Source organism: Sphingomonas sp. DG1-23 (genome assembly GCF_030730875.1).
Taxonomy (GTDB): Bacteria; Pseudomonadota; Alphaproteobacteria; order Sphingomonadales; family Sphingomonadaceae; genus Sphingomonas.
In genome coordinates, this window is sequence record NZ_JAVAMA010000006.1 from 115,343 (window position 1) to 170,115 (window position 54,773).

The 54,773-nt window shown below is 67.1% G+C and carries 58 protein-coding genes and 2 pseudogenes (2 of these 60 running past the window's edge); 46 read left to right on the top strand and 14 right to left on the bottom strand.

The features are described from left to right. Both Q9Q95_RS11475 and Q9Q95_RS11480 read right to left on the bottom strand, forming a co-directional pair. On the bottom strand, positions 1-762 hold the beginning of the coding sequence (locus Q9Q95_RS11475; RefSeq protein WP_306097108.1) for a bifunctional diguanylate cyclase/phosphodiesterase. It extends 1,596 nt beyond the left edge of the window; only the first 762 of its 2,358 coding nucleotides appear in the window; the start codon lies at positions 760-762; the stop codon falls past the left edge of the window. A gap of 106 nt (positions 763-868) precedes the next feature. Further along, positions 869-2,602 (bottom strand): fatty acyl-AMP ligase, encoded by a 1,734-nt coding sequence (locus Q9Q95_RS11480; RefSeq protein WP_306097110.1) that lies wholly within the window; start codon positions 2,600-2,602, stop codon positions 869-871. A 340-nt stretch (positions 2,603-2,942) separates the two neighbouring features. Between Q9Q95_RS11480 and Q9Q95_RS11485 the strand changes: the two genes are divergently transcribed. The 5 genes and pseudogenes from Q9Q95_RS11485 to Q9Q95_RS11505 form a co-directional block, all read left to right on the top strand. Then, a complete protein-coding gene (locus tag Q9Q95_RS11485; protein ID WP_371876741.1) occupies positions 2,943-3,308 on the top strand; it encodes a RecX family transcriptional regulator in 366 nt (121 codons plus the stop codon). An 85-nt stretch (positions 3,309-3,393) separates the two neighbouring features. Then, the gene (locus Q9Q95_RS11490; RefSeq protein WP_306097112.1) at positions 3,394-3,978 is read left to right on the top strand and encodes a cold-shock protein; all 585 of its coding nucleotides are present in this window, start codon (positions 3,394-3,396) and stop codon (positions 3,976-3,978) included. 4 nt (positions 3,979-3,982) lie between these two features. Further along, positions 3,983-4,480, top strand: a complete 498-nt coding sequence (locus Q9Q95_RS11495) for a DUF192 domain-containing protein (RefSeq protein WP_306097114.1) — start codon at positions 3,983-3,985, stop codon at positions 4,478-4,480. Between the two features lie 64 nt (positions 4,481-4,544). After that, the gene (locus tag Q9Q95_RS11500; protein ID WP_306097116.1) at positions 4,545-4,937 is read left to right on the top strand and encodes an NADH:ubiquinone oxidoreductase subunit NDUFA12; all 393 of its coding nucleotides are present in this window, start codon (positions 4,545-4,547) and stop codon (positions 4,935-4,937) included. 188 nt (positions 4,938-5,125) lie between these two features. After that, a pseudogene (locus Q9Q95_RS11505) lies at positions 5,126-5,359 on the top strand (DUF2155 domain-containing protein); the annotation flags it as partial. A 35-nt stretch (positions 5,360-5,394) separates the two neighbouring features. Here the strand turns inward: Q9Q95_RS11505 and aat are convergent. From aat to Q9Q95_RS11525, 4 genes are all read right to left on the bottom strand, one after another. Next, positions 5,395-6,144, bottom strand: coding sequence for a leucyl/phenylalanyl-tRNA--protein transferase (aat, locus tag Q9Q95_RS11510; RefSeq protein WP_306097117.1), 750 nt, complete (start codon positions 6,142-6,144; stop codon positions 5,395-5,397). A gap of 7 nt (positions 6,145-6,151) precedes the next feature. After that, a complete protein-coding gene (locus Q9Q95_RS11515) occupies positions 6,152-6,880 on the bottom strand; it encodes a ParA family protein (RefSeq protein ID WP_306097118.1) in 729 nt (242 codons plus the stop codon). Between the two features lie 92 nt (positions 6,881-6,972). Beyond that, complete coding sequence (locus Q9Q95_RS11520) at positions 6,973-7,359, bottom strand: hypothetical protein (protein WP_306097119.1); 387 nt, start codon at positions 7,357-7,359, stop codon at positions 6,973-6,975. 114 nt (positions 7,360-7,473) lie between these two features. Beyond that, positions 7,474-8,832, bottom strand: coding sequence for a type VI secretion protein ImpB (locus tag Q9Q95_RS11525; RefSeq protein WP_306097121.1), 1,359 nt, complete (start codon positions 8,830-8,832; stop codon positions 7,474-7,476). Between the two features lie 146 nt (positions 8,833-8,978). Between Q9Q95_RS11525 and Q9Q95_RS11530 the strand changes: the two genes are divergently transcribed. After that, positions 8,979-9,482 (top strand): hypothetical protein, encoded by a 504-nt coding sequence (locus Q9Q95_RS11530; protein WP_306097122.1) that lies wholly within the window; start codon positions 8,979-8,981, stop codon positions 9,480-9,482. A gap of 1 nt (position 9,483) precedes the next feature. Here the strand turns inward: Q9Q95_RS11530 and Q9Q95_RS11535 are convergent, their stop codons facing one another. The 3 genes from Q9Q95_RS11535 to Q9Q95_RS11545 are packed head-to-tail and all read right to left on the bottom strand — an operon-like array spanning position 9,484 to position 10,645. Then, positions 9,484-9,981, bottom strand: a complete 498-nt coding sequence (locus Q9Q95_RS11535; protein ID WP_306097124.1) for a DNA-deoxyinosine glycosylase — start codon at positions 9,979-9,981, stop codon at positions 9,484-9,486. After that, complete coding sequence (locus Q9Q95_RS11540) at positions 9,978-10,370, bottom strand: type II toxin-antitoxin system VapC family toxin (protein WP_306097125.1); 393 nt, start codon at positions 10,368-10,370, stop codon at positions 9,978-9,980. The genes Q9Q95_RS11535 and Q9Q95_RS11540 overlap by 4 nt, the downstream gene beginning before the upstream one ends. After that, positions 10,367-10,645 (bottom strand): type II toxin-antitoxin system VapB family antitoxin, encoded by a 279-nt coding sequence (locus tag Q9Q95_RS11545; protein ID WP_306097126.1) that lies wholly within the window; start codon positions 10,643-10,645, stop codon positions 10,367-10,369. The genes Q9Q95_RS11540 and Q9Q95_RS11545 overlap by 4 nt, the downstream gene beginning before the upstream one ends. A 67-nt stretch (positions 10,646-10,712) precedes the next feature. Here Q9Q95_RS11545 and Q9Q95_RS11550 point away from each other — a divergent pair, with 67 nt between their 5' ends. The 22 genes and pseudogenes from Q9Q95_RS11550 to Q9Q95_RS11655 all read left to right on the top strand — a co-directional run bounded on the left by Q9Q95_RS11550 (position 10,713) and on the right by Q9Q95_RS11655 (position 34,736). Beyond that, the gene (locus tag Q9Q95_RS11550; protein ID WP_306097128.1) at positions 10,713-11,042 is read left to right on the top strand and encodes a DUF962 domain-containing protein; all 330 of its coding nucleotides are present in this window, start codon (positions 10,713-10,715) and stop codon (positions 11,040-11,042) included. A 46-nt stretch (positions 11,043-11,088) separates the two neighbouring features. Next, on the top strand, positions 11,089-12,081 hold the full coding sequence (locus Q9Q95_RS11555) for a cysteine synthase A (protein ID WP_306097130.1): 993 nt from the start codon (positions 11,089-11,091) through the stop codon (positions 12,079-12,081). 83 nt (positions 12,082-12,164) lie between these two features. Beyond that, a complete protein-coding gene (locus Q9Q95_RS11560; RefSeq protein WP_306097131.1) occupies positions 12,165-12,434 on the top strand; it encodes a hypothetical protein in 270 nt (89 codons plus the stop codon). Between the two features lie 418 nt (positions 12,435-12,852). Further along, the gene (locus tag Q9Q95_RS11565; RefSeq protein ID WP_306097133.1) at positions 12,853-13,338 is read left to right on the top strand and encodes a division/cell wall cluster transcriptional repressor MraZ; all 486 of its coding nucleotides are present in this window, start codon (positions 12,853-12,855) and stop codon (positions 13,336-13,338) included. Beyond that, a pseudogene (gene rsmH, locus Q9Q95_RS11570) lies at positions 13,335-14,278 on the top strand (16S rRNA (cytosine(1402)-N(4))-methyltransferase RsmH). Before Q9Q95_RS11565 ends, rsmH begins: the two are co-directional and overlap by 4 nt. Continuing rightward, positions 14,278-14,847: a hypothetical protein gene (locus Q9Q95_RS11575; RefSeq protein ID WP_306097134.1), complete on the top strand. Its 570-nt coding sequence runs from the start codon at positions 14,278-14,280 to the stop codon at positions 14,845-14,847. The pseudogene rsmH and the gene Q9Q95_RS11575 overlap by 1 nt, the downstream one beginning before the upstream one ends. Next, positions 14,844-16,547: a penicillin-binding protein 2 gene (locus tag Q9Q95_RS11580; protein WP_306097136.1), complete on the top strand. Its 1,704-nt coding sequence runs from the start codon at positions 14,844-14,846 to the stop codon at positions 16,545-16,547. The genes Q9Q95_RS11575 and Q9Q95_RS11580 overlap by 4 nt, the downstream gene beginning before the upstream one ends. After that, positions 16,544-17,962, top strand: coding sequence for a UDP-N-acetylmuramoyl-L-alanyl-D-glutamate--2,6-diaminopimelate ligase (locus Q9Q95_RS11585; RefSeq protein WP_306097138.1), 1,419 nt, complete (start codon positions 16,544-16,546; stop codon positions 17,960-17,962). The genes Q9Q95_RS11580 and Q9Q95_RS11585 overlap by 4 nt, the downstream gene beginning before the upstream one ends. Positions 17,963-18,071: 109 nt before the next feature. Continuing rightward, a complete protein-coding gene (gene murF, locus Q9Q95_RS11590) occupies positions 18,072-19,451 on the top strand; it encodes a UDP-N-acetylmuramoyl-tripeptide--D-alanyl-D-alanine ligase (protein WP_306097140.1) in 1,380 nt (459 codons plus the stop codon). Continuing rightward, positions 19,451-20,521: a phospho-N-acetylmuramoyl-pentapeptide-transferase gene (mraY, locus tag Q9Q95_RS11595; RefSeq protein WP_306097142.1), complete on the top strand. Its 1,071-nt coding sequence runs from the start codon at positions 19,451-19,453 to the stop codon at positions 20,519-20,521. Before murF ends, mraY begins: the two co-directional genes overlap by 1 nt. After that, positions 20,518-21,855, top strand: coding sequence for a UDP-N-acetylmuramoyl-L-alanine--D-glutamate ligase (gene murD, locus Q9Q95_RS11600; RefSeq protein ID WP_306097144.1), 1,338 nt, complete (start codon positions 20,518-20,520; stop codon positions 21,853-21,855). The genes mraY and murD overlap by 4 nt, the downstream gene beginning before the upstream one ends. Before the next feature lie 89 nt (positions 21,856-21,944). Further along, positions 21,945-23,081, top strand: coding sequence for an FtsW/RodA/SpoVE family cell cycle protein (locus Q9Q95_RS11605; protein ID WP_306097421.1), 1,137 nt, complete (start codon positions 21,945-21,947; stop codon positions 23,079-23,081). Next, complete coding sequence (gene murG, locus Q9Q95_RS11610; RefSeq protein ID WP_306097146.1) at positions 23,078-24,229, top strand: undecaprenyldiphospho-muramoylpentapeptide beta-N-acetylglucosaminyltransferase; 1,152 nt, start codon at positions 23,078-23,080, stop codon at positions 24,227-24,229. The genes Q9Q95_RS11605 and murG overlap by 4 nt, the downstream gene beginning before the upstream one ends. A gap of 13 nt (positions 24,230-24,242) precedes the next feature. Then, complete coding sequence (murC, locus tag Q9Q95_RS11615) at positions 24,243-25,661, top strand: UDP-N-acetylmuramate--L-alanine ligase (protein WP_306097148.1); 1,419 nt, start codon at positions 24,243-24,245, stop codon at positions 25,659-25,661. Beyond that, entirely contained in the window at positions 25,658-25,852 is a 195-nt protein-coding gene (locus Q9Q95_RS11620; RefSeq protein ID WP_306097150.1) for a hypothetical protein, read from the top strand. Before murC ends, Q9Q95_RS11620 begins: the two co-directional genes overlap by 4 nt. Next, positions 25,825-26,787 (top strand): UDP-N-acetylmuramate dehydrogenase, encoded by a 963-nt coding sequence (gene murB / locus Q9Q95_RS11625; RefSeq protein WP_306097153.1) that lies wholly within the window; start codon positions 25,825-25,827, stop codon positions 26,785-26,787. The genes Q9Q95_RS11620 and murB overlap by 28 nt, the downstream gene beginning before the upstream one ends. A gap of 5 nt (positions 26,788-26,792) precedes the next feature. Continuing rightward, positions 26,793-27,704 (top strand): D-alanine--D-alanine ligase, encoded by a 912-nt coding sequence (locus Q9Q95_RS11630; RefSeq protein ID WP_306097422.1) that lies wholly within the window; start codon positions 26,793-26,795, stop codon positions 27,702-27,704. Continuing rightward, on the top strand, positions 27,701-28,597 hold the full coding sequence (locus Q9Q95_RS11635) for a cell division protein FtsQ/DivIB (protein ID WP_306097155.1): 897 nt from the start codon (positions 27,701-27,703) through the stop codon (positions 28,595-28,597). Before Q9Q95_RS11630 ends, Q9Q95_RS11635 begins: the two co-directional genes overlap by 4 nt. Before the next feature lie 3 nt (positions 28,598-28,600). Next, on the top strand, positions 28,601-29,863 hold the full coding sequence (gene ftsA, locus Q9Q95_RS11640; RefSeq protein ID WP_306097156.1) for a cell division protein FtsA: 1,263 nt from the start codon (positions 28,601-28,603) through the stop codon (positions 29,861-29,863). Between the two features lie 110 nt (positions 29,864-29,973). Further along, entirely contained in the window at positions 29,974-31,458 is a 1,485-nt protein-coding gene (gene ftsZ / locus Q9Q95_RS11645) for a cell division protein FtsZ (protein ID WP_306097157.1), read from the top strand. A 90-nt stretch (positions 31,459-31,548) separates the two neighbouring features. After that, entirely contained in the window at positions 31,549-33,480 is a 1,932-nt protein-coding gene (locus tag Q9Q95_RS11650; protein ID WP_306097159.1) for an SPOR domain-containing protein, read from the top strand. A gap of 89 nt (positions 33,481-33,569) precedes the next feature. Next, entirely contained in the window at positions 33,570-34,736 is a 1,167-nt protein-coding gene (locus tag Q9Q95_RS11655) for a deoxyguanosinetriphosphate triphosphohydrolase (protein ID WP_306097161.1), read from the top strand. Between the two features lie 42 nt (positions 34,737-34,778). Here Q9Q95_RS11655 and Q9Q95_RS11660 read toward each other — a convergent pair whose 3' ends face one another. After that, the gene (locus tag Q9Q95_RS11660; protein WP_306097162.1) at positions 34,779-35,057 is read right to left on the bottom strand and encodes a hypothetical protein; all 279 of its coding nucleotides are present in this window, start codon (positions 35,055-35,057) and stop codon (positions 34,779-34,781) included. A 218-nt stretch (positions 35,058-35,275) separates the two neighbouring features. Here Q9Q95_RS11660 and Q9Q95_RS11665 point away from each other — a divergent pair, with 218 nt between their 5' ends. The 10 genes from Q9Q95_RS11665 to tatC all read left to right on the top strand — a co-directional run bounded on the left by Q9Q95_RS11665 (position 35,276) and on the right by tatC (position 44,625). Continuing rightward, positions 35,276-36,754, top strand: coding sequence for a DUF1800 family protein (locus Q9Q95_RS11665; RefSeq protein ID WP_306097164.1), 1,479 nt, complete (start codon positions 35,276-35,278; stop codon positions 36,752-36,754). Positions 36,755-36,757: 3 nt separating this feature from the next. Further along, complete coding sequence (locus tag Q9Q95_RS11670; RefSeq protein WP_306097165.1) at positions 36,758-37,909, top strand: DUF1501 domain-containing protein; 1,152 nt, start codon at positions 36,758-36,760, stop codon at positions 37,907-37,909. 54 nt (positions 37,910-37,963) lie between these two features. Then, positions 37,964-39,688, top strand: a complete 1,725-nt coding sequence (argS, locus tag Q9Q95_RS11675) for an arginine--tRNA ligase (protein WP_306097167.1) — start codon at positions 37,964-37,966, stop codon at positions 39,686-39,688. A 1-nt stretch (position 39,689) separates the two neighbouring features. After that, positions 39,690-40,412, top strand: coding sequence for an SPOR domain-containing protein (locus Q9Q95_RS11680; RefSeq protein ID WP_306097169.1), 723 nt, complete (start codon positions 39,690-39,692; stop codon positions 40,410-40,412). 134 nt (positions 40,413-40,546) lie between these two features. Continuing rightward, positions 40,547-41,554: a beta-N-acetylhexosaminidase gene (gene nagZ, locus Q9Q95_RS11685; RefSeq protein WP_306097170.1), complete on the top strand. Its 1,008-nt coding sequence runs from the start codon at positions 40,547-40,549 to the stop codon at positions 41,552-41,554. Positions 41,555-41,726: 172 nt separating this feature from the next. Beyond that, complete coding sequence (locus tag Q9Q95_RS11690) at positions 41,727-42,461, top strand: ScpA family protein (RefSeq protein ID WP_306097172.1); 735 nt, start codon at positions 41,727-41,729, stop codon at positions 42,459-42,461. Continuing rightward, positions 42,458-43,048 carry an SMC-Scp complex subunit ScpB gene (gene scpB, locus Q9Q95_RS11695; protein ID WP_306097174.1) on the top strand — a complete coding sequence of 197 codons (591 nt, stop codon included), beginning with the start codon at positions 42,458-42,460 and terminating at the stop codon, positions 43,046-43,048. Before Q9Q95_RS11690 ends, scpB begins: the two co-directional genes overlap by 4 nt. Positions 43,049-43,140: 92 nt before the next feature. Then, positions 43,141-43,383 carry a twin-arginine translocase TatA/TatE family subunit gene (locus Q9Q95_RS11700; RefSeq protein WP_306097176.1) on the top strand — a complete coding sequence of 81 codons (243 nt, stop codon included), beginning with the start codon at positions 43,141-43,143 and terminating at the stop codon, positions 43,381-43,383. Between the two features lie 61 nt (positions 43,384-43,444). Beyond that, positions 43,445-43,864, top strand: a complete 420-nt coding sequence (tatB, locus tag Q9Q95_RS11705) for a Sec-independent protein translocase protein TatB (RefSeq protein ID WP_306097178.1) — start codon at positions 43,445-43,447, stop codon at positions 43,862-43,864. Further along, positions 43,861-44,625 (top strand): twin-arginine translocase subunit TatC, encoded by a 765-nt coding sequence (gene tatC / locus Q9Q95_RS11710; protein WP_306097180.1) that lies wholly within the window; start codon positions 43,861-43,863, stop codon positions 44,623-44,625. The genes tatB and tatC overlap by 4 nt, the downstream gene beginning before the upstream one ends. 54 nt (positions 44,626-44,679) lie before the next feature. On the opposite strand, the gene Q9Q95_RS11715 is transcribed toward tatC, so the two are convergent. The 3 genes from Q9Q95_RS11715 to Q9Q95_RS11725 form a co-directional block, all read right to left on the bottom strand. Further along, positions 44,680-44,814, bottom strand: coding sequence for an entericidin A/B family lipoprotein (locus Q9Q95_RS11715; RefSeq protein WP_306097181.1), 135 nt, complete (start codon positions 44,812-44,814; stop codon positions 44,680-44,682). 320 nt (positions 44,815-45,134) lie between these two features. Further along, positions 45,135-46,703 (bottom strand): sensor histidine kinase, encoded by a 1,569-nt coding sequence (locus tag Q9Q95_RS11720; RefSeq protein WP_306097184.1) that lies wholly within the window; start codon positions 46,701-46,703, stop codon positions 45,135-45,137. 9 nt (positions 46,704-46,712) lie between these two features. Then, positions 46,713-46,880 (bottom strand): NepR family anti-sigma factor, encoded by a 168-nt coding sequence (locus tag Q9Q95_RS11725; protein ID WP_306097186.1) that lies wholly within the window; start codon positions 46,878-46,880, stop codon positions 46,713-46,715. A 302-nt stretch (positions 46,881-47,182) separates the two neighbouring features. Here Q9Q95_RS11725 and Q9Q95_RS11730 point away from each other — a divergent pair, with 302 nt between their 5' ends. The 3 genes from Q9Q95_RS11730 (at position 47,183) to Q9Q95_RS11740 (ending at position 48,935) form a co-directional block, all read left to right on the top strand. Further along, complete coding sequence (locus Q9Q95_RS11730) at positions 47,183-47,986, top strand: response regulator (RefSeq protein WP_306097188.1); 804 nt, start codon at positions 47,183-47,185, stop codon at positions 47,984-47,986. A 62-nt stretch (positions 47,987-48,048) separates the two neighbouring features. After that, positions 48,049-48,186, top strand: coding sequence for a hypothetical protein (locus Q9Q95_RS11735; protein WP_306097191.1), 138 nt, complete (start codon positions 48,049-48,051; stop codon positions 48,184-48,186). A 98-nt stretch (positions 48,187-48,284) separates the two neighbouring features. Next, positions 48,285-48,935: a sigma-70 family RNA polymerase sigma factor gene (locus Q9Q95_RS11740; protein WP_306097194.1), complete on the top strand. Its 651-nt coding sequence runs from the start codon at positions 48,285-48,287 to the stop codon at positions 48,933-48,935. Positions 48,936-48,959: 24 nt separating this feature from the next. Here the strand turns inward: Q9Q95_RS11740 and Q9Q95_RS11745 are convergent, their stop codons facing one another. Beyond that, positions 48,960-49,235 carry a hypothetical protein gene (locus Q9Q95_RS11745; protein ID WP_306097196.1) on the bottom strand — a complete coding sequence of 92 codons (276 nt, stop codon included), beginning with the start codon at positions 49,233-49,235 and terminating at the stop codon, positions 48,960-48,962. Here Q9Q95_RS11745 and Q9Q95_RS11750 point away from each other — a divergent pair. The 5 genes from Q9Q95_RS11750 to erpA form a co-directional block, all read left to right on the top strand. Further along, on the top strand, positions 49,234-51,909 hold the full coding sequence (locus tag Q9Q95_RS11750; protein WP_306097197.1) for a bifunctional [glutamine synthetase] adenylyltransferase/[glutamine synthetase]-adenylyl-L-tyrosine phosphorylase: 2,676 nt from the start codon (positions 49,234-49,236) through the stop codon (positions 51,907-51,909). The genes Q9Q95_RS11745 and Q9Q95_RS11750 overlap by 2 nt on opposite strands. Before the next feature lie 12 nt (positions 51,910-51,921). Continuing rightward, the gene (locus Q9Q95_RS11755) at positions 51,922-52,383 is read left to right on the top strand and encodes a peroxiredoxin (protein ID WP_306097199.1); all 462 of its coding nucleotides are present in this window, start codon (positions 51,922-51,924) and stop codon (positions 52,381-52,383) included. Next, on the top strand, positions 52,380-53,177 hold the full coding sequence (locus Q9Q95_RS11760; RefSeq protein ID WP_306097201.1) for a ferritin-like domain-containing protein: 798 nt from the start codon (positions 52,380-52,382) through the stop codon (positions 53,175-53,177). The genes Q9Q95_RS11755 and Q9Q95_RS11760 overlap by 4 nt, the downstream gene beginning before the upstream one ends. A gap of 122 nt (positions 53,178-53,299) precedes the next feature. Then, positions 53,300-54,493: a M23 family metallopeptidase gene (locus Q9Q95_RS11765; RefSeq protein WP_306097203.1), complete on the top strand. Its 1,194-nt coding sequence runs from the start codon at positions 53,300-53,302 to the stop codon at positions 54,491-54,493. Positions 54,494-54,620: 127 nt separating this feature from the next. Next, on the top strand, positions 54,621-54,773 hold the beginning of the coding sequence (gene erpA, locus Q9Q95_RS11770; protein WP_306097205.1) for an iron-sulfur cluster insertion protein ErpA. Its footprint extends 189 nt past the window's final position; 153 of the gene's 342 nt are visible here — the first part of the coding sequence; the start codon lies at positions 54,621-54,623; its stop codon lies off the right edge, out of view.

Consider the following 54,773-nt stretch of genomic DNA (forward strand, 5'->3'; position numbering starts at 1 on the left):
ACGTGGATTGGCGCGCGCGACGCGACGCTGGGCGTCGATTTCCCACAGCCAGTCGGATCCCGATTCCTCGAATTCGCGCAGCAACAGGCTCACCGTCTCGTCGCGTTCGGCGAGCGCCATCTCATTGGCGCGGATGACGACGAGGGCACGGCCGCGCCCGAAGGTGGCGATCGCCAGCAGCGTGGTGAACAAGGCGGCCGCGGCGGCGAGCACCGGCGGCCCGGAAAGCGCCAGCATCGTGCAGACCGCTGTGCCGACGATCGCCACGAACGCGATCGTCGCCAGCGGCAGCGCCGCCATGGCGACTGCGGAAGCGGTCATCAGCAGCGAGAGCACGATCCACAGGCCGAGCACCGCGTCGGCATCGACGGCATGGCCGAAGGCCAGCGGGGGAATCGACCAGACCGCACCGAGCGATATTCCGTCGAGAACGGTCTCGCGGACATCCTTGAGCGACCCGGTGACTGCATTGCGATGCTGCTTCGCCAGGCGCCGAAAGGCGACGGCGCACGCCACTGCGGCAACCAGCGCGCTCCAGCTGGCCAGCTGCCATAGCGGCACGCGCGGCGCGAGGAGCATGGTGACGAGCGAGGCGCCGACGACATTCGCCGCCAGCATGAACAATGCGAGCTGGCTGCCGGCATGGAGCTGCGCAGCGCGAATCGGGCCCCAGTCGATGCTATCGGCCGGATCGTAGAGGCCAAGCAGCGCCCGCGCATCGATGCGCGGCCTGACAAATTGGGAAGTCGTCTGGCTGGTCACCCGAAGGAGATAGCCGAACGGAGGTTAGCGAGAGGTTAGGCTCGTAACGAAAACGGAGGAAATTTCCCTGGGCGGACCGGTTTCGGCCGATCCGCCGCCGGCCGTCTCAGGCGGCAAGGTCGTAGGGCTTGATCTCGCCGTTGAGATAGAGGTTGCGCGCCTTGGCACGGCTGAGCTTGCCCGAACTGGTGCGCGGCAGCGTGCGGGGCGGCACGAGCTCGATCACGCAGTTCATGCCGGTCACCGAACGGACCCGTTCGCGGATCTCGTCGCGCAGACGAATGCGCTCCTTTTCGTCCGAAGTCCGGCACTGGACGAGCACCGCGGGGGTTTCCTCGCCGCCGGGGGTGGTGATCGCGAACGCCGCGATATCGCCCTGCTTGAAGCCGGGCAGCTGCTCCACCGCCCATTCGATGTCTTGCGGCCAATGATTGCGGCCGTTGACGATGATCATGTCCTTCGCCCGGCCGACGATGTAGACGTAACCCTCGGAGATATATCCCATATCGCCGGTATCGAGCCAGCCATCGGTCATGCAGGCGGCCGTCGATTCGGGGTCGCGGAAATAGCCGACCATCACCGACGGGCCGCGGCACCAGACCTTGCCGATCGCCTTTTCGGGGAGCGGCGTGCCGTCCTCCTCGCGGATCTGGACTTCCATGTCCTTGACCGGCTTGCCGCAATTGACGATCGCCCGGAAGCGCTGCGGGCGATCCGCACGCGCGACGTCGCCGCCCGAGAGCTGGGTCTCTTCGACCAACTCGACGACGATCCCTTCGCCCGGAGGCATGATCGAAACCGCGAGCGTCGCCTCGGCGAGGCCATAGCTCGGCAGGAAGGCCGAGGCCTTGAATCCGGCATCGGCGAAGGCGTCGACGAACGATTGCATCACGTCGGGGCGGATCATGTCGGCACCGTTGCCCGCAACCCGCCAGCGCGACAGATCGAACCGCTCGCTAGCCTTGGTCTGGCTCGACATGCGGCGCGCGCAGATGTCGTAGCCGAAGGTCGGCGAGTAAGAGAGCGTGCTGCCCTGGTTGCGGCTGATCAGATCGAGCCAGGCGAGCGGCCGCCGCGCGAAATCCTCGGTCTTCAGATAGTCGGTCGAAACCTGATTGGCGACCACCGACAGGAAGCAGCCGACCAGACCCATGTCGTGATACCAGGGCAGCCACGAGATGCAGCGGTCGCTTTCCTGGAGCTGCATGCCATGGCTATGCGCCGACAGATTGTTGAGCAGGGCATGGTGCGTGATCGCAACGCCGTGCGGGAAGCGCGTCGAACCGCTCGAATATTGGAGATAGGCGATGTCGTCGGTCTTCGCCTCGGGCAGCGCCATTTCGGGCGCGGGGCGGGCGGCGAACTCGGACCAGTCCACGCCCTGCACCTCGGTGATGCGTGCGGCTTCGGCGCACATCGCGCCGATCTCGGGCGGATAGATCAACATCGACGGATCGCAGCTTTCGAGCTGGACGCGGAGCTGGTCGATATAGGATTGCGCGCCGCCGAAGCTGGTCGGCAGCGGCAGCGGCACCGGCCACGCGCCGGCATAGACCACCCCGAAGAACAAAGAGGCGAATTCAACGCCGGTCTCCGCGATCAGCGCGATCCGGTCCTCGGGCTTCACGCCGGCCGCGATCAGGCGCCGGGCCTGCGCCAGCGCGTCCCGACGCAGTTCCGAGAAGGGGTAGGGCCGCGTCAGATTGCCGCGGGCATCGTGGAAATTCAGTCCGCGAACGCCTTCGGCCGCATAATCCAGCGCCTCGCCGAGCGTGGCGAAGTCCGCAAGACGGCGGGGGAGACTGTCGTCGGTCGGGGTAGGGACGATTTCCGTCTCCATGATACCCTGGTGCGATCCCGTTTCGTCCAATACCATTCTTATCTCGTGCCCCTGTGAGCTGACAGGCCGTTTTGCCCCGCACCGCATACCAAATGCGAACGGCTCTGCTACGCACTGGCGTTCAAAATCGGTTGCCACTGTGGCACAATCATGGCGCATGACCCGACCGAAGCGTCCGCTCACTCCCTTGAACCCTGCCGATCTGGAGCGGTTCGCGCTTCGCTATGTCGAGCGATACGCGACTACGCGGGGGCGGTTGGCGGACTATCTGAAGCGGAAGATACGCGAGCGGGGGTGGAGCGGGGAGGCGGCGCCGGACCCCGCGGCGTTGGCTCAACGGATGGCCGATCTGGGCTACATCAACGACCTTCTGTTCGCCGAGTCCAAAGCCGGAGCGATGGGTCGCAGGGGATTGGGGGCACGGCGCATCGGTCAGGCGTTGCGGCACGCGGGGATCGAAGATTCGGATCTGGACGCCGTCGCACCTGCGATGGAGGCGGATACGATATCGAGCGCGCTCGCATTCGCGCGACGCAGGCGTATCGGTCCGTTCGCCCGTGAAGTCGCCGAACGGCCGGTTCAGGAGAAACAGCTGGCGGCGATGTTGCGCGCCGGGCATGCGCTTGATCTTGCACGAAAGATCGTCCGCATGGCGCCCGGCGAGGATGTCGAGGCGTCCATCGTCCCTGAGCGGGACCGGTTTTAATTAAATCCTGAAGACCGAATCTAACAAAGCAATTCCACATTTGGAAAATGCTGTGTTAAATACAGTCGCTTGGGGGACTAGCATAATGCGTGCTGAACAACAGCTTGCGCCCAGCGATCACGGAATCGCACCGCCGGAGGACGAGGGGCTGAGGGTGGAAACGGCGTCGGAAGGTCAGGTTTATTGCGGTGTCGTCAAGTGGTTCGACGTGACCCGGGGGTTTGGGTTTCTCGTCGCCGACGATAGCGATGCCGGAGATATATTGATCCATTTCACCGTGCTGCAGGAGCATGGCAGGCGGAGCCTGCCCGAAGGCGCGCGGGTCGAATGCGTTGCGGTTCCGCGGCAGCGCGGGCTGCAGGCGAAGGAAATCCGATCGATCGATCTGAGCGAGGCCGTCGAGCCGCCGAAGCGACAGGGCGACCGCGTCGACAGGGTGCGGCTGATCGACGATGCCGGCCCATTCGAGCCGGTCACGGTCAAATGGTTCAATCGCCTCAAGGGCTATGGATTCCTCGTGCGCGAGGCGGATTCGGCGGATATATTCGTCCATATGGAGACGTTGCGCCGCGCCGAGATCGAGGAAGTCGAACCCGGCCAGCCGCTCAAGGCACGCATCGTCGAAGGCGACAAGGGACCGCTGGCTGTGGCGGTCGAAAGGACCGACTAAAGCGATGGTTTTCCGGCGAGAGAGTCGCGCGGCATTCGCCGCGGCAATGTTGCTCGTCTCTGCGGTTTGGCAGGGCAATGCAGTTGCGGGCATTGCCGCCGAACAAAGTGCGGCAACCACGATCACGGTGACGATCCAGACGAAAGCCGGCCCGCGGCAGTTCAACGTCGAGGTCGCCCGGACGTCGGCCGAGCAGGAACGGGGCCTGATGTTCCGCACCAATTTGCCCGCGGATGGCGGCATGATCTTCACGCCTTATCCGGCCGATGGCAGCGGCCCGCGCGAAGCGAGCTTCTGGATGAAGAACACGCCCAGTTCGCTCGACATCATCTTCATCCGGGCCAACGGGACGATCGCCTCGATCGCCGCGAACGCGGTCCCCTATTCGGAGACGCCGGCGAAATCGGGCGAGCCGGTGCGCGCGGTGCTCGAGATCAACGGCGGAAAGGCAGCGGAGCTTGGCATCGCCCCGGGCGACAAGGTGAGTTGGGCGGGTAAGTGATCCGCGCGGCATGACGATCGCGGATTTTATTGCCTCGATCCGCACCCGGGGCTAATCGGCGCGGATGAGCCTGAATCGCAATCCCTTCACCTGGTGGAACGGCGCTACCTTCGGAACGTGGTTCGGCCTGCGCGGCAAGACCAGGGTCGGCGAGGACTCGCTCGGCAACGTCTATTGGCAGGGCGGCACCGATCCCAACGGCCTCACCCGCCGCTGGGTGATCTATAACGGCTCGAACGACGCCAGCCGCGTTCCGCCCGAATGGTTCAGCTGGCTGCACCATCAGATCGACGCCGCTCCCGATCAGGCGCTGCCGGCGCCGCGGATCTGGGAGAAGGCGGCCGAGCCCAACCAGACCGGCACCCGCGCGGCATATCGTCCGTCCGGAGCGCTCGAGGCCGGCGGGCAGCGCGCCCGCTCCACCGGCGACTACGAGGCCTGGACCCCCGACGCATGAGGCGCGGCGCCGCAACGGCGGCAGCGATGCTGCTGCTCGGACTCGGCGCATGCAATGGCGGCGAGGGAGCGGGCAACAACAGCAGCGACGATCTGGTGATCACCACCGGCCAGGGCAATGCCGCGGGCGGTGCGGAAGTCGTCGCGGTCGGCCCCGATACCAGCGTGCTCAACGCCGCGGCGACGCCGATGAACGAGCGCGAGGCGGTGCTCGGCCTGCTCAACAAGCGCAACGGCGTGGCGCGCGAATTCAAGCTCAAGCCGGGCCAGGCGGCGCGGATCGGCGATGTCATCGTCCGCCTGCGTGCCTGCGACAAGACCGCGCCATGGGAAGCGGATCAGCTCACCGGCGCGTTCGTGCAGGTCGATGTCGAGCAGCTCGACAAGAGCTGGCGGCGGGTGTTCTCGGGCTGGCTCTACAAAGAGCGGCCGGCACTCAACGTCGTCCAGCATCCGATCTACGACGTATGGCCCAAGAGCTGCGCGATGACCTTCCGCGACAGCGGTCCGGATACGGTTCCGGCCCCGACCGCGGGCGGTTCCGGAGAGCGGTCGAGCGCGAAGAAGTCGCCATCGACCGAAGGCGCGCCGAGCGAGAGCCCTGCGGCCGAATCCCCCAGCGCGGCGCCCAGCAACGCGACATAATCGTCGCGCGGCACTTCGACCACGCCGAGGGTCGCGAGGTGCTCGGTCTGGAACTGGCAATCGAGCAAGGTGAAGCCGCCGGCCTTCAGTCGCGCGACGAGATGCGCGAAGGCCACCTTCGAAGCGTCGCGGACCCGGGTGACCATCGATTCGCCGAAGAACGCGCGGCCCAGCGCCAGCCCGTAGAGCCCGCCGACGAGCTGCTCGCCGTTCCAGCATTCGATCGAATGGGCGAAGCCGCGGCGGTGGAGCTCGACGAACACGCGCTCGATCGGACCGTTGATCCACGTATCGGGCCGATCTGCCGCCGATTCGGCGCAGAGCCGGATGATCGCGTCGAACGCGGCGTCGACGGTGACCCGAAAGCGTCCGGCGAGGATTGTCTTGCGGAGCGAGCGCGAAAGATGGAAATCGTCGAGCGGCAGGATGCCGCGCAGCTTGGGCTCGACCCAATAGACGCTCGCGGCCAGCCGATGATCGGCCATCGGGAACACGCCCATCGCATAGGCGCGGAGCACGAGATCGGGATCGAGGTCCAGCTGGGGCGGAAGCGGATGGCTCATCGCTGCCTCAACGCTTGAGCGCCAGTCTGCGTTCGATCGTCTGCCACAAGGTCGCGAACGCCTGTGCGCCAGGGCTGCGCGGGGCGAACACGCCGACCGGCCGACGGCGCTCGGTCATCGCCTCGATGATGCTCGCCGCCGGGATGACCGGCCAATCGTGCGCGGCCAGCGCCTCGGCATGCAGCTTGCGCCGCCGGTCGACCATCGAGAAGACCGGAAGCAGCGGCACCTTGCCGCCGCGCCGCGCGAGATGGCTCTCGACCTCGGCGAAGGCGCGCATAGCAAGCGCCGAAGGGATGACCGGAACCACGATCAGATCGGCGGCGCGCATCACCTGCTCGCTCGTCTCGGTCAGGCCGGGCGGGCAATCGAGCAGCACCCGGTCATACGCCGCGGCCAGTTCGCCGAGCAATTTGGCAAGGCGCTTCTTCTTGTCGAGCTCGTGAAAGACGCGATCGAGCGCGCGCAGCGACGTGTCGGCGGCGATCAGGTCGAGACGATCCAGGTCGCTGTGGCGGGCGAGCTTTGTCGGGCTCACATCGCGCGTGAAGATCGCCTGCGCCTCGTTGCCGCTGCGTTCCTTCCCGCCGAGAAGGAAGGTCGCCGCCGCCTGCGGATCGAGATCCCAGAGCAAGGTGCGGCGCGACGACAGGGTGGCTGCGGCCCAGGCCAGATTCACTGCCAGCGTCGTCTTACCGACCCCGCCCTTGAGACTGTATATCGCGATCGTAGCCAAGCGAGTCTCTCCCGTCGCAGCCGCAAGCTGGCATGAAAAAGGGCCGGCGGGGAAGCCCCGCCGGCCCTTGGAAACTGGAGATGCGCAGCGCCTCAGGCGTGGCAGTTCTTGGCCGGCTTGCCGGGAAGCGTCACGTTGACGTTCTTGGAAGTGCCGGTGAGCTTGTAGCCGCCAGCGGCCTCGAACGGCTGGCCGGCTTCGGGCGCCTTGAGCATCGTGGCGGGACCGGTCTTCTCGGTCTTGAGCTGGACCTGCTTGTTGCCCTGGAAGAAATCGAGATAGATGAGGCTGTTGTCGCCGCAACGCAGCGTAACGGTTTCGGCGATCGCGGGCGGGAGCTCGACCGGCGCGGCGTTGGCCAGCTGCGACGCCATGGGATCGGGCGCGGTGCTGCTCACTTCTTCGGGAGCTTGCTTGTTGCATGCGGCGAGCGACAGGAGCGCAACGGCTGCGGCGGCGATAAGGGAGGGGTTCTTCATAGCGGGTCGTGCTTTCGGACAGGTGGCAAGAATCGTCAAGCGATTCGTGATACAAGGTCACATTATTGTGCTGCAACGCAACGTAACACGCTGATTGTTTCCCCCATGTGAACCCTATTCGTGGAACTCGTCCAGATCCGGGATTCTCCCGAAGGCGATCTTGGTGCCCACTGCGTCGATACGCCCGCCGTTCAGCGGCCCCACGCTGACCGCATGCCGCCCGAACTTCTCGTTGATCCGGTCCATCGCGCGGCTGAGCGACAAGGTCCGCGTCTCGCGCGCCAGCGGATCGTCGGGATCGAGCGCGCCGAACAGCGAGCCCTGCTCGCCCGCGATCGTTTCGATCTCGCAGAGCGTGACGCCGACCATCCGCAGCCGAAACCCGCCGGTGCGCCGCCTTCCGGCCTCGGCAAGCCGCGGGAAGAGCGCGTCGAGGGCGGACAGGATGACGAAACTGTCCTGCGTATTCGGCAGCTTGATCGACGCGCGCCAGTTCGACTTGTCGTCCTCGAACTTGCCGTGAAGGACGAGCAACCGGCTGCGATAGCCCTTGCGCCGCAGCCGGCTCGCGGCCTTGAGCGCCAAGCGGCGCGCCGTGAGGCGGGTCGGCTCGAGCCCGCGCTTGCCCGGGCTGAGGACGTGGCTGTGACCGATCGTCCGGCTCTGTGTCGGCTTTTCGGGCAATTCGACGCCGTGGAGCAGATACCAGAGCCGGTCGCCATTGGTGCCGCCCCACGCGCTGCCGGCGTCGCGCGGGCGACGCTCGCAGAGCTGGCGGATGTCGAGGATGCCGTCGCGCGCGAGCCGGCGCTCCATCTTGGCGCCGATCCCGGCGATCTCGCGCAGCTTGAGGTCGTACAGGCGGTGCGGAAGCTGATCGGCGGTGAACACCACCAGCCCGTCGGGCTTTTGCAGGTCCGAAGCGAGCTTGGCGAGCAACCGGTTGGGGGCGATGCCGACCGAACTCGTCAGGCATTCCCCGACATTCGCGCGGATGCCGACCTTGATCCGCTTCGCCAGCGCCACCGCCGCCTCCGGCGAATTCTCATTGTCGAGCAGCCTGCACGCGACTTCGTCGATCGAGCAGACATGCGTGACGGGAATGTGTTTCCAGATCTCGGCGACGATCGCTTCGTGGAATTCGACATATTTCTCGTGCCGCGCGGGCGCGATCAATATGTCGCGGCACTTGCGCTTCGCCTCCCAGACCGGTGTGCCCGTCGAGATGCCGTAGCGCTTGGCCTCGACCGAGGCGGCGATCGCGACGGTAGTGTCGGCATCGACCGGCGCGACGATCACCGGACGCCCACGCAGCGCCGGGTCGAGCTGCTGCTCGACGCTGGCGAAATAGCTGTTGAGATCGAGGAACAGCCAGCGCAGCGGACGCGGCGGAAAAGCGAGAATATTGGAAAGTGCCGGCCCAATTTCACGGTTTTCACGGGAATCCCGGCATAAAGTTTCCGCGGAGCGCACGATTGTTACGCGCTCAGAAAAGGCGTTCTCCGCGTCCCTGCGCAAGCTGCGACTCATATCGAGAACAATAGCAGAACATTGCTTTGTAGGAAATCGGCTTGACCTGCACCGCTCCGGTTCCGCAGGACGCGCCAAAGGAGGATCGCATGCGAAGCTTGCTGATGTCGGGACTGATGCTGGCGCTGGCCGGCTGCGGCGGCGCGGAGGTGGCCGACAACAAGACCGTGCCGACCCCGACGCCCACGCCGGGGCCGAAGCTGGGCGGAGTGGAATTGAACAAGCCGGTCCGCGCATCGGGCGCCGCACCGTATTGGACGCTCTACATCGCGCCTGGAACGATCGCCTTCGCCGACGCCGCCGACGCTCCTGTGACGGATTTCTATCCGGTCTCGCCGACGCTGAAGGGGGACACTGCGCGTCTCGACACCCAGACCCCCACTGGCGAGCCGGTGACGATCACGCTCGCCGCGAAGGCGTGTGCGGCGGGCAAGGCGCAACTGCCGCTCACCGCCGAGATGCGGATCGGCGCGCGTACACTGCGGGGCTGCGCCGCGAACGGGACCTATGACTGGGCGGCCCGGAAGCCGAGCCCCGCGCCGGACGCGTCCGGCGACAATGCCTCCGCCGCCGCCGGCAATGCTCGCCGCTGATTCAGGTCAGATGTCGCGCGAGGTCTTGCCAGGCCGGTAGCTTGGCGTCGAGACCAACGGTGTGGAGCGGGCTGCTCGAAGGGAGCGCGACGATCGCGTAGTCACCGGCCGCGTCGCCGAGTTGCTTGAGGCCGTGGCGCAGCGCGGTGCCGCCGTTGAAGGCGATTGCGCGGAGTTCGGGCAGGGTTCGGGCGAGTGCGGCGATGTCGTGGCCTTCCACGTCGCGCATCGCCGCGTCGGTGCTGCCCGGGCGGGTGGCGCTGGCGACGACGTCCCACAGCCCGATATGCGCGTCGCGCAGCGCTGCGAGACGCTCGTCATAGGACAGGGGAGCGAGATCGCGCCCGGCGGCGGGCGAGATCAGCCGCCAGAACTGGTTCTGCGGATGGGCATAATAGCGCCGCTCGGCGAGCGAGCGTTCACCGGGGAGCGAGCCGAGCACGAGCAGGCGGACTTGCGAGTCGACCACCGGCGGGAAACTGTGCTTGCGCTCGCTCACGCGGCGGCGGTGATGTCGGTGTGGATGAAATCGTCGCCTATGAAGAGCAGTGGTTCCCCGGTCGTATGCGCCAGCGCATACGCGAAGCAGTCTCCGAAGTTCAGCCGGGCGCGATGGTTTCCCTTGCCGTACAGGCGATAGGCATGCCGCGCGACGCGGACGTGATGGTGGCTGACCGGGACCAGTTGGATGTCGAAATGCGTGATCACTGCATCGAGTCTATCGCTCAGCACGTCGTCCTTGTTGGCATCAATGACGATTGCCGCCTCAAGATAATTCGCCGTCGACATTTTGGATGCGCCGAAATTCTTGCTCAACAGCGGCACGATCCAACTCGACGGCGGTTCCTCGCGCATCAATGCAATGAGGGCAGAGCTATCGACGATCACCGCGGAAGGCCGTCTTCGTCATACAGGAGGTCGGCATGATCGATCGAGAGCATCGCGCCTTTCCACCGAGCCCGACTTCCGCAGATCAGGGCATAAAAGGCATCTTCGCGCGCGCGAACCATATCGGGCTGCAAAGCCTGTTCCCGTTCGACATCGCGTAATCGTCGCCGCAGGGCTTCCGTCACGGCTTCCGTAATGGTCGCACCCGTCGATTCCGCCAACCGTTCGGCCAGGTCGCGAGCCTCGACGCTCTTTATGTTGAGCTGTGCGCCCATTTCTACCTCCGTCGCAAAGCATTCTACCATGGCTTGCGCACGGACGAAAGAAGCGTAGCATCCGGGCATGGCGCGCACGATCACCCGCTATGGCGATTTCTGGCCCTATTATCTGCGCGAGCATGCCAGGCCCGAGACGCGGCGGCTGCATTATATCGGCACGGCGCTGACCTTCGTGTTTCTGGCGATCGCGCTGACGCAGGGCGGCTGGTGGTGGCTGCTGGTGCCGCTGGCGGGGTACGGCTTCGCGTGGGGCGCGCATTTCGGGGTGGAGAAGAACCGGCCGGCAACGTTCACCTATCCGCTCTGGTCGCTGTTCTCGGACTATCGGATGTTCTTCCTGTGGCTGGCCGGGCGGCTGGAACCGCATCTCAAGCGCGCGGGCGTGGCCGCATAGTTTCGCTTGCTTGCGGTGCGGGGCCTCGCACCCCTATCTAGCCGGCATGCATGTGACATCCGATACGCTGGGCCTGATCGGCAATACTCCGCTGGTGCGGCTCAAGGGGCCGAGCGAGGCGACCGGCTGCGACATTTTCGGCAAGTGCGAATTCGCCAATCCCGGGGCCTCGGTGAAGGACCGGGCGGCGCTGTTCATCGTGGCGGATGCCGAGGAGCGCGGGGCGATCCAGCCCGGCGGGACGATCGTCGAGGGCACCGCGGGCAATACCGGCATCGGACTGGCGCTGGTCGCCAATGCCAAGGGCTACAAGACGATCATCGTGATGCCCGAAACGCAGAGCCGCGAGAAGATGGACACGCTGCGCGCACTCGGCGCCGAACTCGTGCTGGTGCCGGCGGCGCCCTATTCGAACCCGGGGCATTTCGTGCACACCTCGCGCCGCATCGCCGAGGAGACGCCCAACGCGATCTGGGCCAATCAGTTCGACAATATCGCCAATCGCCGCGCGCACATCGTCGGCACCGCCGAAGAGATCTGGGCACAGATGGACGGCCGGGTCGACGGCTTCACCTGCGCGGTGGGGACGGGGGGCACGCTCGCCGGTGTCGGCTTGGGGCTCAAGGCCAAGGACGAGAAGGTCTGTATCGCACTGAGCGATCCCTATGGCGCTGCGCTCTACGATTATTATGCCTGCGGCGAATTGAAGTCCGAAGGCTCGTCGGTGGCCGAGGGGATCGGGCAGGGGCGGATCACCGGCAATCTCGAAGGCGCGCCGGTCGACACGCAATTCCGCATCTCCGACGCCGAGGGGCTCGAATGGGTGCGGCGGCTGCTCGACGAGGAAGGGCTGTGCCTCGGGCTCTCCTCGGGGATCAACGTCGCCGGCGCGGTGCGGCTGGCGAAGCAGCTCGGGCCCGGCAAGCGGATCGCGACGATCCTGTGCGACACCGGCTTTCGCTACCTCTCGACGCTCTACAATCCCGAATGGCTGCGCGACAAAGGATTGCCGGTTGCCGAGGGGCGCGACGCCGCCTGACGGTTCGCCTCGACAAGCGTAGGTCGAGGCGTTACATTTATGCCACAGCTATGAAGTCCGGATCGCAAGACTCACAGCAGGCAATGCAGCGTGTCCGGGTCGGCATGACCGGGCTGGCGATGGTGCTGGTGCTGATCGGACTGGCCAGCGCGATCTTCTCCTCGGCCAATCGCGACGAGCCGGTATCGGCGGTCGGCGCCCCCAATGCGATGGTGGTCGCGAACATGACCGGCGAGCCCGGCAACAGCACGACCGAGAAGGGCAAGGACGAGCCGCTCGCCGAGCTTGGCGTGGCGCCGAGCACGTCGTCGACCGATAGCCCCGACGAGCAGGGTACCGCTCCCCAAAACTGACGGGATGACGCGGGCGGCGCGGGGAAGCCGTGCCCGCGCGCGTTCGTGCGAGTCGTCGGCACCGGAGGCCTGCCGACCGTGTAGCGAGGCGGCTTCGCCCGCAAGCTTCGGGAATTATTGGACAAGACAGGAAATCGGGCGTCGCGGCCGTCGTGCCGCGCTGCTTTCCTGTGTTCCGACGTCCTGGAGAAACAAGAGGGGAACGTTTCATGATTCAAAGTAAAACACGGGTAATTTGAGGGGCTGAGTGGGGCAAAATCCCGCTTAATCCCCATATTTTCCGTTGTATCCCGGGACGCTTTGTGATCAAAGGTGACGCTTAGGGGGCACGCACCCTGTCACCGTGAGAACAAGCGCCGGGATGCCGGGAAACCGCGATTCCGGAGGCGGGGAAGGCGTGCCCAAAAGGGGTTTGGGCGTGGCGGACAGGGAGCTCTTCGAGGGATTTGCGCTCCAGGCGGTGGACCAGAAGGGCCGCGTCGCCATTCCCGCAGACCTGCGCGCTGCCGCCGAGCGCAATTCCGACATCCGCCAGATCGTCGTTGGCCTTCATCCCGAGGATCCGTGCCTGTCCGCGCACGATCTGAGCTGGTCGAAAGAGAAATACGACCGGCTCGACCGCAAGGAGGCGCTGGCCGAGGAGCGCGGCGCCGACGTCGACACGCGCGCCAAGCGCCGCGCCTTCGGACAGGTCGAGAAGGCGCCGTTCGACGACAGCGGCCGCTTCGTGATCCCGCCTTTCTTCCGGATGAAGGCGAAAATCGGCAAATGGGCGTTCTTCAACGGCAGCGGCGAGACGTTCGACGTCTGGGCACCCGAGGTCCTGCTCGCCGACGAGAATGCCGATCCGGGTCTTCGCGAAATCTGCGAATATCTGTGCCAGTCCAAGGGCGTGAAGCTGTGAGCGACGCCCCGCACATCCCCGTGCTGCTCGGCGAAGTCGTCGACGGCCTCGCCATCGTGCCCGGCGAGCGCCATGTCGACGCGACCTTCGGCGCGGGCGGCTATTCCAACGCCATCCTCGAGCGGGGTGCCGAGGTGGCCGCTTTCGATCGCGATCCACATGCGATCGAAGGCGGCCAAACTCTGGTGGCGGAGGCGGGCGGCTGATCCTGATCGAGGCGCCGTTCAGCCAGCTGGAAGCCGAATTGACGCGCCGTGGCCTCGTGCCGGTCGACGGCGTGACCATGGATATCGGCGTGTCGTCGATGCAGCTCGACCAGGCCGAGCGCGGGTTCAGCTTTCAGAGCGACGGACCGCTCGACATGCGGATGAGCCAGGAAGGGGTGACCGCCGAAGAGTGGCTCAACACCGCCGACGAAGAAGAGATCGCTAACGTTTTATTTAAGTTTGGTGAAGAGCCGAAGTCCCGGCGAGTCGCTCGGGCGATCGTCTCCGCACGACCCCTTAAGCGGACTTCCGAACTCGCCAACGTGGTAAGGAAATCCTTAAACCATAAACATTACGACAAGAAGGACCCGGCCACCCGGACCTTTCAGGCGATCCGTATCCACCTCAACCGCGAGCTCGACGAACTCGCGGAAGGGCTGGCTGCGGCCGAGCGCGTGCTCAAGCCTGGCGGGCGGTTGGCAGTGGTCACGTTCCACTCGCTTGAGGATCGCCTGGTCAAGAGGTTCCTGCGCGAGCGGAGCGGCAGCGAGCCCGCGGGTTCGCGGCATCGTCCGATGGCCGGCCCTCGGGCCGCGCCGAGTTTCGAGACTCCCGCCAAGGCCGTCCGGCCCGGCGAGGAAGAGATAGCGCGTAACCCGCGCGCCCGGTCTGCGACGTTGCGCGTGGCGCGTCGGACGGCTGCGGCGCCCTGGGGTAGTGAGGGAGTGAACTGATGGGAGTGCAGGGCTTCAAGGGACTGGGATGGTTCCTGTGCGGCGTTGTCGTGGCGCCCGCATGCTATCTCGTCAATTCGCACGGCGCCGCCGAACAGGCGAAGCTCAACGCGACCAAGCTCGCGATTCTGCAGGCCCAGCGCGACATTCGCGGGCTCGAGACCGAGTTCAACACCCGCGCCAACCTCGCCCAGCTCGAGCGCTGGAACGGCGAGGTGCTGGCGCTCGCCGCGCCGGCGCCGCAGCAATATCTCGCGGGCGAGATGGCGCTGGCCAGCCTCGACCAGCAGCCGGCCGAGGTTCAGCTCGCCGCACTGGTGGTGCCGGCTGGCGCGCCGGCGCTGCAGACGGCATCACAGGTTGTAGTGCCCGCAGCGGTTCCCGTTCAGGGCGAGCCGCAGACCGCGACGCCCGGCAAGAGCGTGGCGCAGCAGGATCAGGAGCTTCGCAAGCTGATGAAGAAAGCAGACCGCCAGGCGATCGCCTCGGTGGATCGTGGCGTGTTGAGCGCGGGCACGATCGACGATCTGCAAAAGCTGGCGAAGCGCGAGAAATTGGCGCTGCGTTGATCGTCGTCGTCGCCCCGCCGACCCGGCAGGGTCGTACGGGCGGTGCCCGTCAGGCGCTCGTCGCCGTCGCCCAGGTGCGGCTGATGATCCTGTCGTTGCTGTTCGGCGCCGGCATGCTGGTGGTGATCGGCAAGCTGGCATTGCTGGCGCTCTGGGCCGAGCCCGCCGTCGCGCGCGATATGGCGCTGGCATTGATCCCGCCGCGCGGCGACATCGTCGACCGCAACGGCGCGCCGCTCGCGCGCAGCATCGATGCGTGGTCGATCGCGGTCCATCCCAATCAATTGATCGGCGACAAGACCGCGCTCGCGCAGAAGCTCGCCGAACTGATCCCCGACAAGAGCGCGGGCGAATATTACGCCTTGCTCAATTCGGGCGGCAATTTCGCCTATCTGAAGCGCCGTGCGCTGCCCGAACTGGTCACCGCGGTGAATGCGCTGGGCGAGCCCGGCATGGAATTCCAGCGCGAGCCCGACCGGCTCTATCCCCAGTCCGCCATGGCGGCGCACGTCCTCGGCTTTCTCGATTCGCAGGGGCGCGGCGTCTCGGGGATGGAGAAGATACTCGAGCGGCAGCTGAGCGACCCCGCTCGCCGCGGCAAGCCGGTGGCGCTGTCGATCGACGCGCGCGTCCAGGCGGCGCTGGAGAACGAGCTCGGCCGGGCGATGACCGACCTGCAGGCGCGCGGCGCCGCAGGGGTGATTCTCGACGTGCGCACCGGCGAGATCCTGGCGATGAGCTCGCTGCCGAGCTTCAATCCCAATGCGCTGCCGGGCGCGGCGCCGCCCAACAACGTCACCCAGAGCGTCTATGAGCTGGGCTCGACCTTCAAGCCGCTGGCCGTGGCCGCGGCGATCGATGCGGGCGCGATCACGTCGATGGCGCGGCGCTTCGACGCGACCAAGCCGCTGCACATCGGCCGCTTCTCGATCAACGACGATCCGGGCGACGAGCAGTTCCGCTGGCTGAACATCCCCGAGACGCTGGTCTATTCGTCGAACATCGCCACCGCGCGCATCGCCGACGAACTCGGCGCGGAGCGGATGCAGGACCTGTTCCGCCGGCTGGGCTTCGACCGGCGCCCCGCGATCGAGCTGGGCGGCGCGAAGCCGCTCTGGCCGAATTACTGGGGTCGGGTGACGGTGATGACCACCGCCTATGGACATGGCATCGCCGTGACCCCGCTCCACTTGGCCAATGCCTATTCGGTGATGGTCAATGGCGGCATCCTGCGCCCGACCACGCTGCTCAAGGTCGATCCCGACAAGGTGCCCGCCGGCGAGCGCGCGCTCAAGGAATCGACCAGCGCGCGGATGCGTCAGCTGCTGCGGCTGATCGTCACCAAAGGCACCGGCCGCAAGGCCGACGCGCCGGGCTTCCGGATCGGCGGCAAGACCGGGACGGCCGAGGCGGCATCGGCAGGCGGCTACGACAAGCATCGCAACGTCTCGACCTTCGCAGCGGCTTTCCCAATCGACGCGCCACGTTATGTGGTGGTCGCCATGCTCGACTCACCCAAGGCCAATGCCAACACCCCGCGCACCACCGCGGGCTGGACCGCCGCCCCCGTCGTCGGACGGGTAGTGACCCGCACCGGCGCGCTGCTGGGGGTAACCCCCGACAATACGCGCGACATCGACGAGAGCGAATTGCTCCCATTGATCTGGCAGGGGCCGGAAGCGCCGAAGGCAGCCCGGTGAAGCTGGGCGCGCTGACCGGCGGCGACGAGGCCGCTGCGATCACCGGCTTCGCGATCGATCACCGCAAGGTTGCGCCGGGAACGATATTCGGCGCGTTCGCGGGCGCGCGGGTCAATGGCGAGGATTTCATTCCGGCAGCGGTGAAGGCCGGCGCGATCGCGATCGTGGCGCGGCCCGAGGCGGTGGTCGAAGGCGCGGTCCATATCGCCGACATCAATCCGCGTGAGCGCTTTGCCCGGCTGGCGGCCAAGTTCTTCGCGCCGTTTCCGACGACTGCAATCGCAGTGACCGGCACCAACGGCAAGACCTCCACTGTCGAGATGACGCGCCAGCTCTGGCGCATGTCGGGGCACCATGCGGCGTCGATCGGGACGCTGGGCGTGACCACCTCAGAAGACACCGTTTCCACGGGACTGACCACGCCCGACGTCGTGACGTTCCTCGCCAATGTCGCGGGGCTGGCGCGCGAGGGCGTGACGCATGTCGCGTTCGAGGCATCGAGTCACGGGCTGTCGCAATATCGCACCGAAGGCCTGCCGGTGCGTGCGGCGGCGTTCACCAATCTCAGCCGCGACCATCTCGACTATCATGGCGACATGGCGGCCTATTTCCACGCCAAGCTCCGCCTGTTCGCCGACGTGCTCGATATGGACGACGGAACGGCAGTGGTGTGGGCGGACGATCCGCACGCGATGCGCGTGGAAGAGCTTGCCCGCATGCGCGGGAACCGGCTGATCACGGTCGGCGAGCATGGCGACACGCTCAAGCTGGTCGGCCGGGATCCGACCCTGCTGGGGCAGGGGCTGACGATCGAGGCCGAGGGCAAGGCCCATAAGGTAATGCTGCCGCTGATCGGCGCCTATCAGGCGGCGAACGCGCTCACCGCGGCGGGGCTGGTGATCGCGACGGGCGGCGATGTGAGCACGACGCTCGCCAATCTGGCGCGGTTGCAGCCGGTGCGCGGACGGCTCGAACGCGCGGTGATCACGCGCAGCGGCGCGCCGGTCTATGTCGACTACGCGCATACTCCCGACGCGCTCGAGGCGGCGATCGCCGCGCTCAAGCCGCATACCACGGGCAAGCTGATCCTCGTGTTCGGCGCCGGCGGCGACCGGGATACCGGCAAGCGCGAGCCGATGGGGCAGGCGGCTGCCGCGGGCGCGGACGTGGTGATCGTCACCGACGACAATCCGCGCGGCGAGGATCCGGCGGCGATCCGCGCCGAGGTGCTGAAGGGCGCCCCCGGGGCGAGCGAGATCGGCGGGCGGCGCGAGGCGATCGCCGCGGCGATCGCGATGGCCGAGGCAGAGGACATCGTGCTGATCGCCGGCAAGGGGCACGAACAGGGCCAGATCGTCGGCGACCGGGTGCTTCCTTTCGACGATGTGAGCGTTGCCCGGGAATGCGCGGCGTGAAGCCTGGATCGCTGGCATTTCCTATTCCGTTCGTTTCGAGCGAAGTCGAGAAACGACTGGCAGGTCTCCGTTTCTCGACTTCGCTCGAAACGAACGGCTAGGGGGTGCCATGACCAAGCTCCTCTGGACCTCCGCCGAGATCGCTGCCGCTACGGATGGAACTGCTTCCGCGCACTTCGACATTTCCGGCGTCACCTTCGACTCGCGGGAAGTCGGCCCCGGCGACCTGTTTCTCGCGCTGAAGGGCGAAACCACCGACGGGCACCGCTTCCTCGACCAGGCTTTTACGCAGGGTGCGGCGGGTGCCGTGGTGTCAGAAGCGACCGAACATCCCAACGTTTTGGTCGGCGACACCACCGCCGCCCTCGACGCGCTCGGCATGGCATCGCGGGCGCGCATGAACGGCAAGGTGATCGGCGTCACCGGTTCGGTGGGCAAGACCGGGACCAAGGAGGCGCTGTTCGCCGCGCTCGACCGGGTCGATCCGGGCTGCGCGCACCGTTCGGTCAAGAGCTACAACAACCATACCGGCGTGCCGCTGAGCCTTGCCCGGATGCCGCGCGAGGCCCGTTTCGGGGTGTTCGAAATGGGGATGAACCATGCCGGCGAGCTCGCCCAATTGACCCGGCTGGTGCGCCCGCATGTCGCGATGGTGACCACGATCGCGCCGGCGCATATGGGCTTCTTCGCCAGCGAAGCAGCGATCGCCGACGCCAAGGGCGAGATATTTCAGGGCCTCGAGCCCGGGGGCACCGCGATCGTGCCGTTCGACAGTCCGCATCGCGACCGGCTGATCGCCGCCGCCACGCCACATGCCGGGCGGATCGTGACGTTCGGGCTGAACGACGGCGCCGATTTCCGCGCGGTCGAGCGGATGCGGACGCGGACCGGCGGGACCTTCGTCACGGCGCGCTTCGACACGCGCGAACTGAGTTTCACCATCTCGCAGCCCGGCGAGCATTGGGTTTCGAACGCGATGGCGATCCTCGCCGCGGTCGATGCGGCGGGGGGCGATCTCGAAATGGCGGGCCTCGCGCTTGCCGAGATGGGCGGGCTGCCGGGGCGCGGGGCGCGATTCATGGCGCAATTGCCGGGCGGCGAAGCGCTGGTGATCGACGAGAGCTACAATGCCAATCCCAGCTCGATGCGCGCGACGCTCGCGGTTCTCGCGCATGAACCGGGCCGCAAGATCGCCTTGCTCGGCGAGATGCGCGAACTGGGCGAACATTCGGACGCGTTTCATGCCGCACTCGCCGAACCTCTCGCGGCGGCAGGCGTCAATTACGCCATTCTTGTCGGCGAAGCGATGGGCGCGCTGGCGAATGCGCTTGAGGGCAAGCTTGATTTCGTCCATGTGCCCGACGCCGCAACCGCGCGCGAACGGCTCACTGCCGTGCTGGCGCCGGGCGATGCGGTCCTCGTGAAAGGCTCCAACGGCGTGCGTCTCTCCGGCGTCGTGGCGGCATTGGCGGAAAGGGCTATGGCCTGATGCTCTATTGGATCGCGGAACAGCTGGGCTTCCCGGGTGTCCTCAATCTCATCCGCTATCTCTCGTTCCGGACCGGTGCGGCGGTCGCCACTGCGTTGCTGCTCGGGCTGATCATCGGACCGAAATTCATCGGCTGGCTGCGCGTCCGCCAGGGCAAGGGCCAGCCGATCCGCAGCGACGGGCCGCAGAGCCACCTCGCCAAGCGCGGCACGCCGACAATGGGCGGGCTGATGATCCTGACCAGCCTGATGATCGCGCTGTTTCTGTGGATGGACCTCGCCAATCCCTTGGTCTGGGCGTGCATGTTCGTCACCTTCGGGTTCGGCGCGATCGGCTTTCTCGACGATTACGACAAAGTGCGGAAGGCGAGCACCGCCGGGGTCTCGGGCAAGGTGCGGCTGCTCGGCGAGTTCGTCATCGCGGGGGTCGCCAGCTGGGTGATCATCTCGCAGACGGGCACGCAACTCTACGTGCCCTTCTTCAGCTGGATCCACCCCGATCTCGGCTGGTTCTACATTCCCTTCGCCGCGTTCACGATCGTCGCGTTCGGCAATGCGGTCAACCTCACCGACGGGCTCGACGGGCTGGCGACGATGCCGGTGGTGATCGCCAGCATGGCGTTCATGCTGATCGCCTATGTCGCAGGCAACAAGGTGTTCGCGACCTATCTGGGCATCCCGCACGTGCCGGGCGCGGGCGATCTCGCGATCTTCTGCGGCGCGATCGTCGGGGCCGGGCTGGCCTTTCTGTGGTTCAATGCGCCTCCGGCGGCGGTGTTCATGGGCGATACCGGCAGCCTCGCGCTCGGCGGCGCGCTGGGCGCGATCGCGGTCTCGGCGCAGCACGAGCTGGTGCTCGGGATCATCGGCGGGCTGTTCGTGGTCGAGGCGCTGAGCGTCATCATCCAGGTGTTCTTCTTCAAACGCACCGGCAAGCGCGTCTTCAAGATGGCGCCGATCCACCACCATTTCGAACAGCTCGGCTGGTCCGAGCCGACGGTGGTGATCCGCTTCTGGATCATCGCGTTCGTGCTGGCGCTGGCGGGGCTGTCGACGCTGAAGCTCCGGTGATCACGAGCACGGCCTGGCGCGGTAAACGCTATGCGGTGCTCGGGCTTGCGCGGTCGGGCGCGGCGACGGTGCGCGCGCTGGTGGCGAGCGGGGCCAGCGTGCTCGGCTGGGACGACAACGAAGCGACGCAGCGCTCGGTGTGGGAGCAGCTTAAAGCGGATCGTCAGGAACTCGGTACGGAGCCGGGCTTCACGACCAAGGACTGGGTGTCGTTCCCTATCGACTTGAGTGGTTTCGACGCAGTCGTCGTTTCCCCGGGAGTGCCGCTCAATCGGCATCCTGTGGCCGAGAAGGCCGCGAAATATGGCGTTCCCGTCATCGGCGACATTGAACTTTTCGCCCAGGCGCGTGCCGATCTTCCTCCGCACAAGGTCGTCGGCATCACCGGGACCAACGGCAAGTCGACCACTACTGCGCTGATCGACCATATCGCCCGGACCGCGGGGCTGCCGAGCCTTGCCGGCGGCAATATCGGGCTGCCGATCCTCGGCCGCGATCCTTTGCCCGAAGGCGGAGTCTATGTGCTCGAGCTTTCGAGCTATCAGATCGATCTGACCTTCAGCCTCGATTGCGATGTCGCGGTGTTGCTCAACATCACGCCGGATCATCTCGACCGTTACGACGGGTTCGAGGGCTATGCCGCCTCCAAGGCGCGGCTGTTCGCGATGCAGTCGAAGGGGCATGCCGCGGTGATCGGAATCGGCGACGCGCCCTCGGCCGAGATCGCGCGGCAAGTGGCGGTGTCGGGGCGTTCCGAAGATATCACCAGGATCGCGCCGGGCGTGTGCATGGACCAGTCGCGTTGGCCGGCGCTGCAGGGGCCGCACAACGCCCAGAACGCGCTCGCCGCGATCGCGACGTGCGAGGCGCTGGGGATCGACAAGGCCGCGATCGACAAGGGGCTGGAGACCTTCCCCGGCCTGCCGCACCGGATGGAGCGGGTCGCGATGAAGAACGAAGTGCTGTTCGTCAACGACAGCAAGGCGACCAACGCCGATTCGACCACGCCGGCGCTGTCGGCGTACCCGCGGGTGCACTGGATCCTCGGCGGGCGCGCCAAGACCGACAGCCTCGAGGCGTGCCGGCCCGGCTTCGGGCATGTCGTGAAGGCCTATACGATCGGCGAGGCGGGGGAGCTGTTCGCGAGCCTTCTCGAAGGCGAGATGCCGGTCGAGCGTTCGGGCAGCCTCGCCGCCGCAGTGAAGAGCGCCGCCGCGAACGCGAAGGCGGGCGAGACGGTGTTGCTCTCGCCGGCCTGCGCCTCGTTCGACCAGTTCAAGGATTATGAGGCGCGCGGCCAGGCGTTCCGCGATGCCGTGGAGGCGCTCGGGTGAGCGAGACCTCCGACGTCGAGAAACCGCGTGGGGACGTCAAGCGGCGGGTGAGCAAGCAGCTCGGCCGCGCCAACACGACGCGCGCGGGGATGTGGTTCTGGGAAGTCGACCGGATGCTGCTGCTGCTCGCCATGCTGCTGATCGCGATCGGGCTGGTCGCGGTCGCCGCGGCGTCGCCCGCGACCGCGCGGCGCTATTCGGACGCGACGCACGTCATGCCGGCGATGCACTATTTCTGGCGGCAGGTGATCTGGGCCTGCCTGTCGGTGCCGGTGCTGATCGGCGTGTCGATGCTGCCGGTCACGCTGGCGCGGCGCTTCGCTCTGGTCGGCGCGGCGTTCTTTCTGCTGCTGCTCGCATTGGTGCCGATCATCGGATCGGAGACCAATGGCGCGCGGCGCTGGCTCGATCTCGGCATCTCCGATCTCCAGCCCTCCGAATTCCTGAAGCCTTTCTTCATCGTCGCGACCGCGTGGATGCTGTCGTTCCGCGCCAAGGATCCCGAGCTGCCGGTTTTGTTCATCACCGGCGGGATGACCGCGATGATCGCCGTGCTGCTGATGCTGCAGCCCGATTTCGGCCAGACCATGGTGTTCGCGATCGTCTGGCTGATCCTGCTGACCATCTCGGGGATTTCGACGCTGGCGATCGGCGGGCTGCTCGGCACGGCCGTCGCCGGCGTGGTCGCGGCCTATCTGTTCTATTCCACCGCGCGCACCCGCATCGACAATTTCCTGTTCCCGACCAAGGAAGCGGCGCTCGCCGATCGCTATCAGGTCGACATGGCCCACCAGACGCTGAGCGCGGGCGGGCTCACCGGGGCGGGTCCGGGCAGCGGGCAAGTCAAGTTCAAGCTGCCCGAGGCGCATACCGATTACATCTTCTCGGTGATCGGCGAGGAATTCGGCCTGATTTCGTGTGCGGTGATCGTCTTGCTCTATGCCGCGATCGTGATCCGGGTGTTCATGAAGATGCTCGACGAGGAGGATGCGTTCCGGCTGCTCGCCGCTTCGGGGCTCGCCGCGCAATTCGGGGTGCAGGCGCTGATCAACATGGCGGTGAACACCGGCATCGCCCCGTCCAAGGGCATGACCCTGCCGTTCATCAGCTATGGCGGATCGTCGATGATCGCACTGTCGATCGGTTACGGGTTGCTGCTCGCCTTCACGCGCCGAAACCCGTATCTGAAGCGCTCGCCATATACGGGTCGGTGGAGCAAGGGATGACGAAGACGCGCAGCTATGTTCTGGCAGCAGGCGGCACCGGGGGGCACATGGTGCCCGCCGCCGCGCTCGCGGCAGAGCTGGCGAACCGGGGGCACAAGGTCGCTTTGGTCAGCGACGATCGCGGGGTGCGCTTTCCGGGACTGTTCGACGGGATCGATACGCATGTGCTGCCGGCCGGGAGGCTGGGCGGCGGGCCGATCGGCTATATCCGTGCGGCGGGGCGTATCATGGCGGGACGATCGATGGCGCTGCAGCTCTACAAGGAGCTGCGCCCCTCGGCAGTGATCGGCTTCGGCGGCTATCCCGCGCTGCCGGCCCTGCTGGCGGCGTTCCGTGCCGGCGTGCCGACGGTAATCCACGAGCAGAATGCCGTGCTCGGGCGAGTCAATCGCTTCGTCGCGGGGCGCGTCAACGCGATCGCCACGTCGTACGACGCAGTCGAGCGGATGAAATCGCGCTGGGAGCGCAAGACTCATCTGATCGGCAATCCGGTGCGCGAGGCGGTGCTGGCATTGCGCGATCGGCCCTATCCGATCCTCGATGAGGAAGGCATCTTCCGCGTGCTCGTCACCGGCGGCAGCCAGGGCGCGACGGTATTGAGCAAGGTGGTGCCCGACGGGCTGGCTCTGCTCCCCGTGCATTTCCGCCGCCGATTGCAAGTGACGCATCAGGCGCGGATCGAGGACATCGACGCGGTGCGCGCCAAATATCAGGCGCACGGTATCCCCGCCGACGTCTCGACCTATATCACCGACATGCCCGAGGCGCTGGCCTGGGCGCATATCGTCATCGCCCGCGCCGGCGCCTCGACGATCGCCGAGTTGACCGCGGCAGGCCGCCCGGCGATCCTTGTGCCCTTGCCCAGCGCGACCGACGATCACCAGACCGCCAATGCCCGAGAGATCACCAATGCGGGCGGCGCGCGCACCATCTCGCAGCGCGCATTCAACGCCACCGAGCTGGCCAAGCAGATCCAGAAGCTCGGGCTCGACACGCAGGGCCTCGAAAATGCGGCGACCCGCGCGAAGAGCGTCGGGCGTCCGCACGCGGCGAGCGATCTCGCCGATCTCGTCGAATCGATTCATGCCCCGACCGCGCCGATCAAGGTGCGCCGCGCGGCAATTCAGGGAAGGCTCGCCCACGCATGAGGTTCATTGGCGCATGAAGGGTGTCGCGACCGACATCGGCACGATCCATTTCGTCGGGATCGGCGGCATCGGCATGTCGGGTATCGCCGAGGTGATGCACAATCTCGGCTACAAGGTGCAGGGCTCGGACGTCGCCGAGGGCTATGTCGTGCAAGGGCTGCGCGACCGCGGCATCCCGATCGAGATCGGCCACAAGGCCGACAATATCGGCGACGCGGCGGTGGTGGTCGTCTCGACTGCGATCGTGCGGACCAATCCCGAGGTCGAAGCCGCTTATGAGCGCCGCGTCCCGGTGGTCCGCCGCGCCGAGATGCTCGCCGAACTGATGCGGCTGAAGTCTACCGTCGCGGTAGCGGGAACGCACGGCAAGACCACGACGACGTCGATGGTCGCGGCGTTGCTCGATGCGGGCGGAGTCGATCCGACCGTGATCAACGGCGGGATCATCAACCAATACGGCTCGAACGCCCGGCTCGGCGACAGCGAGTGGATGGTGGTCGAGGCCGACGAGAGCGACGGCAGCTTCCTCCGCCTCGACGGCACGATCGCGGTGGTGACCAATATCGATCCCGAGCATCTCGATCATTACGGGTCGTTCGATCGGGTGAAGGATTGCTTCGTCGAGTTCGTCGAGAATGTGCCTTTCTATGGCGCGGCGTTGCTGTGCCTTGATCATCCCGAAGTGCAGGCGATCATCCCGCGCGTCCGCGACCGGCGGCTGATCACCTACGGCTTCGCCGCCAGCGCCGATGTGCGCGGAGTCAATGTCACCCCGCACTCGGGGGGGAACCGTTTCGAGGCGATCATCCGCAACCGCGACGGCACCACGCGCTCGATCGAGAATATCGAGCTGCCGATGCCCGGCCGCCACAATGTCCAGAATGCGCTCGCCGCGATCGGGGTGGCACTCGAGCTCGGCATTCCCGACGTGACGATCCAGAAGGGCTTTGCCCGTTTCGGGGGGGTCAAGCGGCGCTTTACCAAGGTCGGCGAGACTCAAGGTGTCACCGTGATCGACGATTACGGGCATCACCCGGTCGAGATCCGCGCGGTGCTGTCCGCGGCGCGCGAGAGCGCTGAGGGCAGGGTGATCGCCGTCGTCCAGCCGCACCGCTATTCGCGGCTCGGCAATCTGATGGACGATTTCGCCCAGGCGTTCAACGATGCCGACATGGTGCTGGTCGCGCCGGTCTATGCCGCTGGCGAGCAGCCGGTCGAGGGCGTCGACGCCGAGGCTCTGGTGGAGGGGATCAAGCGTCGCGGGCACCGCTCGGTTGCGGCAGTCGCCGATGCCGACGCGCTGGCGCGCGCGCTCGCCGAAATGGCGGTGCCGGGCGACATGGTCGTCTGCCTCGGCGCGGGCGACATCACCAAATGGGCCGCTGGCCTCGCGCCGGCGATCGAGGCGGTCCGGCAGGGCGCCGCGGCATGAGCGACTGGTTTTCCACCGCAGTCGAGATGCAGCGCGAAATCCTCCGCGCGCAAAAGGCGCAGATCGATGCCGCACAGAAGATGCTCGATGCGGGCAAGCAGCTGAATGCGCTGCAGGAAGCCGGGCAGAAAGCGGCCGAGGCGAACCTCGCGGTGTGGAAGCAATGGTCGAAACTGTGGGGCTGGAAGTGAGCGCAGTCTGCTACGCCTTGCCCCCCGTCCGCGGAAAGCTGACCCATGGTGCGCCGCTGGCACCGCTGGTGTGGTTCAAGAGCGGCGGCGCGGCCGAATGGCTGTTCGAGCCCGCCGATGTCGACGACCTCGCCAACTTCCTCTTCGCGCTCGATCCCGCGACCCCCGTGATGGGCCTGGGGCTCGGCTCGAACATGATCGTGCGCGATGGCGGCGTGCCGGGTGTCGTGGTGCGACTGGGCAAAGCATTCGCGACCGTCGAGCAACTGGATTCGATCACGCTGAAATGCGCCGGCGGGGCGTCGGGCATCCTGGTTTCGTCGAAAGCACGCGATGCGGGGATCGCCGGCGTCGAGTTTCTGCGCTCGATCCCGGGCACGGTCGGCGGCTTCGTGCGGATGAACGGCGGCGCTTATGGCCGCGAGACCAGCGATATTCTCGTCGAATGCGAGGTCGTCCTGCGCAGCGGCGAGCGCAGGACACTGCACCCCGCCGATCTCGGCTATAGCTATCGCCACAGCGAGCTCCCCCGCGGTGCGATCGTCGTCAGCGCGACCCTCCGCGGCCAGCCCGGCGATCCCACCGCGATCCAGGCCGAGATGGACCGCATCGCCGCCGCGCGCGAGGAATCGCAGCCGCTGCGCTCGAAGACTGGCGGGTCGACCTTCAAGAACCCCCGGGGGCACAAGGCATGGGCGCTGATCGACGCCGCCGGCTGCCGCGGATTGCGGCGGGGCGACGCGCAGGTCAGCGAAAAACACTGCAATTTCCTGCTCAATCTGGGCAATGCTGCTTCGGCCGACATCGAGGCGCTGGGCGAAGAGATCCGCGCCAGGGTGAAGGCGCAGTCCGGCGTCGCGCTGGAGTGGGAAATCCAGCGCGTCGGCATGCTTGCCGATAGCGCCGAGATAGAGCGTATCGGGGTTGAGAAGTGAGCAAGTTGCACGTCGCCGTACTCATGGGCGGGTGGTCCGCCGAGCGCGAGGTTTCCTTGATGTCGGGCAACGGCGTCGCGGATGCGCTCGAAGGGCTTGGCCACAAGGTCAGCCGCGTCGACATGGATCGCAACGTCGCGGTTACGCTCGCTGAGCTCCAGCCCGACATCGTGTTCAACGCGCTCCACGGCACGCCAGGCGAGGACGGCACGGTGCAGGGCACGCTCGACCTGTTGGGGCTGAAATACACGCATTCGGGTCTCGTCACCTCGGTGATCGCGATCGACAAGCAGCTCACCAAGCAGGCGCTGGTGCCACACGGCATCCCGATGCCCGGCGGGCGGATGGTGCGTAGCGAGGAGTTGTACGCGCGCGATCCGCTGCCGCGGCCTTATGTGCTCAAGCCGGTCAACGAAGGCTCGTCGGTCGGCGTGGCGATCGTCACTGCGGAGGGCAATTACGGCAGCCCGATCGGCCGCGACGTGCGCGGGCCGTGGCAGGAGTTCGACGCGCTCCTCGCCGAGCCCTTCATCCGCGGGCGCGAATTGACTACCGCGGTGCTCGGCGACCAGGCGCTCGGGGTGACCGAGCTGAAGGTCCGAAACGGCTTCTACGATTACGACGCCAAATATACCGACGGGCTGACCGAGCATGTCTTCCCCGCCGACGTCCCCGAAGACGTTGCCGATGCCTGCAAGCGCATCGCGCTCGACGCGCACCGGCTGCTCGGCTGCAAGGGGTGCTCGCGCTCGGACTTTCGCTGGGACGACAGCCAGGGCGTCGACGGGCTGTTCCTGCTCGAGGTCAACACCCAGCCGGGCATGACCCCGCTCAGCCTCGTTCCCGAACAGGCGCGGCATCTCGGCATTTCCTATGCCGAGCTGGTCCAGCGCATCGTCGACGAGGCGCTCGCTTGAGCCGCAGGCCGGTCCAGCGCACCGCGACAAGGCGCGGCGCGGCGCCGAAGAAGAAGGCTGCCGCGCGCCGCCCGAAGCGGCCGAGCCTGCTCGATCAGGCGGTCGCGGCGTTGCCGTTCAGCCAGGCGACGCTCACCCGGATCGCGACGTGGAGCATCGTCGGCACCGTCGGTGCGGTGGCGCTGGGTGTGGCGACGTGGTTCGGGGTGCCGGGGATGGCGGCGGTCGCGGTGTCCAGCGTGGTGGGCGATGCGGGGCTCAAGGTCGACGAGATCCAGATCGACGGTATCAAGCGCATGGACAAGATGACCGTGCTCACCCAGGCGCTCGACCAGGACTCGCGCGCGATGCCGCTGGTCGACCTCGCATTGGTGCGCGAGCGGCTGCTCAAATATCCGTGGGTCAAGGACGCGCGCGTCTCGCGCCGGCTGCCCAACACGCTGCGCATCTTCATCGTGGAACGCGAGGCGGCGGCGATCTGGCAGAGCCACGGCCAGCTGATGCTGGTCGATCCGACCGGGGTTCCGCTCGAGCCGGTGTCGACCGATGCGATGCCCGATCTGCCGCTGCTGATCGGCGAAGGAGCGAATGCGCGCGAGCCTGCGCGGCGCAAGCTGCTCGACGAGGCGCCTTCGCTCAGGCCTTTGGTCAAGGCGGCGACGTGGATCGGCAATCGTCGCTGGGACCTGACCTTCACCAGCGGCGAGAAGCTCCAGCTTCCCGAAGGCGAGGAGGAAGCGGCTAAGTCCTTACGCAAATTCGCAGAGTTGGATGCGGCGCAAGGTCTGCTACGGAAGGGTACGATCCGCTTCGACATGCGCGTGCCCGGGAATATGGTGATGCAGCGGCCGTTGGGGCAAACGGTGACGTCGAGCGTCGAGACAGGGGAATAGACGATGGCCAAGGCAGTACCCGAAGGGCTGATCACCGCACTCGACGTTGGTTCGTCCAAGGTCTCGGCGCTGATCGCGCAGCGCACCGATGACGGGCATCTCGTGGTGCTCGGCACCGGCCAGCGCGAGAGCCGCGGCGTCAAGCGCGGCTATGTTGCCGACATGCACGCCACCGAGCTCGCGATCCGCGAAGCGGTCGAGCAGGCCGAACGCATCGCCGGCACCAATATCGAGGACGTCTGGGTCAGCTTCTCGGCGGGCGGATTGCTGTCCGACGTGGTCAAGCTCGAAGCCGATCTCGGTGGGCACCGGGTCGAGCAGGCCGATATCGACGAATTGCTCAAGGCCGGGCGCGATGCGATCGATCCGCAGGGCAAGATGGTGCTCCACGCCCAGCCGACCTGCTACACGATCGACGGTCTCGCCGGGGTGAAGCGGCCGCTCGGGCTTCATGCCGACCGGCTCGGCATCGACATTCATGTCGTCTCGACCGAAGGCTCGCCGGTGCGCAATCTCGATCTGTGCGTCCGCTCGGCGCATCTCGAGGTTCGTTCGATCATCGCGGCGCCGGTCGCCACCGGACTCGCCTGCCTCACCGACGAGGAACGCGAGCTGGGCGTCGCTTTGGTCGAGATCGGCGCAGGGGTGACGAATGTCTCGGTATTCGCCGGCGGCGTGCTCGCCGGGCTGGCCTCGATCCCGATGGGGTCGGCCGACATCACCGACGACATCGCCTCGGCCTTCGGCACCGCGCGGACCTGGGCCGAGCGGACCAAATGCTTCCATGGCTCGGCGAACCTGTCTCCACGCGACAATCACGAGATGATCGACGTTCAGCCGGCGATTCCCGACGATGGCGCCGAGGGGCCGCGCATCACCAAGGCGCAGCTCAACGCGACGATCCGCCAGCGGCTCGAACGGCTGATGACCGAGATCCAGAAGGAACTGAGGAAGCTCGGCTTCCAGGATCCGATCGGCCGCCAGATCGTGCTCACCGGCGGCGGCGCCGAATTGAAAGGCATCGCCGATTATGCCCAGCAGTCGCTCGGCAACGCAGTGCGGGTGGGGCGTCCCAAGGGGCTGATCGCGCTTCCCGAAGCGCATGCGGGCCCGGCTTTCGCGACGCTCGCGGGGCTCGCCCGCTTCGCGGCGGCGGACCCGATCGATCTGCGCGCGCTCGAGCCTTCGAGCCACCAGATCGTCACGAAGGCGAGCCCGGGCGCGGTCCTTCAGCGTCTGATGGCGGCGTTCCGGTCGAATTATTAAAGAAATACGACCGGCGGGGCTGTTTACACTAGAGTCGTACAAGCCCTTGGTGCATCACAGGGCCAATAGGTGCCGCTCCAGCGCGACGCGGCGCCGCAGGAGATTTTGGAATGAGCATCGAATTTTTGCCGGCTGACGTCGACGAGCTGACGCCGAAGATCACGGTGATCGGCGTCGGCGGCGCGGGCGGCAACGCGATCGCGAACATGATCCGCGCCGATGTGCTGGGGGTCGAGTTCCTCGTCGCGAACACCGACGCGCAGGCGCTCAAGCAGTCGTCGGCCGGGCATCGCATCCAGCTGGGTGCGAAGATCACGCAAGGGTTGGGCGCCGGTTCGCGTCCCGAAATCGGACGTGCCGCCGCAGAAGAGACGATCGATCAGGTCCAGAAGGCACTCGAAGGCGCGCATATGTGCTTCATCGCCGCGGGCATGGGCGGGGGCACCGGCACCGGTGCCGCGCCGGTGATCGCCAAGGCCGCGCGCGACATGGGCATCCTGACCGTCGGCGTCGTCACCAAGCCGTTCGCCTTCGAAGGCCGCCGCCGCGCGCAATCGGCGGAATCGGGGATCGAGGAGCTGCAGAAATATGTCGACACGCTCATCGTCATCCCCAACCAGAATCTGTTTCTGATCGCCAACGCCAACACGACGTTCAAGCAGGCGTTCGAGATGGCCGACGAAGTGCTCCAGCAGGGCGTTCGCGGGATCACCGACCTGATGGTCATGCCGGGCCTGATCAACCTCGACTTCGCCGACGTCCGCTCGGTGATGCAGGAAATGGGCAAGGCGATGATGGGCACCGGCGAGGCCGACGGCGACGACCGCGCGCTGATCGCGGCGCAGAAGGCGATCGCCAATCCGCTGCTGGATGGCGTTTCGATGAACGGCGCCAAGGGCGTGATCGTCTCGATCACCGGCGGCGAGGACATGCGCCTGCTCGAAGTCGACGAAGCCGCGAACCATATCCGCGAGCTGGTCGATCCCGACGCGAACATCATCTGGGGTTCGGCGTTCAACCCCGACCTCGAAGGCAAGATCCGCGTGTCGGTGGTGGCGACCGGCATCGATGCCGATGCCCAGGCGCGCGCCGCGCCGGCAATCGAGCAGCCGCGCGTCTTCTCCTTCGCCACGCCGCGCCGCAGCGGTGCCGGTGCGGCGGCCGAACCGGCAGCGCCGGTCGCCGAGCCGGGCTTTTCGGATGCCGGCTACGCAGCCGAGGAAGCGCCGGAGTCGGAAGAAGCACTCGAACTGCAGGCGCCCGACGCCATCGAGCCCGAGCCGGCGACGAGCTATGACGATGCCGCGGAATCGGACGAGCTCCTGCTCGGCGAGGGCAATGCGGTGCCGCTCGAAGCCCCTGCACCCGAACTGGAACCCGAGCCCGCTCCGGCGCCCGAGCTGACCAGCCGGCGCCGCTGGCTGACCGGCGGTGGCGACGACGAGCCCGCGCCGGAAGCCAAGCCGGCCGGACGCCGCGCCGGCGGCACTTTGTTCGAACGCATGGCGTCGCGCGGGGCTTCCAAGACGCCGGACGAGGACGACAAGGACCCGCTCGACATTCCGCGCTTTCTGCGCAGCCAGAACAACCAGTAAGGCGTTCGTCGCCGCCGGATCTCGCTTCGGCGGACCGGCGGCGGCGCGTCATTGGCGGTTCAGCCAATGGCGTGTCTGGCTGATCGCTTGATGAAGCAGTTTCCACCCCTGCACCCGATCGCGCTGGCATTCGTCCTTGCCGCAAGTATGGGCGCGGTACCGGCGCATGCGCAAACCGGGCTGGTTCCGGTGCCCAATCCCACCGCCGACCGGCTGGCGCAGGAGATGCGGGTGCTCGCCGCCGATCCGCGCGACGTGCGCGCATTGCTCGAAGCCGGCAATCTGAGCGCCCAACTGGGCGATACCGCCGCCGCACTCGCCTTTTTCGCGCGCGCCGAGACCGTGGATCCGACCAATCCGCGCATCTTCGCCGGCCGGGGTTCGACGTTGGTGCGGATGGAACGGCCGGGCGAGGCGCTGCGGCTGTTCCAGGCCGCCGAAGCGCGCGGGTTGCCGGTGCGCGAATATGCCGGCGATCGCGCTTTCGCCTACGATCTGCTCGGCCAGCCCGGACTGGCACAGGCCGATTACAAGCTGGCGCTGCAGAGCCAGCGCGAGGACGAGATGGTGCGGCGTTATGCGCTGTCGCTCGGGATCTCGGGCAATGTCGAGGAATCGATGCGCCAGCTCGATCCGCTGCTGCGCAAGAGCGACCGTGCAGCGTGGCGTGCGCGCGCCTTCATCCTCGCGATGAACGGCGACATGCCCGGCGCAGAACGGATCGCGGCGAGCATGATGCCGGGCAATATGGGCCATTCGCTCGCCCCCTTCTTCCGGCGGCTCGCCAATCTGGCGCCTGCCGATCGCGCCTTCGCAGTGCATTTCGGCCAGCTTTCGCCGACCGCGGCGCGCATTGCCGATGCTCGCCAGGCGCCGTCATTGCCGCATTATGTCGCGCCGGCACGCCCCGCGCAGGTGGCGCAGGCGCAGCCCCAGCCGACGCGTCCGGCGACGGCCGCCCCGCAGCGCGATCGTCGCTCCCGACGCGAGCGCGAACGCGATGCCCGCAATGTCGCGCCGCTCGCGCGTGCGACTGTCCAGGCGCAGACGCCCCCGGTACAGACTGCAGCCGCCGCGCCGCTGCCCGGCCCGCCGGTCATCGCCCGCGAACAGACGCCGCTGGTCCAGCCGCTTCCGAAGCCGCGTGCGGAAGAGATCGACGCACCGATCCGTCCTGCCGCCCCGGTCGAGGCCGCCCGCCGCGAGACGCCGGCCTCCGCACCCGGCGCGATTGCCGCACCCGGCCAGGGCGGTCCGGCGGCAGTCTCTGTCGGCGACACCGCGCGTACCGAGCCCGCGATTGCCGCCCCGGCCCCCGCGACGACCAACGCCGCCGCAGCGCCCCCGCAGCAGTCGGTCGCGACATTGCCCCAGGCCGCTCGCCCGGCGCAGGAGACGGCGAGCGCGGCTGTCGCGGCGGCGAAGCCCGAACCGGCGCCGCCCGGACCTGCGCGCATTGGCCAGGAGGATAATGTTCTCGCCTCGATCGTCGCCGGGATCACCATTCCTGGCGAGGAGCTCCAGATCGTCAGTGCGACGCCGGTCGATCTGACTCCCGAGCCTGCGCCGGCCGCGGCGACGGTGTCCGAACCGGTGCCTCCGGAGCCGAAGCCCGTCGTCAAACCCGTGGCGAAGCCGGAGACCGTCAAGCCGGTCGCGAAGCCGAAGCCCGAGCCGGTAAAGCCGGATCCCAAGGCAAAGAAGCCCGATCCCAAGGCGAAAAAGCCCGAGCCCAAGCCCAAGGCCGATCCCGCGCGCATCTGGGTGCAGGTCGCCGGCGGCGCCAATGAAGCGAGCCTGTCCAAGGCGTGGAAGGCGGTGGTCGCCAAGGCCCCGGCGGCGTTCCGCGGCAAATCGGGCTGGTCGACGCCGCTTCGTGCCACCAACCGTGTACTCGCGGGTCCGTTCAAGACCGCGGCGGAGGCGCAGGCTTTCGTCAACGCGCTGCGCAAGGCGGACGTGTCGAGTTTCGTGTTCACCAGCGAAGCGGGGCAGAAGGTGACGAAGCTGGGCGCGAACTGATGAGGTTGGCAAATCGATAGCAGTTCAGTCCTTTGGAATGGGCCGCGAACCCTTCGACAAGCCCATCGCGACCGGCTAGTGCCCCTGACGTGAGAGCAATTTCCTCCTGGGCCTGCACGCCGGATCGGAGCCGCGGGCGCCTCCACAAGGAAAAAAGCGGGATTGTCCGCGGGCCGCGCGACGCGTTTCAGCGCGACCGCGACCGGATCATCCATTCGATCAGCTTCCGGCGGCTGCGGCACAAGACGCAGGTATTCATGGCGCCCGATGGGGATCATTTCCGCGTGCGGCTCACCCACAGCCTCGAGGTCGCGCAGATCGGCCGGACGATCGCGCGCGTGCTCGGGCTCAACGAGGATCTGACCGAGGCATTGTGCCTCGCGCATGATATCGGTCATCCGCCCTTCGGCCATGCCGGCGAGGATGCGCTAGAGGCGGCGCTGACCGGGCAGGGCGGGTTCGATCACAATGGGCACACGCTGCGCACGCTGATCGAACTCGATCGCCCCTATCCGATCTGGAACGGACTCAATCTCACCTGGGAGACGCTCGAAGGGCTCGCCAAGCATAATGGGCCGATCGCGCGCCCGGAATGGGCGCTCGCCGCCGCCGACGCGCAGTTCGATCTCGAACTCGATCGCTGGCCTTCGCTCGAGGCGCAGGTCGCCGCGCTCGCCGACGACATCGCCTATGACAATCACGACATCGACGACGGGTTGCGCGCCGGGCTGCTCAGCCTCGACCAACTGATGGAAGTGCCGATGATCGCCGACGGGTGGCGGCGGGTCGAGGGCAGGTTCCCGGGCGTGCCGGCGAAGCGGCTGGTCGGCGAGCTGGTCCGTTCGCAGATCGGCGAGATGGTCAACGATCTGATCGTGGCGACGCAGGCGCGGCTGGCCGGGAGCGGGATCGAGACCGTGGAGGATGTCCGCGCTGCGGGTCGCTGCCTCGCCAGCTTTTCGGAGGGGATGCGCGAGGCCGAGCGCGGGCTCAAGCGCTTCATGTACGCCAATCTCTATCACCATCCCAGCCAACTCGCGGCGGCCGAGGCGGCGCATGGCGTGGTGGCGGGATTGTTCGCGGCCTATGCCGGGGACCCGACGCGGATGCCGGCCGAATGGCGCGAGGCACTACCGGAGGAGGAGCCGTGGCGGAGCCGGCACATCGCCGACTTCATCGCCGGAATGACCGACCGCTATGCGATCGCGCGCTACCGCGAGGTCGTCGGGCCGATCGCGTTGCCCGAGGGCTTCTGACGCGAAAAGGGGGCCTTGCGATGGCGAGACCCCCTGGGAAGCTCAGCGCTGCGCGAGGAGGATCGCGTTGGCGTCCTCGCGCTTCGGCGCGCGGAACGAGACGCGGGCACCGCCGGCATAGCCGCTCACCCAATCGCCCTTGACGACGAAGCGGAACTTGCCGCCCTTCGAGGCCTTGCCCTCGAGGACGAGCGCGTCGGCGGTCGGCGTCGCGGTATAGGCATAGGTCACGCCCTCATGGGTGAACACGCGCTCTCCGGCGAAAGCGGGGGTGGCGAAAGCAACGGTGGCGGCAGCAGCCGCGATCAGAAAACGAGTCACGATCTTGTCTCCTTCAAAACTCGAAAGAGCCAGACCGGCATCCTGTGGCAGTTTGTTCTGTTCTCGAAACGGAGAATGCTGCGCCGCAACAAAATGGACAATCGCAAAGCGCGTCGGCAGTGATTGCAATCCGTGCATCAATCGCGACGAGCCGAGCGCGTGACAAACTTCTGCGACAAGTCGCGCCTATCATCAGAGCGGCAACGAGAAGGTGAGGCATGGCCAGAGCAAGCATCGCGCTCAACCGCTTTGGTCTCGGCGCACGACCGGGCGACGCACCCGGCAGCGATCCGGCGGGCTGGCTGCTCGCGCAATTCGATTCGTACGAAGCGCGGCCGCAGCCGATCGCCGCGCTGGCGCCCGGCAGCCGCATCGCGCGCGAACTGACCGAATATCTGCGCGAAGTGCGGGTGCTCCGCCGCGAGAAGCGTCGGGATGCCGTGCCGCAGCCCGAAATGGAGGCCGAACCGGCGATGCGCGGCTCGGCGATGCCGGTCGTGCCCGAGCCGCGGGACAAGGCCGATCCGGTTGCGGAGGCGCGCCGCCTCGCCCGGCAGCAGGGCCGCGATCATTATGCGCGCGCAGTCTCGGCACGGACACTGGTCGCGCTCGACGCGCCGGCGCCGTTCGTCGAGCGGCTGGTGCATTTCTGGGCCAATCACTTCGCGGTTTCGGCCGACAAATTGACAATGGTCGGGCTGGCCGGGAGCCTCGAGTTCGAAGCGGTGCGCCCGCACGTGCTCGGCAGGTTCGGCGACATGCTCCACGCGGTCGAGCGCCATCCGGCGATGCTGGTCTATCTCGATCAGGCCCAGTCGGTGGGGCCGAACAGCGCGCTCGGACAGGCGTCCAGCCGGCGCGGACGAAAGGCCGGGCTCAACGAGAATCTCGCGCGCGAGATATTGGAACTGCACACTCTGGGGGTGCGCACCGGCTATAGCCAGGCCGACGTCACCGAATTCGCCAGGGCGATGACCGGCTGGACGGTTGCCGGACTCGGGCGGGGCAGGGGGCTTGCCGGCGGCGAGGGGAAAGCAGGCAGTTTCGTCTTCGCGCCGCGGCTGCACGAGCCGGGGGCGCGGACGATCCTCGGCAAGAGCTGGGCGCAGCAAGGCGAGGCGCAGGCGGCGGCGGTGCTCGACTTGCTCGCCGCGCACCCGGCGACGGCACGCCATGTCGCCACCAAGCTCGCGCGGCACTTCGCCGGCGACGCGCCGCCGCCGGCGCTGGTCGGGCGGCTCGAAGCTGCGTTTCTGCGCTCGGGCGGCGATCTGCCCAGCGTCTACCGCGTGCTGATCGAGGCACCCGAATGCTGGGTGGCGCAGCCGGTCAAGTTCAAATCGCCATGGGAGTGGACGATCTCGGCACTTCGGGGGCTGGGCGCGCAGCAGCTGCCGCCGATGGCGATGAACGGGCTGATGACCCAGCTCGGCCAGCCGGTGTGGCGGCCGGGTTCGCCGGCCGGATGGGACGATGTCGCCGCGAACTGGACCGGGCCCGATGCCGTGATGCGCCGCGTCGAGGCGGCAGAGCGACTGGCGCAGCGGACGCGCGACACCGTGGATGCGCGGACGCGCGCCGCCGAACTGCTTCCCGATGCGCTAAGCCAGAGCAGCGCGCAGTCGATTGCGCGCGCGGAGAGCCCGGCACAGGGGGTGGCGCTGATGCTGGTCGCGCCCGAATTCATGCGGAGATAGAAGATGATCACGCGTCGCAACTTCGTCGCGCTGGGCGCTTCCGCGGTTTTCGCATCCGGGTTCGGCGCGCCGATGGTGCTCGCCAAGGCCGCCACCCAGCGCCGGTTCGTCTTCATCATCCAGCGCGGCGCCGCTGACGGGCTCGGGACGCTCGCCCCGCTGGGCGATCCGGCCTTTGCCGGGCAGCGCGGGGTGCTGGCGCAGGATTTCGCGGCGGCGCCGAAGCTGGATTCCACGTTCGCGCTGCATCCGGCGATGGCCAATCTGCACGGGCTGTATCAGGCGAAGCAGGCGCTGTTCGTTCACGCGGTGGCCTCGCCCTATCGCGAGCGCTCGCATTTCGACGGGCAGAACGTGCTCGAGACCGGCGGCAGCAGCGCCTATGCGCTCAAGGACGGTTGGCTCAACCGGTTGCTGTCGCTGCTCCCGACCGAAGACCGGGCGATCGCGCTCGCCGCGACGATCCCGATGGCGCTGCGCGGTCCGGCCGAGGTGGCGAGCTACGCGCCCTCGGCGCTGCCCGATGCATCGGACGATCTGCTTGCACGGGTCTCGGCGATGTATCGCGAGGATGCGCAGCTTCATGCAATCTGGGAACAGGCGATCGCGACGCGGACGCTGACCAGCGATCTCGCCGCCGACAATGGCCGCAACGCCGCCGCGACCGGCGCGCTCGCCGCCAAATTGCTCGCGGCCGAGGGTGGCGCGCGAATCGCGATGATCGAGACCGGCGGCTGGGACACCCACGCCCAGCAGCGCGGGCGGCTCGCCGGGCAGCTCAAGGGGCTCGACGCGATGGTCGGCGCGATCCGCACGGGGCTGGGTCCGCTCTGGGCGGATACGCTGGTGGTGGTCGCCACCGAGTTCGGCCGGACGGTGAAGGTCAACGGCACGCAGGGGACCGATCACGGCACCGGAGCGCTGGCGATGCTGATGGGCGGGGCGGTGAATGGCGGTCGGGTAATGGCGGACTGGCCGGGGCTCTCGGATGCCGCCTTGCATGACGGGCGCGATCTTCGCCCGACGACGGGACTGGATGGGCTGCTCAACAGCGCCGTCGCCGCGCACTTCGATCTCTTGCCCGTGCGGGCGGCGCAGAAGTTGTTCCCCGACATGAAAAGCGCCGGCATCATGAAGGATCTGGTGCGGGGATGACGGGAGAGAGGCATTCGGCTAAGGCGCCGGCTCTCGTTCACTGTTGGAACCGCAATGACTCTCTACGTCCGTTTTGCCGCGCACCTTGATTCCGCTCTCGACGCGCTCGTCGCCGCAGGCGGCCTGCCTGCCGGACTGGAGCGCCGCGCGGTCACGGTCGAGCCGCCGCGCGACGCCAGCCACGGCGATCTCGCGACCAACGCGGCGATGGTGCTCGCCAAGCCGGCGGGGACCAATCCGCGCGCGCTCGCGGAGAAGATCGCCGGTGAACTGGAGAAGCTGGACGGAGTCTCGGCAGTGTCGGTGGCGGGGCCGGGATTCATCAACCTGACGCTGACCGACGACACCTGGCGTGGCGAGCTCGACGCGATCCTCGCGGCCGAGGGGGATTATGGCCGTTCGACGATCGGTGCGGGCGCGACGGTCAATGTCGAATATGTCTCGGCCAATCCGACCGGCCCGATGCACATGGGGCATTGCCGCGGCGCGGTGGTCGGCGATGCGCTCGCCAGCCTGCTCGAATTCGCCGGGCACAAGGTGGTGCGCGAATATTATGTCAACGATGCGGGCGGGCAGGTCGACGTGCTCGCCCGCTCGGCGCACCTGCGGTACCGCGAGGCGCTGGGCGAGACGATCGAGATCCCCGAGGGTCTTTATCCGGGCGAGTATCTGAAGCCGGTCGGCGAGAAGCTCGCCGCCGAATATGGCGACAAGTTCGTCGGCCAGCCAGAGGACGCGTGGCTCGCATTGTTCCGCAAGGAAGCGGTGGCGTCGATGCTGGTGATGATCAAGGCCGATCTCGCCTTGCTCGGCATCCATCACGACCTGTTCTCGTCCGAGGCCGAATTGCAGGCGGCGGGCAAGCCCGAGGCCGCCGAGGCGTGGCTGCGCGAGCGCGACCTCGTCTATGATGGCGTGCTCGAGGCGCCCAAGGGCGAGACTCCCGAGGATTGGGAGCCGGTCGAGCTGCCTTTGTTCCGCTCGACGCAGTTCGGTGACGATCAGGACCGGCCGATCAAGAAATCGAACGGGCAATGGACCTATTTCGGCGCCGACCTCGCTTACCATTTCCAGAAGGCGCAGGCGGCCGACCAATTGATCGACATCTGGGGCGCCGATCATGCCGGCACGGTCAAGCGGATCGTCGCCGCGGTGCAGGCGCTGACCGGGGGCAAGACCCGGTTCGACGTCAAGCTGGTGCAGATGGTGCGGCTGCTCCGCGCCGGCGAGCCGGTGAAAATGTCCAAGCGTTCCGGCAACTTCGTCACGCTTGCTGACGTCGTGAACGAAGTCGGCAAGGATGTGGTGCGCTTCACCATGCTGACTCGCAAGGCCGATGCCCAGATGGACTTCGATTTCGCCAAGGTGGTCGAGGCTTCGAAGGACAATCCGGTCTTCTATGTGAATTACGCCCATGCCCGGATCGCCTCGCTCCACCGCAAGGCGGGGGAGGCGGGGATTTCGTGCGCCAGCGCCGATCTGTCCCTGCTTGATACGGAAGAGCTGGCGCTGGTGAAGCTCGCGGCGCAGTTTCCGCGGGTGGTCGAGGGTGCCGCGCTGGCGCGCGAGCCGCATAGAATTGCCTTTTATCTCTATGACTTGTCGGCCGCTCTCCATGCTTTGTGGAATGTCGGAAACGACCGGCCCGAACGTCGCTTCCTGCTCGCCGATCAGCCTGGGCTGACCTGCGCGCGGCTGTTCTTGGCGCGCGGCGTGGGACAGATTATCCGTAATGGTCTAGGTCTCATGGGTGTCGAGGCCGTGCAGGAGATGCACTAGAATGAACCTGCGTACGGGCGAATATGACGAGCAGGATCGACTTCCCTGGCTGGAAACCGCCGAGGAAGATTATCCGCGGGACCATTCGGCCGCGCGCTTCATGCTGCTGGCGGTGCTGGCGCTTGCCGTGGTCGGGTTCGTCGCGGTCGGCTATCTCTGGTATCAGCGCCAGCAGACGGTGGGCACCGGCAATGGCGAGCTGATCAAGGCCCCGGCCGGCGACTACAAGGTCAAGCCCGACGAGCCCGGCGGGATGAAGGCCGAAGGCGAGGGCGACACGGTGTTCGCGACCAGCCAGGGCGCGGCGAGCAATTCGAGCATCAATGTCGGCGCGATTGCCGAGACGCCGGTACAGGGCACCCGCGCTGCGGCGGCGGGGAGCACGGCGCCGGGCACCAAGAACGTCAAGCTTGCGATCCCAAGCGCCAGCACGACCGGCGAGAATGCGCCGGCGGCGGGCGCGCGGCCCGCGACGGCGCGGCCGGGCTCGGGTTCGCTGATCCAGCTCGGCGCGTTTCCGGACGAGGCCGGCGCCAATGTCGCCTGGGCGCGGCTGTCGAAGCGGTTCGGCTATCTCGCACCACTCGGCAAATCGGTCGAGCGCGGTGAGGCCAATGGCCGCATCGTCTGGCGGTTGCGGGTGAACGCCGGCAGCAACCCGCAGGCGCGCGAGCTGTGCGGACGGCTTAAGGTCGCGGGCGAGAATTGCTTCATCGCGAATTGACGGCGGGGCGGAAGATCCGTTCGGCCTGAGCTTGTCGAAGGCCGGTCTCCGCGTGGCTATCGCCCTTCGACAGGCTCAGGGCGAACGGGGATATCGTCTTTCCCCTTTCCCATGGGATTGGCTAAGGGGCGTGCATGAAACCGGTAATCTTCGGCGTCTCGGGCCATGAACTGACCTCCGACGAGCGCGCCTTTTTCAAAGCGGCCGATCCGCTCGGCTACATCCTGTTCAGGCGCAATTGCGGCACCGTCGCGCAGATGAAGGCGCTGACCGACAGCCTGCGCGCACTCTCGGGCCGCGCCGACCTGCCGATCCTGATCGATCAGGAAGGCGGGCGCGTGGCGCGGATGGTGCCGCCCGAATGGCCGGCCTTCCCGGCGGGCGCGGCATTCGATGCGCTGTACGACGTCGCGCCGATCTCGGCGATCGAGGCGGCGCGCGCGAACGGACAGGCGCTGGCGATGATGCTCGCCGAAGTCGGGGTGAACGTGAATTGCGCGCCGTTGCTCGACGTGCGTCAGGCCGATGTGACTCCGGCGATCGGCGATCGTGCGTTCGGCGGCGACCCGATGCGGGTCGCCGCGCTCGGGCAGGCGATGCTCGAGGGGATGCGCCGGGGCGGCGTGGTCGGCGTGGTCAAGCACGTGCCGGGGCATGGCCGGGCGCTGGTCGACAGTCATTACGATTTGCCGCACGTCAAGGTGGATGCGGCGGCGCTCGAGAGCGATCTCGAGCCGTTCACGCGGCTCGCCGATGCGCCGATGGGGATGACCTGTCATGTCGTGTTCGAGGCGTGGGACCCCGAGCTGCCCGCGACTCTTTCGTCCGAGGTGATTTCGGAGATCATTCGCGGGCGGATCGGCTTCGACGGGCTGTTGATGACCGATGACATCGACATGAAGGCGCTGTCGGGCACCGCGGGTGAGAAGGCGTCGCGAGCGCTCGCCGCCGGGTGCGACGTGGTGCTCGATTGCTGGGCGCGGATGGACGAGATGGTCGAGATTGCCGGTCTGATCGGCGACGCCACGCCGGAATGCGTCGCGCGGCTGGAACGGGCGATGGCGACGATTGCGGGCACGAGCGAGACGGGCGATTTCGATGCGCTGATCGCCAAAAGGGATGCGTTGCTGGCGCTGGTCTAGCCTTTCGTCACCCCGGCCTCGTGCCGGGGTCCACCGTGCGGCGCTGGCTGCCCTCGAGGCACTAGCTTTTCCGCCGCGGATGCGTGGACCCCGGCACGAGGACGGGGTGACGGTTTGGGTTCGTCATGGTTGGGGAATGACAGCCGCGGTCGCCTCTGCTTAACTCGCCGCGATGAGCGACGCCGCAGACGACACCCTCAAGATCGATATCGAGGGCTGGGAAGGCCCGCTCGACCTGTTGCTCGCGCTCGCGCGCAACCAGAAGGTCGATTTGCGGCAGATCTCGATCCTCGAGCTGGTCGAGCAGTATCTGGCCTTCGTCAATCAGGCGCGCGCGTTGCGGCTTGAGCTCGCGGCGGACTATCTCGTGATGGCGGCGTGGCTGGCCTATCTCAAATCCGCGCTGCTGCTGCCGCGCAACCCGGAGGAGACGCCGAGTCCCGAGGAACTGGCGCTGCGCCTGCAACTGCGGCTCGAACGATTGAATGCGATGCGCGAGGCCGGCGCGCGGCTGGTGGCGCGCGACCGGCTGGGCCGCGACGTATTCCTGCGCGGCAGCCCGGAGGGGCTGCGCGTGGTGCGCAAAGGGCGGTACGAGGCCGAGATCTACGATCTGATCGCGGCCTATGGCCGGATCAGCGCGCGGACCCGGCCGGTGATGCACGTCGTCGCGCAGCGCGACGTGATGACGCTCGAAGAGGCGATCGAGCGGGTCTCGGCGCTGATCGGCGCGCGAATCGAGTGGAGCACGATCGAGACCTTTCTCCCCGAAGGCGCCAGCGGCACCTATCGCAAATCGGCGCTGGCCTCTTCGTTCGTCGCCGCGCTCGAGCTGGCGCGGCAGGGGCGGCTCGAGCTGCGCCAGAAATCGGCATTCGCGCCGCTCTATCTCAAGGCGAGCGCATGATTCCGCAGGACGATCTCGGCCGTGCCGTCGAAGCGGTGCTGTTCGCGTCCGAGCAGCCGATGACGGTCGACGAGATCAAGGCGCATATCGGCGCGGAGGCGGACGTGCGCGGGGCGCTGGCGGGACTGGAGGCGCTGTACGCGGGGCGAGGGATCGAACTGGTCCGCCGCGGCGAGCGCTGGCACTTCCAGACTGCCGCCGACCTCGCGCATCTGCTGCGGCGTGATCGCGAGGAGGCACGCAAGCTCAGCCGCGCGGGGATCGAGACGCTGGCGATCATCGCCTATCACGAGCCGGTCACGCGCGCCGAGATCGAGGCGATTCGCGGGGTGCAGATCTCCAAGGGCACGATCGACGTGCTGATGGAGGCGGGCTGGGTGCGGCCCGCGGGGCGGCGCGAAGTGCCGGGGCGCCCGCTCACCTACGCGACGACCGCGGGGTTTCTCAGCCAGTTCGGGCTCGCCAGCCGGCGCGACCTGCCGGGGATCGAGGATCTCAAGGCGGCGGGGCTGCTCGACCCGGTCGACCTCGCCTTCGAGGCGGCATTCGAGGACGAAGCGAGCGAAACTGTCACCGAAGCCGAATAGGGCTCGCGGACCGATTCGCACGGCGGCTGTGCTAGCCGTTGCTCCCGGCGCGCGCCGCGCCTAGATAGACCCCCGATACGAGGAGAGTTCCCATGGGTAGCATGAGCCTGATGCACTGGCTGATCGTCGGTGTGCTGGTGATTCTTTTGTTCGGCGGCAGCCGTTTCTCCAACATGATGGGAGACGTCGCCAAGGGCATCAAGCAGTTCAAGAAGGGCATGGCCGAGGACGACGAGGAAAAGCCGGTTCCGCCGACGCGGATCGAAGGCAAACCCGCGCCGACGCCGGACGCGAGCTTCCAGACCGAAGCCGAGCGCACCCGCGAAGAGCGCTGAGCTTTTCGCATCCATCCATGTTTGATCCGCGCCTCGCGAGGCGCGCCCGAGGCAGTGCCGAATGTTAGACGTAGCGCCGACCGAGTTGCTGCTTGTGGCCGTGGTGGCGCTGCTGGTGATCGGACCCAAGGACTTGCCCAAGGCGATGCGCTTCGTCGGCAAATGGGTCGGCAAGGCGCGGGGCGTGGCGCGCCAGTTCCGCTCGGGCTTCGACGCGATGGTGCGCGAATCCGAGCTGGCCGAGATGGAGAAGCAATGGGCGGCGGAGAATGAGCGGATCATGCGCGAGCATCCGCCGACGCCCGCGCTTCCCGCGCCGCAGCCCGAGCATTTCGCCCCTGCCGACGCCGACCCGGTCGATGCCGATCCGGTGATGGTCGAGCAGCCGGCGCTTTTCTCCGAGCCGCCGGAAGACCCCGCGCCCAAGCCGAAGCGCACCCGCAAGCCCAAGGCCGCAGCCCCGGACGAGCCGCAATCGTGAACGAGATCGACGACACCCAGGCGCCCTTGCTCGACCATCTCATCGAGCTCAGGCGCCGCCTTCTCTGGTCGCTCGCCGCATTGGTGGTGGCGTTCGGCGGCTGCCTCTATTTTGCGCGTCCGATCCTCGGGGTCCTCGTGGCGCCGCTCAAGGCTGCGGGACAGGTGACGATCATCAACACCGCGGTGACCGGCGGATTCATCGTCGAGCTCAAGGTGGCTTTCTTCGCCGCGCTGATGATCGCCTTTCCGGTGATCGCCAACCAATTGTGGCAATTCGTCGCGCCCGGGCTGTACCGCAAGGAAAAGCGCGCCCTGTTGCCCTTCCTGCTCGCCACCCCGGTGCTGTTCCTCGCCGGCGCGAGCATGGCTTATTTCATCGCAATTCCGGTGGCGCTCAAATTCCTGCTCGGCTTCCAGGGCGAACTCGCCGGCGTGACCCAGCAGGCGCTGCCCGAAGTGAACGAGTATCTGAAGTTCGTGATGCAGTTCATCTTCGGCTTCGGACTGTCGTTCCTCATGCCGGTGCTGCTGATGCTGCTCGAGCATGCGGGAATCGTCACCTTCGAGCAGCTCAAGGGCGCGTGGCGCTATGCGGTGGTAGGCGCGTTTGCGATCTCGGCGGTGCTCACGCCGCCCGATGTCGGGTCGCAGCTGTTGCTCGCGATCCCGCTCGTCGCGCTCTATTTCCTCGCTCTGGTGGCGATCTGGTTCACCCGGCGGCGGCGCGAGCGAGCAGCCGAGAGCGAGCCGGTCGCCTGATACGAAAAGCCCCTCCGCGCGGGGAGGGGCTTCGTTGACGCCGAAGGGAACGGCTTATTTGGCGTCGTCCGCCGTCTTGGCGACGGTGTCGCCCGCGGACGAAACGTCGCGGCCGACGCCTTCGACCGTGTTGCAGGCCGAAACCAGAATCGCACCGGCGAGGGCGGCACAGGTCAAGATCTTGCGCATTGAAACTCTCCAGCTTGTGGCGGGGAAGAAATGCCCGGACGCGTCAAATCGTTCCGCATCAGGCACGAAGGGCCATGGGCGGATCGGAAATTTCGATGTCGGGGGAAAGTGTTAGGCCCGGAAGCGTCACCGGGGGGGGGGAGGGTTGACGCTTCCGGGCCCATGTCTTGGATAGCGAGAGCGGGGGGGGCAAAAGGTCACTATCCGAATAGCAGAACGTGCATTGCGGGGGCGGGTTCCCGGCCCCTCACATTTTTTTTTGAAAAAAGTTCGGGCCGGAAAATCAGGCCGGAAGTCAGGCCAGAAATCGGGTCAAAAAATCAGGGACGCCCGGTGATCGAGATCGAGGCCTCATAGGCGCCGACCAGCGGATCGTGATGCAGCCGGGTGCGCAGCTGGCGCGCGAGGCCGAGGATGACGCGGCCGTAGCGGCTGTCGAGCAATGCCTCGAGCTCGGCGCTTTCGACCAGCGCGGGCGAAATGACGCGGAGGATCGCGCGATCGGGTTCGTCGGCGCCCTTGATCGAAATGCGGACTTGCGCGGTCGAATGGTTGTTCACCGCGAGCTCGACGAGTTCGGTGATCAGGAAAGCGACGGCGATCGCGACGTCCTGATTGACCAGCAGCGGCTCGATCTCGAGCGTGATCCCGAGACCCGCGGCGCGCTCGGGAGCGGTGGCGCGGATATTGGCGGCGAGCTCGCCGATGATCGAGCGCAGATCGAGCCCGCGATTCTCCTCGAGCTCGGCATAATGATGCCGATGGACCACCGCGAGCGCGTCGACGCGCCGCTGGATCGAGGCATAGGCCTCGGTCGCCTCGGCACTCTTCGCGCCGCGGGCATGGAAGTTGATCAGGCTGGAGATGACCTGGAGGTTGTTCTTGACGCGGTGGTGCACCTCGCGGGTGAGCCTGGTCTGGCGCACCAGCCCGTCGGCGAGGTCGGCTTCGTGGAGCCGCACCGTCCGGGTGATCTGCTGGAAGGTCTGGCCCAGCTCGCGAATCTCCAGTGCGGGGATCGCGCCGAAGCGCTTCATGTCGAGCACTTCGCCGGGCTGATAGCGGCCGACGCTGGTGCGCAGCCGGCGCAGGGGGCGGATCAGCAGAATGTCGACGACGAACCAGCCGATCGCCGCCGCGGCGATCCACATCAACACGAGCAGGACGGTGGTGATGATCAGCGGCGAGGTGATCGGCGCGCCGGGCATGACCATCTCGAGCGCGAGGCCGTCGAGCGAGAGATCACTGCGCGCCGTCTCGCGGCGTCCGAGCGGCCCGCCTGCGCCGAGATCGCGCAGCGACAAGCGCTCGCCTTCGCGGATCAGGGCCGCGCCATAATCCGGGACGAAGCCGCTGGGGCGCGCGAGTGCCGACAATACCGACACCGGATACCAGGCCGCTGCCGTCATGCCCGCGTTGCCGGCGATGCGCACGGCGAGCCCGTCGGCGAGCAAGGACGCGCGCGTCTCGCCCGGGCGAAGTGCCGCCGCCGCCGGAATCGTGAAGCGCTGACCGCACAACACGCGGCCGTGCGCGTCGGCGATGGCGAAGCGCGTGCCGCCTTGCGCGGCGAAGCTGCCGGCGAGGCGGATGCAACTGGCTGCATCGCGCGGGTCGCGCTCGAGCGCGGCGAGCGCCTGGCGCATCTGGCTCGCCTCGTTGGTGAGTATGTTCTCGACCGCGCCCGAACTCTCGTCGGCGACCGCGTGCAGTCGCGCACGCGCTTCGGTGTCGGCGGTCCGGGTGGTCTGGATGGTGGTGAACAAGGCGATCAGCGCGAGCGGAAGCAGCGCGCCGACGAGGATCAGGAAAACCTTGGCGCCCGTCGGCATGCGCGCCAGCGCCGCCGCGATACCCGTGGCACGCGGCTCCAGATCCGTACTGCTCATAGTCTCTGGCTAGTCGAGCTTCTTCAGCAGGTCGAGCAGATCATCGGGCACGGTTTCACGAACGGCCTCGTCATAGGCCTGGCGCAAAGCATCACCCACGCTGCGGCTGGGTTTGTTGCTCTCCGTCCCGCCTTTTGGCTTTGGCGGCCTTTTTTTTTCATCCTTTGCGGAACGCACCAATTCCCCCCGTGAGGACCCGAGTTTTGTCCGGGACCCGGACTGTGAATACGCATCGGCACCTGAGGTCCGATTAACGTCATGACGCCAGAGCGCAAGCGTTCCCGTGAAGGGTGCGCCGGCGCGCCCGTGATGCCTTGCACATCACGTGGCTTGGGCGATGAAACCAAATAGCGCGTCGATTGTTCCACAGGCGATGCGAAATCCGGGGAGGGGCTCCTTTGGACAGCAGAAACGATTGCAATGCAGGCGTCGGGGAGCGAGAAAGCCACCCCGCGCACTCGAAGGAGTAGAATTCCCTTATGTCGCTTGGACAGCAACTCGCGCCGCACCTTCCTCTGCTTCGGCGCTATGCGCGCGCGCTCACCGGCAGCCAGGCCGAAGGTGACCGTTACGTACGTGCCGCGCTCGAGGCGATCGTCGCCGCGCCCGACCAGTTTCCCCGCGAAGTCGATCCGCGGCTCGGCCTCTACCGGACCTTCCAGGCAATCTGGCAGTCGACCCATCTCGAGGAAGAGGACTTCATCGAGGATAATTCCAACGAAGCAGAATCGATCGCGCGCAAGCGGCTCGCCCGCCTTACGCCGCTGTCGCGTCAGGCGCTGTTGCTCACCACGGTCGAAGGCTTCAGCATCGAGGATGCGGGCTATCTGATCGAGGAGGATCCCGCGCAGGTCTCGACCCTCGTCGCCGAGGCCGTCGCCGAGATCGAGCGTCAGACCCGCACCCGCGTGATGATCATCGAGGACGAGCCGCTTATCGCGATGGATCTCGAGCAGATCGTTCGCGACCTCGGTCATGAAGTGACCGGCGTGGCCGTCACGCGCGACGAAGCGGTCGCGCTGGCGATGGAGGATCGTCCGGGCCTCGTGCTCGCCGACATCCAGCTCGCCGACGACAGCTCGGGCATCGATGCGGTGAAGGACATCCTCGCCGAGTTCAGCGTGCCGGTGATCTTCATCACCGCCTTCCCCGAGCGGCTGCTGACCGGCGAGCGGCCCGAGCCGACCTTCCTGATCACCAAGCCGTTCCAGCGCGAGACGGTGAAGACGACGATCAGCCAGGCATTGTTCTTCGATCAGGCGACGGTGCCCGCCGCGGCCTGAAAAATTCCGTCCCGGGTTCCACACGATACGGACCCAAAACGGTTTTGGCGGGTTTAGGGGGCATGGCTGAGAATGAAGAACCCATCCATGTCTCCACCGACCGGGCCCGCGCCGGTACAACGCCGCATATGACTCGCTATGTACTGGGCTTCGGCCTGGTGCTGGTAGTCATTGCCTTCGCTGTCATCCTCTGGTCCTGAACCCTTCACGGGCAGTTCCAAAAATGCTGGCAATCGCGCCTGCGGCGCCTATCTCCAATCAGCGCCGCATCATGGCACGCGCAAGTGAACGGGATCGAATGACTGAGTCCGAACTGCACGACGATCGCGAGGACGCGGCAGCCGAGCCGCCGCGTGAGCACGTTGCGCTATCCGATCCCGAGTTCAAGAAGCAGCTCGCGACGGTGATCCCCCATCTCCGCGCGTTCGGCCGCTCGCTTTCGGGCAGCCGCGACCTCGCCGACGATCTGGTGCAGGAGACGCTGCTCAAGGCATGGGCGGCGCGCCAGCGCTTCCAGGCCGGCACCAACATGCGGGCATGGACCTTCATCATCCTGCGCAACCTCTATCTTTCCCAGATGCGTCGCGCGCGCTTCAAGGGCGAATGGGACGATCTGGTCGCCGACCGGCTGCTCGCCGCGCCGGCGAGCCAGGATCGTCACGTCGAACTGAACGACATGCAGCGCGCGCTGCTGCACTTGCCGCAACCCCAGCGCGAGGCGCTGATCCTCGTCGGCGCCGGCGGCTTCGCCTATGAGGAAGCCGCCGAGATCTGCAACGTCGCGGTCGGCACGATCAAGAGCCGCGTCGCCCGCGGCCGCGTCGCGCTCGAGAATTTGCTCACCGAGGGCCAATTGCCGTCGCGGCGCGAGAGCCTGCCCAATCCGGGCGGCAAGAGCGCGCTCGACACGATCATGGCCGAAGTCGACGATCTCAGTCGCGACCGCTGAGCTGCGGGCCGTCGATCCGCGGCCTCAGTGTGTGGCCGGCACCTCGAGCCGGTTCAGGCTGCGAAGCAGCATGACCATGTCTTCGGGAATTCCGGATTCGCGTTCGAACGCATCGCGCAGCGAAACTGCTATCGCGTCGCTGGCGCGAGGGCGCTCGACGCGATAAGCGCGCAATTGGGCCTCGGGGGCGGAGAAGGATGACGGGCGGGTCACGATACAAAAACGTCCTGACTTCACATTTGTTGCTTGACAATTGTAAATGTGTTGTTCCCGGCGCGTATCGACAAGGGGTTTCCGCATGATTTGCGGGGACTTGCAGAGCGCCGTTGATCTTGCACGCGCCCATGCGCCGTTCCTCGCGATGCTGCTCGGGCGCGAGTCGCAACTGCTCGACGATCTGGAGCAGGCGCTGGACGACCCGCTGAAAGCCGCGCGTCTGATCCATGGCGAAATGCCCGAGTCGCAGCGCTTGCGGATCGAGCGGCGGCGGCTGGCGCTGCTGGTCGCGCTCGGCGATTTGTCGGGTCGGTTCGATCTGACCCGGGTCACCAACCTGCTCAGCGACTTTGCCGACGATGCGCTCGATCGCGCGATCCGCACCGCCATCCGCGAGCGCACGCCCGACGCCGAACCGCTGGGATTTTCCGCGATCGCCTTGGGCAAGCTTGGCAGCCGCGAACTCAATTATTCGTCCGACATCGACCCGATCCTGATCTTCGATCCCGAAACCTTGCCGCGCAAACCGCGCGAGGAGCCGGTGGATGCCGCGGTGCGGATCGGCCGGCGGGTGGTCGAATTGCTCCAGGCGCGCGATGGCGATGGCTATGTGATGCGGGTGGATCTGCGGCTGCGGCCCTCGCCCGAGGCGACCCCGATCGCACTGCCGGTCGAGGCGGCGATCTCGTATTACGAATCGCAGGCGCTCCCCTGGGAGCGCGCGGCATTCATCCGGGCGCGCGCCAGTGCGGGGGATCTCGGGCTCGGCGGGCAGTTCCTCGAGGCGATCCGGCCGTTCGTGTGGCGGCGCGCGGTCGATTACGGAACGATCCGCGAGATCCGCGACATCTCGCGCCGGATCCGCGACCATTATGCGCAGGCGCAGGCTTTCGCCCCCGGCTATGATCTGAAGCGGGGTCGCGGCGGCATTCGCGAGATCGAATTCTTCGCGCAGATTCATCAGCTGATTCACGGTGGACGCGATTCCGCGTTGCGGGTGCCGGCGACGCGCGACGCATTGGCCGCGCTCGCCGCCGACGGAAGGATCGATGCCGACGACGCCGCGGCGCTGACTGCGGCCTATGTCGAGTTTCGTACCGTCGAACACCGGCTGCAGATGGTCGACGATCTCCAGACGCACACCTTGCCGCCGGGGCAGGAAGCGCTCGACAATGTCGCCGCGCTGCACGGCATGGAGAATGGGGCGGCGCTGATCGAGCGGCTGCGGCCCCATGTCGCCCGCGTGGGCACGGTGTACGACGCGCTCGCCGGCGAGGACGAAGCGCGGCTGCCTGCCGATCCGGAGACGCTCCAGTCGCGACTGGGCGCGGCAGGATTCGACAATCCGGCGGGCGCGCTGCGGATCGTCGAAGGGTGGCGGGGCGGGGGCTATCCGTCGCTGCGTTCGCCGCAAGCGCGCGAGGCGCTGGAGGCGCTGCTGCCGGGGCTGATCGAGGCCTTCGCGCAGGCGCCCGACAGCACGCACGCGATCACGCGCTTCGATGCGATGCTCTCCCGGCTGCCCAGCGCGATCAACTTCTTCCGGTTGCTCGAGGCCCAGCCGGGGCTGGCCCGGCTGCTGAGCGCGATCCTGTGCCATGCGCCGACACTGGCCGAGCAATTGGGGCGGCGCGCCGAACTGCTCGACGGCTTGATCGATGCGAGTGCGCTCGAGCCGGTCGCCGATATTCCGGAACTGGTTGCCGAGATGGCGGCGCGCGAGCGGGGCGCCGATTACCAGTGGCAGCTCGAGCATGTCCGCCGGCTGGTCGGCGAGAAACGCTTTGCCCTCGGCGCGCAGATCGTCGCGGGAGCGAGCGATCCGCTCGACGTGTCGCACGGCTATGCGCGGATCGCCGAGGCGGCGATCGAGGTGCTGGCGGCGGCGACGGTCGAGGAATTCGTGCGCGCGCATGGGCGGGTGCCGGAAAGCGAATTGGCGATCCTCGCGCTCGGGCGGATGGGCGGCCAGGCGCTCACCCATGCTTCCGATCTCGACCTCGTCTATCTGTTCACCGGCGACTATGCCGCCGAATCCGACGGCCCGAAACCCTTGGGCGCCGTGATCTATTATAACCGGCTGGCGCAGCGCGTTACGGCGGCCCTGTCGGTCGCCACCGCGGCGGGGCCGCTCTACGATGTCGATACGCGGCTGCGGCCTTCAGGGGCCCAGGGGCCGCTATCGGTCTCGCTCGACGCGTTCGCCCGCTATCAGCGCGAGGACGCGTGGACATGGGAGCATATGGCGCTCACGCGGGCGCGGCCGGTGTTCGGATCGGAGGCGGCGCGCGCGGCGGTTCAGGCGATCGTCGACGATGTGCTGCGCGGTGCACGGCCCGAGCGCGACGTGCTCGCCGACGCGGCGAAGATGCGCGACGAGATGGCGGCGCACAAGCCGCCGGCGGGGCCGCTCGACGCCAAATTGCTGCCGGGCGGGCTGGTCGATCTCGAATTCGCGGTGCACGTGCGCCAGCTGCGGCACCGCACCGCGTTCGCGCCGCAACTGCGCAAGGCGATCGGGCTGCTGGTCGGGGAGGGGCTGCTGCCCGAGACGATGCTGGGCGCCTATGACCTGCAATCGCGGTTGTTGGTGACGCTGCGGCTGGTCGCCCCCGATGCGCAGCCGCCGGGAGAGACGACGCAGGCATTGATCGCGCGTGCAGTCGGGCTGGGTGCCTGGGACGAGGTGGTTGCCTCGCTCGAACGGACCCGGCAGGAGGTGCGCGATTGCTGGGCGGAAATCCGCGCCGGCGGCTGACGGAGACGAGGGATGATCGAACCCGGGGATGCACTGCCCGCAGTGATGCTGGAGGGGAAGGACGGCCCGATCGCGCTCGCGGGGCGCAAGCGGCCGCTGGTGCTCTATTTCTATCCGAAGGACGATACCGCGGGCTGCACCCGCGAGGCGCAGGACTTTTCGGCGCGACTGACGGACTTTGCGGCGCTCGGCGTGGATGTTCTCGGCGTGTCGAAGGACAATGCTGCAAAGCATCGGAAATTCTCGGAAAAATACGAGCTTACCGTGCCGTTGGCGACCGATGACGGGACGGCGATGGAAGCGTTCGGGGTGTGGATCGAGAAGCAGCTCTACGGGCGGCGCTACATGGGCGTGGACCGCTCGACCTTCCTGTTCGGGCCGGACGGCAAATTGGTCCGCGCGTGGCGCAAGGTGCGCGTGCCGGGGCATGTCGAGGCGGTGCTCGCTGCGGCTAAGGAGATGCTCGACAGGTGACCCGCAGCGTCGCCGAGGCAGCGCGGGCGGTGCTCGACGCAGCCGACCCGCCCGCCAAGATCAAGGCGGCGCGGGCGGCGGCGCGCGACTGGCGGCTGGGCCGGCTCGACCATCGTTTCGACGTGACGATGCCCGATCGCCCGGCGCGTCCCGACCGGCCCGAATTGCTCCCGCCCAACCGGATGCCCAAGCGCGGCAAGGGCGGATCGGAGCGCGGCCGCGTCGCGCTGATCCACGCGCTGGCGCATATCGAGTTCGCGGCGATCGACCTCGCCTTCGATGCGTTGGGGCGGTTCGGCGGCCGATTTCCGCGCGGCTTCGCCGACGACTGGATGCGGGTCGGCGCCGACGAGGCGATGCATTTCGCCTTGCTCGACCGGCGGCTGAAGCAGCTCGGAAGCCATTACGGCGCTCTGCCGGCGCATGACGGGCTGTGGGACGCGGCAGCGGCGACGGCGCATGATCCGCTGGCCCGAATGGCAGTGGTCCCGATGGTGCTCGAAGCGCGCGGGCTCGACATAACCCCTTCGACGATCGAGAAATTCCTCGCGGTGGGAGACGCTGCGACGGCGAAGATCCTGACCCGGATCCTGACCGACGAAATAGCGCATGTCCGGGCCGGAACGCGCTGGTTCGAATCAGGCTGCGCGCAACAAAATATTAACCCTGAAGCCACGTGGCAGCAGCTTGTCCGCACCTATTTCCGGGGACTGATTAAACCTCCATTCAACGACTCGGCGCGCGACTCAGCCGGTCTGACGCGCGGCTACTATCAAGCCCTTGCGGTTCCCTGATTTCTCAGGCCAAACCCCGGCACGTCCAGAAGGCGGAGGGGCTGCTCCATGGACATTGATATTTTTGTAAGCCGATCACCGGGTCGCATCGGTGCGTGCTTGCCTTGAATTGTCGGGGACTCATGGCCAACGCTACGAAGCTCAATAATGCGAACCTTGGCACTCGGTTCCGCAATTTTTTCACCACCCGCGATTTTATTTTCCACGACGGCCGTGATCTGCGCCGTTTCAGCATTGCCGGCCGCACCCAGGCGTTGCTCGCCGGTGTCGCCGCGGTCACTGTCCTTTTTTCGGGCTACGGCGTTTCGCAGGCGATGGCCGGCGCGATCGCGGTGAGCGGCGTGAGCGCGGTTCCGGGTTCGCCCGAGGCGCAGGTCGCGAAGATGCGGTCGCAGGTCGCCAGGATGCAGGCCGAAGTCGCCGCGGCCAAGGAAGCCGCCAGGCTGCAGGCCGCCCGCGTCGAACAGCGCCAGGCACTGATCTCGGCAGTGCTTTCGGGCAAGGGCGATGCCGCAGCGCTCGAGAATGCCGCCTTGCAGACTGCCCCCGAGACCAGCGCAGTCGCCGATGAAATGCTTGCGCCGCTTCGCGAAGTCGAGCAGCGCCAGGCGGCGCTCGCCGGCAAGGCACGCGCCGCCGGCGAAGCCCGCTATCAGCAGACCGCCAGCCATTTCCGCCGTCTGGGCCTTGCCCCCGAGCGCTATGTCCGCGTGAGCGGCGGCGCGATGGGCGGCCCGTACGAGCCGATGGACGACAATAATGACGGCGCCGCGGGCTCGGACTCGGCCGAGAGCGCCGATGCGCAGTTCCGCGCATTGTTCCTGACGTGGAAGAAGCTCGACGCGCTCGAGCAGACGGTGATCTCGATCCCGTCGATGCAGCCGGTCGACAAATTGCTCTTCACCTCGAGCTTCGGGGTGCGTTCGGACCCGTTCCGCGGCACTGCCGCGATGCACGCCGGCGTCGACATTCCCGGCTCGATCGGCACGCCGATCTACGCCACCGCCGACGGCATCATCAGCCACGCCGGGCGCCAGGGCGGCTATGGCAACCTCGTCCAGATCAATCACGGCCGCGGCATCGAGACGCGCTATGGCCATCTTTCGAAGATCCTCGTCGCCGACAACACCCGCGTTCGCCGCGGGCAGATGATCGGCCTGATGGGCTCGACCGGCCGTTCGACCGGCAGCCACCTCCATTACGAAGTCCGCGTCGACGGGAAGGCGGTCAATCCGATCCCGTTCCTCCAGACCGGCGAATATTTGACCGCGGTCCAGAACCGCGCGCAGGGCGGCGTAGGCGGCCCCGCGAAGTAAGAGGCAGGAGAGGAGAGGGGTCGTCCGTGAGGCGGCCCCCACCCCTCCGATCCCATATACCTGCCAGGGGCCGGGTGTCGCGTCGCCAATATTGCGCGGGCAAGCCGGCGCGCCTATCTCCCCTCCCATGGCCACCGTCCTCAACCCCGACATCGCGCTGACCCCCGCTGCCGCCGCGCGAGTCGCGGCAATCGCGGCGAAGCAGGGCAGGCCGGCGATCCTCCGCCTTTCGGTGGAGGGTGGCGGCTGTTCGGGATTCCAGTACAAGTTCGGCATGGCC

What these genes read in the sequence shown, in the direction of transcription:
- murF (WP_306097140.1), top strand. Translation starts at nt 18,072, where the DNA reads ATGACCAAGCTCCTCTGGACCTCCGCCGAGATCGCTGCCGCTACGGAT.
- Q9Q95_RS11735 (WP_306097191.1), top strand. Translation starts at nt 48,049, where the DNA reads ATGGCTGAGAATGAAGAACCCATCCATGTCTCCACCGACCGGGCCCGC.
- Q9Q95_RS11550 (WP_306097128.1), top strand. Translation starts at nt 10,713, where the DNA reads ATGGCGCGCACGATCACCCGCTATGGCGATTTCTGGCCCTATTATCTG.
- Q9Q95_RS11750 (WP_306097197.1), top strand. Translation starts at nt 49,234, where the DNA reads ATGATTTGCGGGGACTTGCAGAGCGCCGTTGATCTTGCACGCGCCCAT.
- nagZ (WP_306097170.1), top strand. Translation starts at nt 40,547, where the DNA reads ATGAAACCGGTAATCTTCGGCGTCTCGGGCCATGAACTGACCTCCGAC.
- Q9Q95_RS11555 (WP_306097130.1), top strand. Translation starts at nt 11,089, where the DNA reads ATGCATGTGACATCCGATACGCTGGGCCTGATCGGCAATACTCCGCTG.
- Q9Q95_RS11690 (WP_306097172.1), top strand. Translation starts at nt 41,727, where the DNA reads ATGAGCGACGCCGCAGACGACACCCTCAAGATCGATATCGAGGGCTGG.
- Q9Q95_RS11520 (WP_306097119.1), bottom strand. Translation starts at nt 7,359, where the DNA reads ATGAAGAACCCCTCCCTTATCGCCGCCGCAGCCGTTGCGCTCCTGTCG.
- Q9Q95_RS11715 (WP_306097181.1), bottom strand. Translation starts at nt 44,814, where the DNA reads ATGCGCAAGATCTTGACCTGTGCCGCCCTCGCCGGTGCGATTCTGGTT.
- Q9Q95_RS11730 (WP_306097188.1), top strand. Translation starts at nt 47,183, where the DNA reads ATGTCGCTTGGACAGCAACTCGCGCCGCACCTTCCTCTGCTTCGGCGC.
- Q9Q95_RS11485 (WP_371876741.1), top strand. Translation starts at nt 2,943, where the DNA reads ATGGCCGATCTGGGCTACATCAACGACCTTCTGTTCGCCGAGTCCAAA.
- aat (WP_306097117.1), bottom strand. Translation starts at nt 6,144, where the DNA reads ATGAGCCATCCGCTTCCGCCCCAGCTGGACCTCGATCCCGATCTCGTG.
- Q9Q95_RS11745 (WP_306097196.1), bottom strand. Translation starts at nt 49,235, where the DNA reads ATGCGGAAACCCCTTGTCGATACGCGCCGGGAACAACACATTTACAAT.
- murC (WP_306097148.1), top strand. Translation starts at nt 24,243, where the DNA reads ATGAAGGGTGTCGCGACCGACATCGGCACGATCCATTTCGTCGGGATC.
- scpB (WP_306097174.1), top strand. Translation starts at nt 42,458, where the DNA reads ATGATTCCGCAGGACGATCTCGGCCGTGCCGTCGAAGCGGTGCTGTTC.
- Q9Q95_RS11720 (WP_306097184.1), bottom strand. Translation starts at nt 46,703, where the DNA reads ATGAGCAGTACGGATCTGGAGCCGCGTGCCACGGGTATCGCGGCGGCG.
- Q9Q95_RS11500 (WP_306097116.1), top strand. Translation starts at nt 4,545, where the DNA reads ATGAGCCTGAATCGCAATCCCTTCACCTGGTGGAACGGCGCTACCTTC.
- Q9Q95_RS11480 (WP_306097110.1), bottom strand. Translation starts at nt 2,602, where the DNA reads ATGGAGACGGAAATCGTCCCTACCCCGACCGACGACAGTCTCCCCCGC.
- Q9Q95_RS11605 (WP_306097421.1), top strand. Translation starts at nt 21,945, where the DNA reads ATGTGGTTCTGGGAAGTCGACCGGATGCTGCTGCTGCTCGCCATGCTG.
- Q9Q95_RS11665 (WP_306097164.1), top strand. Translation starts at nt 35,276, where the DNA reads ATGGCCAGAGCAAGCATCGCGCTCAACCGCTTTGGTCTCGGCGCACGA.
- Q9Q95_RS11575 (WP_306097134.1), top strand. Translation starts at nt 14,278, where the DNA reads ATGGGAGTGCAGGGCTTCAAGGGACTGGGATGGTTCCTGTGCGGCGTT.
- Q9Q95_RS11495 (WP_306097114.1), top strand. Translation starts at nt 3,983, where the DNA reads ATGGTTTTCCGGCGAGAGAGTCGCGCGGCATTCGCCGCGGCAATGTTG.
- murB (WP_306097153.1), top strand. Translation starts at nt 25,825, where the DNA reads ATGGTCGAAACTGTGGGGCTGGAAGTGAGCGCAGTCTGCTACGCCTTG.
- Q9Q95_RS11620 (WP_306097150.1), top strand. Translation starts at nt 25,658, where the DNA reads ATGAGCGACTGGTTTTCCACCGCAGTCGAGATGCAGCGCGAAATCCTC.
- murG (WP_306097146.1), top strand. Translation starts at nt 23,078, where the DNA reads ATGACGAAGACGCGCAGCTATGTTCTGGCAGCAGGCGGCACCGGGGGG.
- argS (WP_306097167.1), top strand. Translation starts at nt 37,964, where the DNA reads ATGACTCTCTACGTCCGTTTTGCCGCGCACCTTGATTCCGCTCTCGAC.
- Q9Q95_RS11670 (WP_306097165.1), top strand. Translation starts at nt 36,758, where the DNA reads ATGATCACGCGTCGCAACTTCGTCGCGCTGGGCGCTTCCGCGGTTTTC.
- Q9Q95_RS11530 (WP_306097122.1), top strand. Translation starts at nt 8,979, where the DNA reads ATGCGAAGCTTGCTGATGTCGGGACTGATGCTGGCGCTGGCCGGCTGC.
- Q9Q95_RS11560 (WP_306097131.1), top strand. Translation starts at nt 12,165, where the DNA reads ATGCAGCGTGTCCGGGTCGGCATGACCGGGCTGGCGATGGTGCTGGTG.
- Q9Q95_RS11490 (WP_306097112.1), top strand. Translation starts at nt 3,394, where the DNA reads ATGCGTGCTGAACAACAGCTTGCGCCCAGCGATCACGGAATCGCACCG.
- Q9Q95_RS11765 (WP_306097203.1), top strand. Translation starts at nt 53,300, where the DNA reads ATGGCCAACGCTACGAAGCTCAATAATGCGAACCTTGGCACTCGGTTC.
- mraY (WP_306097142.1), top strand. Translation starts at nt 19,451, where the DNA reads ATGCTCTATTGGATCGCGGAACAGCTGGGCTTCCCGGGTGTCCTCAAT.
- Q9Q95_RS11755 (WP_306097199.1), top strand. Translation starts at nt 51,922, where the DNA reads ATGATCGAACCCGGGGATGCACTGCCCGCAGTGATGCTGGAGGGGAAG.
- tatB (WP_306097178.1), top strand. Translation starts at nt 43,445, where the DNA reads ATGTTAGACGTAGCGCCGACCGAGTTGCTGCTTGTGGCCGTGGTGGCG.
- ftsA (WP_306097156.1), top strand. Translation starts at nt 28,601, where the DNA reads ATGGCCAAGGCAGTACCCGAAGGGCTGATCACCGCACTCGACGTTGGT.
- Q9Q95_RS11680 (WP_306097169.1), top strand. Translation starts at nt 39,690, where the DNA reads ATGAACCTGCGTACGGGCGAATATGACGAGCAGGATCGACTTCCCTGG.
- Q9Q95_RS11740 (WP_306097194.1), top strand. Translation starts at nt 48,285, where the DNA reads ATGACTGAGTCCGAACTGCACGACGATCGCGAGGACGCGGCAGCCGAG.
- Q9Q95_RS11700 (WP_306097176.1), top strand. Translation starts at nt 43,141, where the DNA reads ATGGGTAGCATGAGCCTGATGCACTGGCTGATCGTCGGTGTGCTGGTG.
- ftsZ (WP_306097157.1), top strand. Translation starts at nt 29,974, where the DNA reads ATGAGCATCGAATTTTTGCCGGCTGACGTCGACGAGCTGACGCCGAAG.
- Q9Q95_RS11650 (WP_306097159.1), top strand. Translation starts at nt 31,549, where the DNA reads ATGAAGCAGTTTCCACCCCTGCACCCGATCGCGCTGGCATTCGTCCTT.
- Q9Q95_RS11545 (WP_306097126.1), bottom strand. Translation starts at nt 10,645, where the DNA reads ATGGGCGCACAGCTCAACATAAAGAGCGTCGAGGCTCGCGACCTGGCC.